At 65.3% G+C, this 57069-nt stretch carries 53 protein-coding genes and 2 tRNA genes (1 of these 55 running past the window's edge); 47 read left to right on the forward strand and 8 right to left on the reverse strand.

The features are described 5' to 3' along the window. Positions 1-26 precede the first annotated feature (26 nt). The 14 genes from AC1RRP_RS10610 (at position 27) to AC1RRP_RS10675 (ending at position 14359) form a co-directional block, all read left to right on the forward strand. The gene (locus AC1RRP_RS10610; protein WP_493035913.1) at positions 27-1163 is read left to right on the forward strand and encodes a phenylalanine--tRNA ligase subunit alpha; all 1137 of its coding nucleotides are present in this window, start codon (positions 27-29) and stop codon (positions 1161-1163) included. Positions 1164-1182: 19 nt separating this feature from the next. Next, positions 1183-3615 (forward strand): phenylalanine--tRNA ligase subunit beta, encoded by a 2433-nt coding sequence (gene pheT / locus AC1RRP_RS10615; RefSeq protein WP_493035915.1) that lies wholly within the window; start codon positions 1183-1185, stop codon positions 3613-3615. Next, entirely contained in the window at positions 3593-4003 is a 411-nt protein-coding gene (locus AC1RRP_RS10620) for an integration host factor subunit alpha (RefSeq protein WP_493035917.1), read from the forward strand. Before pheT ends, AC1RRP_RS10620 begins: the two co-directional genes overlap by 23 nt. A gap of 237 nt (positions 4004-4240) precedes the next feature. Next, the gene (locus tag AC1RRP_RS10625; RefSeq protein WP_493035919.1) at positions 4241-4696 is read left to right on the forward strand and encodes a MerR family transcriptional regulator; all 456 of its coding nucleotides are present in this window, start codon (positions 4241-4243) and stop codon (positions 4694-4696) included. Positions 4697-4747: 51 nt separating this feature from the next. Beyond that, positions 4748-4824: transfer RNA gene (locus AC1RRP_RS10630), tRNA-Pro, on the forward strand. 88 nt (positions 4825-4912) lie between these two features. Further along, entirely contained in the window at positions 4913-7690 is a 2778-nt protein-coding gene (locus AC1RRP_RS10635; protein WP_493035921.1) for a type I restriction endonuclease subunit R, read from the forward strand. Further along, positions 7687-8997 carry a restriction endonuclease subunit S gene (locus tag AC1RRP_RS10640; protein WP_493035923.1) on the forward strand — a complete coding sequence of 437 codons (1311 nt, stop codon included), beginning with the start codon at positions 7687-7689 and terminating at the stop codon, positions 8995-8997. Before AC1RRP_RS10635 ends, AC1RRP_RS10640 begins: the two co-directional genes overlap by 4 nt. A gap of 9 nt (positions 8998-9006) precedes the next feature. Further along, positions 9007-9987, forward strand: a complete 981-nt coding sequence (locus tag AC1RRP_RS10645; RefSeq protein ID WP_493035925.1) for a 5'-nucleotidase — start codon at positions 9007-9009, stop codon at positions 9985-9987. Continuing rightward, the gene (locus AC1RRP_RS10650) at positions 9988-10725 is read left to right on the forward strand and encodes a hypothetical protein (protein ID WP_493035927.1); all 738 of its coding nucleotides are present in this window, start codon (positions 9988-9990) and stop codon (positions 10723-10725) included. Further along, positions 10722-11417, forward strand: a complete 696-nt coding sequence (locus AC1RRP_RS10655) for a DUF4357 domain-containing protein (RefSeq protein WP_493035929.1) — start codon at positions 10722-10724, stop codon at positions 11415-11417. Before AC1RRP_RS10650 ends, AC1RRP_RS10655 begins: the two co-directional genes overlap by 4 nt. Positions 11418-11498: 81 nt before the next feature. Next, positions 11499-12182 carry a hypothetical protein gene (locus AC1RRP_RS10660; RefSeq protein WP_493035931.1) on the forward strand — a complete coding sequence of 228 codons (684 nt, stop codon included), beginning with the start codon at positions 11499-11501 and terminating at the stop codon, positions 12180-12182. After that, the gene (locus AC1RRP_RS10665) at positions 12175-12864 is read left to right on the forward strand and encodes a hypothetical protein (RefSeq protein WP_493035933.1); all 690 of its coding nucleotides are present in this window, start codon (positions 12175-12177) and stop codon (positions 12862-12864) included. Before AC1RRP_RS10660 ends, AC1RRP_RS10665 begins: the two co-directional genes overlap by 8 nt. After that, complete coding sequence (locus tag AC1RRP_RS10670) at positions 12861-13940, forward strand: N-6 DNA methylase (RefSeq protein WP_493035935.1); 1080 nt, start codon at positions 12861-12863, stop codon at positions 13938-13940. Before AC1RRP_RS10665 ends, AC1RRP_RS10670 begins: the two co-directional genes overlap by 4 nt. Beyond that, a complete protein-coding gene (locus tag AC1RRP_RS10675) occupies positions 13829-14359 on the forward strand; it encodes an N-6 DNA methylase (protein WP_493035937.1) in 531 nt (176 codons plus the stop codon). The genes AC1RRP_RS10670 and AC1RRP_RS10675 overlap by 112 nt, the downstream gene beginning before the upstream one ends. Before the next feature lie 13 nt (positions 14360-14372). On the opposite strand, the gene AC1RRP_RS10680 is transcribed toward AC1RRP_RS10675, so the two are convergent. Beyond that, positions 14373-16235: a 3'-5' exonuclease gene (locus AC1RRP_RS10680; RefSeq protein WP_493035939.1), complete on the reverse strand. Its 1863-nt coding sequence runs from the start codon at positions 16233-16235 to the stop codon at positions 14373-14375. Positions 16236-16510: 275 nt separating this feature from the next. On the opposite strand from AC1RRP_RS10680, the gene AC1RRP_RS10685 reads away from it, so the two are divergent. Further along, on the forward strand, positions 16511-18427 hold the full coding sequence (locus tag AC1RRP_RS10685) for an FAD-dependent monooxygenase (protein WP_493035941.1): 1917 nt from the start codon (positions 16511-16513) through the stop codon (positions 18425-18427). Positions 18428-18642: 215 nt separating this feature from the next. After that, the gene (locus AC1RRP_RS10690; protein WP_493035943.1) at positions 18643-19650 is read left to right on the forward strand and encodes a Fic family protein; all 1008 of its coding nucleotides are present in this window, start codon (positions 18643-18645) and stop codon (positions 19648-19650) included. Positions 19651-19773: 123 nt separating this feature from the next. Here the strand turns inward: AC1RRP_RS10690 and AC1RRP_RS10695 are convergent, their stop codons facing one another. Together AC1RRP_RS10695 and AC1RRP_RS10700 are read right to left on the reverse strand one after the other, a co-directional pair. Continuing rightward, entirely contained in the window at positions 19774-20409 is a 636-nt protein-coding gene (locus tag AC1RRP_RS10695; RefSeq protein WP_493035945.1) for an ATPase, read from the reverse strand. Position 20410: 1 nt separating this feature from the next. After that, on the reverse strand, positions 20411-20797 hold the full coding sequence (locus tag AC1RRP_RS10700; RefSeq protein ID WP_493035947.1) for a TA system antitoxin ParD family protein: 387 nt from the start codon (positions 20795-20797) through the stop codon (positions 20411-20413). Positions 20798-21026: 229 nt separating this feature from the next. Between AC1RRP_RS10700 and AC1RRP_RS10705 the strand changes: the two genes are divergently transcribed. Further along, a tRNA-Arg gene (locus AC1RRP_RS10705) sits at positions 21027-21103 on the forward strand. 63 nt (positions 21104-21166) lie between these two features. On the opposite strand, the gene AC1RRP_RS10710 is transcribed toward AC1RRP_RS10705, so the two are convergent. The 3 genes from AC1RRP_RS10710 to AC1RRP_RS10720 form a co-directional block, all read right to left on the reverse strand. Further along, complete coding sequence (locus AC1RRP_RS10710; RefSeq protein WP_493035949.1) at positions 21167-21433, reverse strand: hypothetical protein; 267 nt, start codon at positions 21431-21433, stop codon at positions 21167-21169. Positions 21434-21502: 69 nt separating this feature from the next. Further along, on the reverse strand, positions 21503-21679 hold the full coding sequence (locus tag AC1RRP_RS10715; protein WP_156404540.1) for a hypothetical protein: 177 nt from the start codon (positions 21677-21679) through the stop codon (positions 21503-21505). A gap of 154 nt (positions 21680-21833) precedes the next feature. After that, on the reverse strand, positions 21834-22379 hold the full coding sequence (locus AC1RRP_RS10720) for an NUDIX hydrolase (protein WP_322276041.1): 546 nt from the start codon (positions 22377-22379) through the stop codon (positions 21834-21836). 65 nt (positions 22380-22444) lie between these two features. Here AC1RRP_RS10720 and AC1RRP_RS10725 point away from each other — a divergent pair, with 65 nt between their 5' ends. The 7 genes from AC1RRP_RS10725 (at position 22445) to AC1RRP_RS10755 (ending at position 32599) form a co-directional block, all read left to right on the forward strand. Then, the gene (locus AC1RRP_RS10725) at positions 22445-22867 is read left to right on the forward strand and encodes a DUF2784 domain-containing protein (RefSeq protein ID WP_493035952.1); all 423 of its coding nucleotides are present in this window, start codon (positions 22445-22447) and stop codon (positions 22865-22867) included. Between the two features lie 53 nt (positions 22868-22920). After that, on the forward strand, positions 22921-24885 hold the full coding sequence (locus AC1RRP_RS10730; RefSeq protein WP_493036073.1) for a propionate--CoA ligase: 1965 nt from the start codon (positions 22921-22923) through the stop codon (positions 24883-24885). Positions 24886-25061: 176 nt separating this feature from the next. Continuing rightward, the gene (locus AC1RRP_RS10735; protein ID WP_493035954.1) at positions 25062-27959 is read left to right on the forward strand and encodes a 2-oxoglutarate dehydrogenase E1 component; all 2898 of its coding nucleotides are present in this window, start codon (positions 25062-25064) and stop codon (positions 27957-27959) included. 80 nt (positions 27960-28039) lie between these two features. Beyond that, positions 28040-29287 (forward strand): 2-oxoglutarate dehydrogenase complex dihydrolipoyllysine-residue succinyltransferase, encoded by a 1248-nt coding sequence (odhB, locus tag AC1RRP_RS10740; RefSeq protein WP_493035956.1) that lies wholly within the window; start codon positions 28040-28042, stop codon positions 29285-29287. A gap of 145 nt (positions 29288-29432) precedes the next feature. Then, positions 29433-30860, forward strand: a complete 1428-nt coding sequence (lpdA, locus tag AC1RRP_RS10745; RefSeq protein WP_493035958.1) for a dihydrolipoyl dehydrogenase — start codon at positions 29433-29435, stop codon at positions 30858-30860. An 18-nt stretch (positions 30861-30878) separates the two neighbouring features. Next, the gene (gene zapE, locus AC1RRP_RS10750; protein WP_493035960.1) at positions 30879-31979 is read left to right on the forward strand and encodes a cell division protein ZapE; all 1101 of its coding nucleotides are present in this window, start codon (positions 30879-30881) and stop codon (positions 31977-31979) included. Then, positions 31976-32599 (forward strand): hypothetical protein, encoded by a 624-nt coding sequence (locus AC1RRP_RS10755; protein WP_493035962.1) that lies wholly within the window; start codon positions 31976-31978, stop codon positions 32597-32599. The genes zapE and AC1RRP_RS10755 overlap by 4 nt, the downstream gene beginning before the upstream one ends. Positions 32600-32622: 23 nt before the next feature. On the opposite strand, the gene AC1RRP_RS10760 is transcribed toward AC1RRP_RS10755, so the two are convergent. After that, complete coding sequence (locus tag AC1RRP_RS10760; protein ID WP_493035964.1) at positions 32623-33390, reverse strand: PP2C family protein-serine/threonine phosphatase; 768 nt, start codon at positions 33388-33390, stop codon at positions 32623-32625. Between the two features lie 130 nt (positions 33391-33520). Here AC1RRP_RS10760 and AC1RRP_RS10765 point away from each other — a divergent pair, with 130 nt between their 5' ends. After that, the gene (locus AC1RRP_RS10765; protein WP_493035966.1) at positions 33521-33724 is read left to right on the forward strand and encodes a YdcH family protein; all 204 of its coding nucleotides are present in this window, start codon (positions 33521-33523) and stop codon (positions 33722-33724) included. Then, the gene (gene yoaA, locus AC1RRP_RS10770; protein ID WP_493035968.1) at positions 33711-35720 is read left to right on the forward strand and encodes a DNA repair helicase YoaA; all 2010 of its coding nucleotides are present in this window, start codon (positions 33711-33713) and stop codon (positions 35718-35720) included. The genes AC1RRP_RS10765 and yoaA overlap by 14 nt, the downstream gene beginning before the upstream one ends. Here yoaA and AC1RRP_RS10775 read toward each other — a convergent pair. Continuing rightward, positions 35689-36513 carry an outer membrane protein assembly factor BamD gene (locus tag AC1RRP_RS10775; RefSeq protein ID WP_493035971.1) on the reverse strand — a complete coding sequence of 275 codons (825 nt, stop codon included), beginning with the start codon at positions 36511-36513 and terminating at the stop codon, positions 35689-35691. The two genes, yoaA and AC1RRP_RS10775, sit on opposite strands and share 32 nt — an antisense overlap. 50 nt (positions 36514-36563) lie before the next feature. Between AC1RRP_RS10775 and AC1RRP_RS10780 the strand changes: the two genes are divergently transcribed. The 21 genes from AC1RRP_RS10780 to AC1RRP_RS10880 all read left to right on the forward strand — a co-directional run. Continuing rightward, positions 36564-37550, forward strand: coding sequence for an RluA family pseudouridine synthase (locus tag AC1RRP_RS10780; RefSeq protein WP_493035973.1), 987 nt, complete (start codon positions 36564-36566; stop codon positions 37548-37550). A 130-nt stretch (positions 37551-37680) separates the two neighbouring features. After that, positions 37681-38331, forward strand: coding sequence for an SMC-Scp complex subunit ScpB (gene scpB, locus AC1RRP_RS10785; protein WP_493035975.1), 651 nt, complete (start codon positions 37681-37683; stop codon positions 38329-38331). Between the two features lie 44 nt (positions 38332-38375). Then, on the forward strand, positions 38376-39734 hold the full coding sequence (locus tag AC1RRP_RS10790; RefSeq protein WP_493036075.1) for a pseudouridine synthase: 1359 nt from the start codon (positions 38376-38378) through the stop codon (positions 39732-39734). A gap of 119 nt (positions 39735-39853) precedes the next feature. Then, on the forward strand, positions 39854-40279 hold the full coding sequence (ndk, locus tag AC1RRP_RS10795; RefSeq protein WP_493035977.1) for a nucleoside-diphosphate kinase: 426 nt from the start codon (positions 39854-39856) through the stop codon (positions 40277-40279). Positions 40280-40299: 20 nt separating this feature from the next. Continuing rightward, the gene (gene rlmN / locus AC1RRP_RS10800; RefSeq protein WP_493035979.1) at positions 40300-41445 is read left to right on the forward strand and encodes a dual-specificity RNA methyltransferase RlmN; all 1146 of its coding nucleotides are present in this window, start codon (positions 40300-40302) and stop codon (positions 41443-41445) included. A 3-nt stretch (positions 41446-41448) separates the two neighbouring features. Continuing rightward, positions 41449-42276 carry a type IV pilus biogenesis/stability protein PilW gene (gene pilW, locus AC1RRP_RS10805; protein ID WP_493035981.1) on the forward strand — a complete coding sequence of 276 codons (828 nt, stop codon included), beginning with the start codon at positions 41449-41451 and terminating at the stop codon, positions 42274-42276. Next, positions 42269-43294: a helix-turn-helix domain-containing protein gene (locus AC1RRP_RS10810; RefSeq protein WP_493035983.1), complete on the forward strand. Its 1026-nt coding sequence runs from the start codon at positions 42269-42271 to the stop codon at positions 43292-43294. The genes pilW and AC1RRP_RS10810 overlap by 8 nt, the downstream gene beginning before the upstream one ends. Before the next feature lie 8 nt (positions 43295-43302). Continuing rightward, a complete protein-coding gene (gene ispG / locus AC1RRP_RS10815; RefSeq protein ID WP_493035985.1) occupies positions 43303-44574 on the forward strand; it encodes a flavodoxin-dependent (E)-4-hydroxy-3-methylbut-2-enyl-diphosphate synthase in 1272 nt (423 codons plus the stop codon). A gap of 23 nt (positions 44575-44597) precedes the next feature. Further along, complete coding sequence (hisS, locus tag AC1RRP_RS10820; RefSeq protein WP_493035987.1) at positions 44598-45896, forward strand: histidine--tRNA ligase; 1299 nt, start codon at positions 44598-44600, stop codon at positions 45894-45896. Positions 45897-45908: 12 nt separating this feature from the next. After that, complete coding sequence (locus AC1RRP_RS10825) at positions 45909-46571, forward strand: YfgM family protein (RefSeq protein ID WP_493035989.1); 663 nt, start codon at positions 45909-45911, stop codon at positions 46569-46571. A 2-nt stretch (positions 46572-46573) separates the two neighbouring features. Further along, the gene (bamB, locus tag AC1RRP_RS10830) at positions 46574-47710 is read left to right on the forward strand and encodes an outer membrane protein assembly factor BamB (protein ID WP_493036077.1); all 1137 of its coding nucleotides are present in this window, start codon (positions 46574-46576) and stop codon (positions 47708-47710) included. 18 nt (positions 47711-47728) lie between these two features. After that, on the forward strand, positions 47729-49072 hold the full coding sequence (gene der, locus AC1RRP_RS10835; RefSeq protein ID WP_493035991.1) for a ribosome biogenesis GTPase Der: 1344 nt from the start codon (positions 47729-47731) through the stop codon (positions 49070-49072). A gap of 78 nt (positions 49073-49150) precedes the next feature. Next, positions 49151-49447, forward strand: coding sequence for an RNA chaperone Hfq (gene hfq / locus AC1RRP_RS10840; protein WP_493035993.1), 297 nt, complete (start codon positions 49151-49153; stop codon positions 49445-49447). 72 nt (positions 49448-49519) lie between these two features. Next, on the forward strand, positions 49520-50704 hold the full coding sequence (gene hflX / locus AC1RRP_RS10845; protein WP_493035995.1) for a GTPase HflX: 1185 nt from the start codon (positions 49520-49522) through the stop codon (positions 50702-50704). Between the two features lie 57 nt (positions 50705-50761). Next, positions 50762-52111: an FtsH protease activity modulator HflK gene (gene hflK, locus AC1RRP_RS10850; protein ID WP_493035997.1), complete on the forward strand. Its 1350-nt coding sequence runs from the start codon at positions 50762-50764 to the stop codon at positions 52109-52111. Between the two features lie 10 nt (positions 52112-52121). Further along, the gene (hflC, locus tag AC1RRP_RS10855) at positions 52122-53015 is read left to right on the forward strand and encodes a protease modulator HflC (protein ID WP_493035999.1); all 894 of its coding nucleotides are present in this window, start codon (positions 52122-52124) and stop codon (positions 53013-53015) included. A gap of 64 nt (positions 53016-53079) precedes the next feature. Then, positions 53080-53271, forward strand: coding sequence for a DUF2065 domain-containing protein (locus AC1RRP_RS10860; RefSeq protein ID WP_493036001.1), 192 nt, complete (start codon positions 53080-53082; stop codon positions 53269-53271). A gap of 282 nt (positions 53272-53553) precedes the next feature. Next, on the forward strand, positions 53554-54702 hold the full coding sequence (locus AC1RRP_RS10865; protein ID WP_493036003.1) for an ATP phosphoribosyltransferase regulatory subunit: 1149 nt from the start codon (positions 53554-53556) through the stop codon (positions 54700-54702). 42 nt (positions 54703-54744) lie between these two features. Then, entirely contained in the window at positions 54745-56118 is a 1374-nt protein-coding gene (locus AC1RRP_RS10870; RefSeq protein WP_493036005.1) for an adenylosuccinate synthase, read from the forward strand. Between the two features lie 171 nt (positions 56119-56289). Next, the gene (locus AC1RRP_RS10875) at positions 56290-56814 is read left to right on the forward strand and encodes a phosphoribosyltransferase (RefSeq protein ID WP_493036007.1); all 525 of its coding nucleotides are present in this window, start codon (positions 56290-56292) and stop codon (positions 56812-56814) included. A 162-nt stretch (positions 56815-56976) separates the two neighbouring features. After that, positions 56977-57069, forward strand: partial view of a PLP-dependent transferase gene (locus AC1RRP_RS10880; RefSeq protein WP_493036009.1) — the 5' portion only. 1119 nt of this gene lie beyond the right edge of the window; 93 of the gene's 1212 nt are visible here — the first part of the coding sequence; its start codon is at positions 56977-56979; its stop codon lies beyond the right edge, outside the window.

A 57069-nucleotide genomic window follows, 5' to 3' on the forward strand; every position in this document is an offset into this window, starting at 1 on the left:
ACTTTGTACCCAACGGACAAGAACACATGAACGAGTTGGACGCCATCGTCACCAGCGCCAAGACCGCCTTCGACCAGGCCGCCACCCCGGCCGACCTGGAAAACGCCAAGGCGCGCTTCCTGGGCAAGACCGGCAGCATCACCGAGCTCATGAAGGGCATGGCCGCGCTGAGCGTGGAAGAAAAGAAGAGCCGCGGCGCCGCCATCAACGTGGCCAAGCAGGCCGTCGAGGCCGCGCTCAACGCGCGCCGCCAGGCCCTGGCCGATGCCGAGCTGAACAAGCAGCTGCAGTCCGAGGCCTTGGACGTGTCCTTGCCCGGCCGCATCCGCGGCAACGGCGGCCTGCACCCCGTGAGCCTGACCATGGAGCGCATCGAGTCCATCTTCGGCTCCATGGGTTTCGAAGTGGCCCAGGGCCCCGAGATCGAGGCCGACTGGTACAACTTCACCGCGCTCAACACGCCTGAAGACCATCCCGCCCGCTCCATGCACGACACCTTCTACGTGGAAGGTGGTTCCGCCAAGGCGCCCAACCTGCTGCGCACGCACACCAGCCCGGTGCAGGTGCGCCATGCGCTGCAGCACGTCAAGCGTTACAAAGCGCTGATGGACGCTGGGCTGAGCCACGCCGGGCCGCCCCAAGTGGCGAGCGCCCCCTCGGGGGGCAGCGACCCACGCGCAGCGGGGGAGCGTGGGGGCCTTGATGGTATGCCCGAGATACGCGTCATTTGCCCCGGCCGTACCTACCGTGTGGACAGCGACGCCACCCACTCGCCCATGTTCCACCAGTGCGAAGGCCTGTGGATCGGCGAGAACGTGAGCTTCAAGGACCTCAAGTACGTCTTCACCGAGTTCTGCCGCACCTTCTTCGAGAGCGACGACCTGGTGCTGCGCTTCCGCCCCAGCTTCTTCCCCTTCACCGAGCCCAGCGCCGAGATCGACATCCGGTTCCAGAGCGGCCCGCTGGCCGGCCGCTGGCTGGAAGTGGCCGGCTCCGGCCAGGTGCACCCGAACGTGGTGCGCAATATGGGCCTGGACCCCGAGAAATACATAGGCTTCGCCTTCGGCATGGGCATGGACCGCTTCACCATGCTGCGCTATGGCGTCAACGACCTGCGCCTGTTCTTCGACGGCGACATCCGTTTCCTGAGCCAGTTCAAGTAATTCAGCCGAGAACAAGAAGATGCAATTCCCCGAATCCTGGCTGCGCGAATTCTGCAACCCGCCGCTCTCCACCCAGCAACTGGCCGACACGCTGACCATGGCCGGTCTGGAGGTGGAAGAGCTGCGCCCCGTGGCACCGCCTTTCACCAAGATCGTCGTCGGTGAAATCAAGGAGGCCGTGCAACACCCCAACGCCGACCGCCTGCGCGTGTGCCAGGTGGACGTGGGGCAGGGCGCCTTGCTCAACATCGTCTGCGGCGCACCCAATGCGCGCGTGGGCATCCGGGTGCCCTGCGCCCTGGTGGGTGCCGAGCTGCCGCCCGGTGAAGATGGCAAACCTTTCCTCATCAAGCTGGGCAAGCTGCGCGGCGTGGAAAGCCAGGGCATGCTGTGCTCGGCCCGCGAGCTGAAACTGTCCGAAGACCACGGCGGCCTGTTGGAGCTGGCGGCCGACGCGCCCATCGGCCAGGACATCCGCCAGGTGCTGAACCTGGACGACACGCTTTTCACCTTGAAGCTCACGCCCAACCTCGCGCACTGCCTGTCCGTCTACGGCGTGGCGCGTGAAGTGGCCGCGCTCACCGGCGCGCCCCTCCAGGCCCCGGCCTTCCCGCCCGTGGCCGCCAAGTTGGCCGACAAGCAGCCCGTGAAGATCAGCGCGCCCGACCTCTGCGGCCGCTTCTCCGGCCGCATCGTGCGCAACGTCAACACCAAAGCCGCCACCCCGCAGTGGATGGTGGACCGCCTGGCCCGCTGCGGCCAGCGCAGCGTGACCGCGCTGGTGGACATCTCCAACTACGTGATGTTCGAGTTCGGCCGCCCGAGCCACATCTTCGACCTGGACAAGATCCACGGCACGCTGGACGTGCGCTGGGGCCAGCCGGGCGAACAGCTCAAGCTGCTCAACGGCAACACCGTCACCGTGGACGGTGAAGTCGGCGTGATCGCCGACGACCAGGCGCTGGAGTCCCTGGCCGGCATCATGGGCGGCGACGCCACTGCCGTGTCCGACGACACCCAGCACGTGTATGTGGAAGCCGCCTTCTGGTGGCCCCGCGCCATTGCCGGCCGTTCGCGCCGCTACAACTTCGCCACCGACGCCGGCCACCGCTTCGAGCGTGGTGTGAACCCCGAGCTGACCGTGGAGCACATCGAGCGCATCACCCAGCTCATCGTCGACATCTGCGGCACGCCGGCCACCGCCTGTGGCCCCATCGACGACCACCAAGTCAAGATGCCCGTGAGTCAGAGCGTGACGCTGCGCGTGGCGCGTGCGGCCAAGGTCATTGGCATGCCGCTCACGCAGGCGCAGTGCGCCGATGCGCTCAAGCGCCTCGGCCTGCCCGTCACGGAGGGGCAGGGGACCCTCACAGTGATGCCGCCGCTGTACCGCTTCGACCTGCAGATCGAAGAAGACCTCATCGAAGAAGTGGCGCGCCTGGTGGGCTACGACCATCTGCCCCACACCCCGCCGCTGGCCCCCGTGGTGCCCAAGCTGCGCAGTGAGTCGCAGCGCAGCCCCTATGCCGTGCGCCGCCAGCTGGCCGCGCTGGGTTACCAGGAAACCATCAACTACAGCTTCGTGGACGAACGCTGGGAACACGAGCTGGCCGGCAACCCCAGGCCCATCAAGCTCATGAACCCCATCGCCAGCCAGATGGGCGTGATGCGCTCCACGCTGCTGGGCTCGCTGCTGCAGGTGCTCAAGTTCAACCTGGACCGCAAGGCCGAGCGCGTGCGTGTGTTCGAGCTGGGCCGCGTCTTCCTGCGTGATGCCAGCGTGCCCGACAGCGACAGCAGCGTGGCCGGTTTTGCCCAGCCCATGCGCGTGGCCGGCCTGGCCCTGGGCGGCGTGGACACCCTGCAGTGGGGCGGCAAAGACCGCAACGTCGACTTTTTTGATGCCAAGGGCGACGTGCAAGCCCTGCTGGCCCCGCGCCAGCCCGTGTTTGAAGCCGCCGAGCACCCGGCCATGCACCCCGGCCGCTGCGCCCGTGTGCTGCTGGACGGCAAGCCCATCGGCTATGTGGGCGAGCTGCACCCGCGCTGGCGCCAGGGCTACGAGCTGGCCCAGGCCCCGGTGCTGTTCGAGCTGGAACTCGACGCCGTGCTGGCCCGCGAAGTGCCGGCCCTGCGCGCCATGAGCAAGTTCCAGGCGGTGGAGCGCGACCTGGCCGTCATCGTGGCCGAGGGCGTGACCCACGCGGCGCTGATGCAGGCTATCGGGGTTGCCCCCACCCAGGGCCTGCTGCGAAATGCGGTATTGTTTGACGTCTACCGGGCCAAGCCGGGGGCAGCCTCGGCCGGCCTGGCCGAGGGCGATAAGAGCCTGGCCGTGCGCCTCACCCTCAACAGCGACGAGGCCACGCTGACCGAAGAGCAGATCGAGTCGGCCGTGCAGGCCGTGCTGGCCACCCTGCAGAAGCAGGTTGCCGCGCGCCTGCGGGCCTGAACGGGATACGCGAGAACACGAAAACAATCGAGACGGCGGAATCACTATGGAAATCACGGTCGAAAGTCTGGAAACCCCCGCGCTGACCAAGGCGCAGCTGGCTGAACTGCTGTTCGAGCAGATCGGTCTGAACAAGCGCGAGTCCAAGGACATGATCGACGCCTTCTTCGACCTGATCGCCGACAGCCTGGTCAATGGCAACGACGTCAAGATCTCGGGCTTCGGCAACTTCCAGATCCGCACCAAGGCCCCGCGCCCCGGCCGCAACCCGCGCACCGGCGAAGCCATCCCCATCGAGGCGCGCCGCGTCGTCACCTTCCACGCCAGCCACAAGCTCAAGGAACAGATCCAGGAGCAAGGCGGCCAGCCGGCCCGCGCCGCCGCCTGAGTCCTGTTTTCTCCGTTCGGGCTGAGCCTGTCGTGAACAGATCAGGCTCCCATACCGCCCCCGGTTTTCAGCGGTGCCAAACCGCTGCCGCAGCCCTGTTGCGGTGCACAAACCGCAGCTTTCCTGCACCCCGAAACCCCGAAAAGCGCTGTTTTTCGAAAAAACAGCCGACAGGCTTTGCATCTGTCCACCACTTAGAGTAACCTTGCAGCTTTCTCTCCTATCACATTGATTTCAATGGAGAAAGCGCTTCCACCCATCCCTGCCAAACGCTACTTCACCATCGGTGAGGTCGGCGACCTGTGTGGCGTCAAGCCTCACGTGCTACGGTATTGGGAGCAGGAGTTCACCCAGCTGCGCCCCATGAAGCGGCGCGGCAACCGCCGTTATTACCAGCACCACGAGGTGCTGATGATCCGCCGCATCCGCGACCTGCTCTACGACCAGGGCTTCACCATCAGCGGCGCCCGCAACAAGATGCAGGAACTGCTGCACGCCGAACGCGACAAGAAGCGCGCCGGCGAGGTCATGCTCGACGGCGTGGAAGTGCTGGAGATGAACGAACCGGCCGACCTGGACGACTTCAGCGAGAGCCAGCTGGTGGAAGACGAAGACCCCGCCGCCAACGACAAGCTGCACCTGGTCAAACGCGAACTCACCGAAATCCGCGACCTGCTCGCCGGCAGTTTCTGAGCCGGGCAGGGCGGGAAGCCCGTTTTCTCCGGGTATAATTCAAGGCTCGATCGGTGTGTGGCGCAGCCTGGTAGCGCACTTGCATGGGGTGCAAGGGGTCGAAGGTTCGAATCCTTTCACACCGACCAATCGATAAATGGAAACGCCGCTAGTGGAAACACTGGCGGCGTTTTTCTTTTGGGTCGCTGCCCCTAGAATGCGCCACAGAGGAGAACAATGACGCCAGAAGCCCGCGCCCGCCAGAACATCGACGCGCTGCTCACTGCAGCCGGCTGGCACGTCTGCGGCATAGCCGACGCAGACATCCACGCCACCTCCGGCGTCGCGATTCGCGAATTCCCCCTCAACACCGGCCACGGCTTTGCTGACTACCTGCTCTATGTGAACGGCAAGGCCTGCGGCGTCATCGAGGCCAAGAAAGAGGGCGCCACCCTCACGGGCGTGGAAGTGCAGTCCGCCCGCTATGCGCAGGGCCTGCCGGCTGCGCTGCCGGCCTGGCGCAGGCCCTTGCCCTTTCTCTTTGAATCCACGGGCGTCGAAACCCATTTCACCAACGGCCTGGACCCGCAGCCCCGCGCCCGTGGCATCTTTGCCTTCTATCGCCCCGAGCTGCTGGCCCAGTGGTTGAGCTATTTGCCGGCGCAGGCGGCTTCCGGATCGGTGCAAGAAGAGCCCGGCACCTTCCTCGCCCGCCTGCAGCACATGCCCCCGCTGGTGACAGAGTGGGGCGCCGGTGGCGCGCACTACCAGCTCTGGCCCGCGCAGATCCAGGCCGTCACCAATCTGGAAAAAAGCCTGGCCGCCAACAAGCCGCGCGCCCTGATCCAGATGGCCACCGGCAGCGGCAAGACCTTCACCAGCATCAGCTTCATCTACCGCCTCATCAAGTTTGCCGGCGCGCGGCGCGTGCTCTTTCTGGTGGACCGTGGCAACCTGGCGCGCCAGACCAAAAAAGAGTTTGACGCCTACGCCTCGCCGCACAACAACTTCAAGTTCGGCGAGGAATACATCGTCCAGCACCTGCAAAGCAACCAGCTCGACAACAGCGCGCGCGTGGTCATCTGCACCATCCAGCGCATGTTCAGCATGCTCAAAGGCCGCCCGCTCGACGAAGCCGCCGACGAAGAAAGCACCGCCGGCCTGGAAGAGCTGTTCAAAGACCCCGAGCCCATCCGCTACAACCCGCGTATCCCCATCGAGACTTTTGACATCGTCGTCACCGACGAAGCCCATCGCAGCATCTACAACCTCTGGCGTCAGGTGCTGGAGTACTTCGACGCCCACCTCATCGGCCTCACCGCTACGCCCAACAAGCAGACCTTCGGCTTCTTCAATCAGAACCTCGTCATGGAATACGGCCACGCCCAGGCCGTGGCCGACGGCGTGAACGTCAACTACAACGTCTACCGCATCAAGACCGAGGTGGGCGAGCAGGGTGCCAAGGTGGACAAAGGTTACTGGCTCGAAACCATGGACCGCGCCACCCGCCGCCGCGCTGCCTGGCAGCTGGACGAAGACTTTGAATACGACCCCGCCGAGCTGGACCGCGCCGTGCAAACGCCCGACCAGATCCGCACCGTGGTGCGCACCCTGCGCGACCAATGGCGTGTGGACCTGTTCCCTCAGCGCGAAGAGCTGCCCAAGACCCTGGTCTTCGCCAAGGACGACAACCACGCCGAAGCCATTGTGCAGATCCTGCGCGAAGAGTTTGGCCGCGGCAACGAGTTTGCGCAGAAGATCACCTACCGCACGACGGGCACCACGCCCGAGCAGCTCATCAAGGACTTTCGCACCGCCTACTACCCGCGCGTGGCCGTCACCGTGGACATGATCGCCACCGGCACCGACATCAAGCCCGTGGAAATTGTCGTCTTCATGCGCAGCGTCAAAAGCCGCAGCTTCTTCGAGCAGATGAAAGGCCGGGGTGTGCGCATCTGCAACCCCACCGACCTGGCCGCCGTGAACCCCGGCAATGGCGTGCGCAAAGACCATTTCGTCATCGTCGACGCCGTGGGCGTGTGCGAACGCGACAAGACCGACAGCCGCCCCATGGACCAGAAAAAGAGCGTGCCGCTGGACAAGCTCTTGCAGGCCGTGGCCTTAGGGAACGTGGAAGACGAAGTGCTCAGCAGCGTGGCCGCGCGCCTGGCCCGGCTGGACCGCGACCTGGGCGAGGCCGACCACGCCAAGATCCATGAGGCCAGCGGCGGCCACACCCTGCAGAGCCTGGCGCGCGGCATCGTGGCCGCGCTCAACATCGACCCCACCTTAGACATGCCGCCCGCCGAGGCCGAAGAGCGCCTGCACCAAGCCGCTAAACCTTTCAGCAACCCCAAGCTGCGCGAGCTCATCTTGCAACTGCGGCAAAAGGCCGACCTCGTGGTAGACACGGTCACGAGCGACAGCCTGATCTCTGCGGGTTTTGCCGAAGGCTCAGACCGCGCCAAAGATCTGGTGCAGAGCTTCGAGGCCTTCATCGCGCAACACAAAGACGAAATCACCGCCCTGCAAATCCTCTACAACCGGCCCACGCGCGCACCCTTGAAGTTTGAAGACATCAAGGCCCTGGCCGATGCCCTGCACGCCCCGCCGCACCTGCTGGACGAAAGCGCCCTCTGGCAGGCCTACGCGGCCATCAACAAGAGCAAGGTCAAGGGCGCCAGCCAGAGAAGGTTGCTGACGGACCTGGTGAGCCTGGTGCGCTTTGCCATGCAGCAAGACAACGAATTGGTGCCTTACCCCGAGCGCGTGCAGGCCAACTTCAAGGCTTGGCTGGCGCAGCAACAACAGGCTAGCGGCAAGCCCTTTACGGCTGAACAACAGCACTGGCTGGAGTTGATCGCCGACCACATTGCGGCCAATCTTGGAATCGAAATGGAAGATTTTGAGTTGGGCAAGTTCGCACAGGAAGGCGGGCTGGGCAAGGTGCATCAGCTCTTTGGCGCGCAGTTGCCCAAGGTGATTGAGGAATTGAATCGGGAGTTGGCGGCGTGACTGCGCTCGGCGGTTTGACACACGATAAGGTCGAGCAGGGAGGCCCCAATGCTCCTGGAGAGTTCATTTACGTCGATATCGGCAGCATCGACAACCAGTCTAAGCGGATAGTTGTTCCGAAGCGGTTGCCTGTAGCTGAGGCGCCAAGTCGGGCAAAGCAGCGGCTGCGCTCCGGTGACGTTCTGGTGTCAATGACTCGCCCGAATTTGAATGCTGTTGCGCTTGTCCCCGATGAATTGGATGGCGCAATCGGTTCAACGGGATTTCACGTACTCCGCTCTAAAGGAGATGCACTTCCTAAATGGATGTTTTACGGTGTACAGACTCGCCGGTTTATCGAGGAAATGTCGGCGGTGGTGCAAGGAGCCTTGTATCCCGCGGTTCGTCCGAAGGACGTTAGGGCGTTTGACCTTCCCGTTCCAAGCATTGATGAGCAGCGGCGCATCGTCGCCGAAATCGAGAAGCAGTTCTCCCGCCTCGACGAAGCCGTTGCCAACCTCCAGCGCGTCAAAGCCAACCTCAAACGCTACAAAGCCGCCATCCTCAAAGCCGCCGTCGAAGGCCGCCTCGTCGAAACCGAAGCCGAACTCGCCCGCCGGGAAGGCCGCAGCTACGAGACTGGCGAGCAGCTTTTGCTGCGGATTCTCGGAAGCGAGTCGTCGATCGAAACCACTAAGAACAGGTCGCCTACCTCGAGTGAACAGGCCGATTGCCCGGAGGGTTGGGCTAAAACTTCAATTGGTCGAATCTCTGAGTTCTCATTTTATGGACCTCGCTTTTCCAGCGACGCGTATTCAGACACAGGCGTTTTTGTTTTGCGAACAACGGATATCGATGAGTCAGGTCGTGTAGACACCAGTACGGCTCCGAGAATTGATCTCTTCGCTAAAGACTTGGAAAAGTATCGCGTTGCTCTTGGAGATTTACTAGTGACACGTACTGGTAGCTTGGGAACAGTTGCGCTATTTGAAGACGATGTGGATGCAATCCCAGGTGCCTATCTGATTCAGATTCGACTGCGCCTTGATGAGTATTCAAGAAAGTTCTTGCTCATGTTTTTAAAGAGCCCAGAGGGACAAGCAAGACTCACCGGGGGCGGGGCAGGTGTTGGCCGGCAGAATTTGAATGCCCCCACAATTTCGGCGATCACTTTTGGATTGCCCCCGCAGGCAGAGCAAGTCCGCATCGTTGCCGAAGTCGATCGGCGCCTGTCCATCGTCCGTGGAGTAGAAGTCGAGGTCGATGCCAACCTCCGGCGTGCGCAAGCACTACGGCAAGCCGTATTGAGCAAAAGCTTTTCTGTCTGATAGACGTCTATGCCTTACCCAATTGAGAAGAAGCTTGTCGTTGCGGTTTCAAGCCGCGCGGTCTTCCATTTGGAGGAGGCCAACGAGATTTTCGATTCCAAAGGAACTGAGGCTTATCGTCAGTATCAGATGGAACGTCTTGACGAGCCACTCGCAAAAGGAGTCGCTTTCCCTTTTGTCAGCCGTTTGCTCAGGTTAAATGAACTCTATCCCAAACAGATCCCTGTAGAGGTCGTAGTTCTTTCGCGCAGTAGTGCAGACGCTGGGCAGAGGTTCTTTCGGTCTTGCAAGCACTATGGACTGGATATTTCGCGGGGGGCTTTCTTGTCTGGGCAAAGCCCCTACCCCTATATAGATGCATTCAACGCGTCCATTTTCTTGAGCGCGCATCGTCCAGATGTTGTCAATGCAGTCAGGGCTGGATTGCCGGCAGGGTTGATCATGCCCACAAGCGCTGTGGATGATGAGACTGATCATGAGTTGCGAATTGCTTTTGACTTCGACGGGGTGTTGGCTGATGACAAATCAGAGAAGGTCTATCAAGAGCACAAGAGCCTAGACCTATTCCATCAGCATGAGGCAGAGAACGTCAATTTGCCGCATGAACCTGGCCCATTGAAGGACCTGTTCACAAAAATTGGATTTTTCCAGAAGCTGGAAGCTCAGCGTGAAGCGGCCCAGCCCGGCTACAAGCCCGCATTGAGGGTCGCGATCGTAACGGCAAGAAATGCACCATCAAATGAGCGAGTCGTCACGACTCTGAATTCTTGGGGGATGAATGCCGCCGAATTGTTCTTGATGGGCGGAATAGAGAAGAAGAGAGTCCTTGAAGTCCTCAAGCCACACATTTTCTTTGATGACCAGATTTCTCATCTTGAGCCAGCGTCGCAGGCAGTGCCATCGATACTGATTCCATTTGGTGTCACGAATGTAGATCTACTTGCAAACTTGCCACCGGATGGTGCGTACGCACCGGAGGTCAAGGAATAAATGAACTCTTTCAGCATGAAGGGGCATCAGCAAGTTAGCGGTGCCGACCTGTTACGAAAGCCGCATGAAGCGCTGCTGCCGGATCGTAGAACTGCTACGACTTCCGTCTTCCGATCAGATGGTTCAGTTTCGATGGTCACGCTCGAAGAGCGCTATCAGTCTATTGGTGAGTTCTCGCTTGAGGAGTCGGTGCCATATGACGTTCGCGTGCACTTTGAGACGGCGAGAAACCTGTATCTCTATGCATGGTTTGTCTATCGGTTTTTTCCAGTTGCTGAGCAATATGCCCTGATCACATTGGAGTTTGCCCTGTGCGAGCGCTTGAAGCCTGGGTTTCCGCAGATGTTTGGCCCCGACCGAAATCGTTCGCCTGGTTTGCTGGTGTTGATTCAGAAGGCCAAAGCTGAGCAACTGCTCTCTAACGATGGCTTGCGCTCGTATGAGCGCGCGGCGCTTGTGCGTGCTCGTCAGCGGGTCTCGATGGACGTTAGCCGAGAGATGGAGGCTCGCGGTCTGTCGGAGATGGAGTACGACCTTTCTGACATCAAAACCATTCCTGAAGACTACGTGCATGACGCGCTGAAGGTTCTTGAAGAAACGTTGCCCTATATTCGAAATACATACGCGCACGGCAGCTCCAGTCTTCATGCCGCAGTGCTGGGGACGTTTGAAATTGTGGCGGATCTGGTGAATCAGCTTTTTCCGTTGTCGGCCCCTCAGAAATTGGAGGAGACATGAAGAGCGCAAAAGACAAACTGGTCAGTGAGTACTTGGAACGCGTCGGTGGCGATGTCCTCGCCAGCGAACATTTCCGCGCCATCGTGCGCGGCATGATCAAGGGGCATGCCGGTGTCTATGCGCTGTACAAGAACGAGAGCCTGTACTACGTGGGTTTGGCCTCCAACCTGATGGGGCGGGTCAACCATCACTTGAAAGACCGCCACGCTGGCAAGTGGAACCGCTTCAGCGTCTATCTCACCAGCAAGGGTGAGCACATCAAGCCCTTCGAGTCGCTGTTGCTGCGCATCATCAACCCCAAGGGCAACCGGGTGCAGGGCAAGCTGCCGGGTGCGCAGGACCTGAAGAAGGAACTGAACCGCCAGGTGTCCGAGCAACAGGCCGACGAACGCGCCCGCCTGCCGGGCGGTGTGCTGGCCCGCAACCGCCGGCGCAAGAAGGCGGCCTCGGCCAAAGGTTCGGTGGTGCTGGCGGGTTCCGTGGACCGGCTGATCCGGCTGCGGGCTGACTACAAGGGCCAGCTCTACCTGGCTTCGCTGCGCAAGGACGGTTATGTGTCCTACGGCGGCGAACTCCATGCCTCGCCTTCCGCCGCTGCCAAGGCCGTGGTGGGCCGCGCCGCCAACGGTTGGCGTTTCTGGCACTACAAGAAGGGCGCCGCCTGGGTGCCGCTGGGTGAGTTGCGCAAATGAGCAAAGTTCGCCGGATCTGCTTGCAAGATGGGTTGATTTGATTTACATTCAACATTCGCGATTTGCGAATATTGAATGTAAATGCAGCTCAAACCTCAAGACTTCCTGGTCGCCCTCAAGCTTGTTGCCTGGGGCGATCTGCGCTGGACGTATGCGCGGCTGGCGCAGGAATTGGGCCTGAGCGCCTCGGAGGCGCACGCCTGCGTCAAGAGGGGCCTGCAGGCGGGGCTGCTGGTGCATAACTACCAGGCATTGGACTCGGCACCGGCCGCTCTCGCCGTGCAAGAGCCAACAGCCATTTACCGCGTTGCCCGGCAAAAGCGCTCGAGTGTCGCGGCTACACGCAGCCAAGTTGCGCAGGGTAAACCTGCCACGGCTGACAACCCGGTACGCCCTCATTCAAAGCAGTTGGCGGAGTTTGCGCTGCACGGTGCCAGGTACGCCTTCGCCGCAGACAAAACGCCATCGACCATAGGGGTGCCTACCAGCCACAGTGCGCCTGCCTTTGCGGGTGTATTCGCGCCGGGCTCGGAGGACTACGTATGGCCGCACCCCAATGGCACTGTGCGGGGCGTTGGGGTAGAACCGTTGCACCCCAGCGTGCCCTTTGCCGCCATGCAGGACGCGAGGCTCTACGAAATGCTGGCCTTGTTTGATGCCATTCGCGTAGGCCGCGCCCGTGAGCGCGGCATGGCGCTGGAGCGACTGCAGGCGCTCATCGATCCGTCGACACCAAAAAAGGTAAAGGGCCCCGTGTATGGCTAATCCGAACCTTGCCATGTTGATGGGCATGGCACAGGCCTTGGGGCCGCTGTGTGATCGGGTGGTTTTTGTGGGGGGCTGTGCCACGGGTTTGTTGATAAATGATCCTGCGCTACTCAATGTGCGAGCCACAGAAGATGTAGACGCAATCGTGGAGGTTGCGACACTGGTGGGCTACCACGCCTTGGCAGAAGAGTTGATGCAGCGCGGCTTCAAACAAACGATGGCAGACAACACACCGCCATTTCGCTGGTACTGGAACCGCATGCAGCTGGACCTGGTGCCGCTGGATGAAAAAGTGCTGGGCTTCGCCAACCGCTGGTACCGCCCAGGGTTCGACGCCGCTGTACAAGCCGAGCTTGCGCCGGGAATGAAGCTGCGGCACCTCGCAGCTCCCTACTTCTTGGCAACCAAGTTTGAAGCCTTTAACGACCGCGGCAACAATGACGTGTATGCCAGCCACGATCTGGAAGACATACTCACCGTGGTGGAAGGAAGAGCGGAGCTGGTCGCGGAGCTATCTGCTTCAGCTGAGGATGTTCGCAGTCATGTGGCGGCATGTGTCCTCAGACTTTTCGACCACCCGGATTTCGGCAACGCACTGGGCGGCCTCTTGAGTCAGCCCAACCGCGAGCCGCTGGTGCGCGCGCGATTGCAACAATTCGCCGAACTGAGAACACTATGAACGCCACGACCAACACCCTCGTCCAGAAACTCTGGAACTACTGCAATGTGCTGCGCGACGACGGCATGAGCTATGGCGACTACGTGGAGCAGCTGACCTATCTGCTGTTCCTCAAGATGGCCGACGAGCGCGCCCAGCCGCCGCACAACCAGGCCAGCATCGTGCCCGGGGCCTACTCCTGGCCCTCTTTGCTGGCCAAGGACGGCGATGCGCTGTTTGACCATTACCGCCACGTGCTGGAGGCGCTGGGCCAGCAGAAGGGCACGCTGGGCCTGATCTTCGGCAAGGCGCAAAACAAGTTCCAGGACCCGGCCAAGCTGCGCCGCGTAATCGTGGACCTGATCGACGCCGAGACCTGGACCATCCTGGGCGCCGACGTGAAGGGCGATGCCTACGAGGGCCTGCTGGAGAAAAACGCGCAAGACACCAAGAGCGGCGCCGGCCAGTACTTCACGCCGCGCGCGCTGATCCAGGCCATGGTGGACTGCATTGCGCCGCAGCCGGGCGAGCGCATCACCGACCCGGCCTGCGGCACGGGCGGCTTTCTGTTTGCGGCGCACAACTACATGGTGGCGCACAACAAGAACCTCACGCGTGACCAGCTCAAGCACTTGAAGGAAAAAGCCTTCACCGGTTACGAACTGGTGCACGCCACGGCGCGGGTGTGCGCCATGAACTTGCTGCTGCACGGCATTGGCTCCGAGAAATCGGTGCCGGTGGTGGTGGGCGATGCGCTGGCGGCTGACCCGGGCGAGCGCTTTGAGGTGGTGCTGGCCAACCCGCCCTTTGGCAAGAAGAGCAGCACGGTGATTGTGGGCGAAGACGGCCGCACCAGCACCGAGAAGGACACCATCGAGCGTGACGACTTCTGGGCTACCACCAGCAACAAGCAACTCAACTTTGTACAGCACACAAGACCCTGCTGGCCACCCATGGCCGCGCGGCCGTGGTGTTGCCGGACAACGTGCTGTTTGAAGGCGGGGCGGGTGAGACCATTCGCCGCAAGCTGCTGCATGAATGCGATCTGCATACCCTGCTGCGCCTGCCCACGGGCCTGTTCTACGCCCAGGGTGTGAAGGCCAATGTGCTGTTCTTCGACAAGAAGCCGGCGAGCGAAACGCCATGGACCAAGCAGCTCTGGATTTACGACCTGCGGACCAACAAGCATTTCACGCTGAAGACCAACCCACTGCAGCGCGCAGACCTGGACGAGTTTGTGGAGCTGTACAAGGTGAGCCAGCGCCAGAAACGCAAGCCGACCTGGAATGCAGAGAACCCGGAAGGGCGCTGGCGCGCCTACAGCTACGACGAGCTGGTGGCGCGCGACAAGGCCAGCCTGGACATCTTCTGGCTCAAGGACGAATCACTCGCCGACAGCGACAACCTGCCACCGCCGGAGGTGATTGCGCAGGAGATCGTGGAGGATCTGCAGGCGGCGCTGGAGCAATTCAAGCTGATTGCCAGCGATCTGCAGCCGGAAGCAGCCGACGATTGAGCGGTGTGCGGCCTCAAGTGTGGGCGAATTGCTGCGACACGGCTTCGAGCGAGTTTTTCACGCGCTGCACGATGGGCGAGTGGCCTGCGGTCGTCAGCACAAGTTCATGCGTCGATCGGGTCATGCCCACGTAGAGCAGGCGTACCTCTTCCTCCAGCGGCTCGTCTTTCCAGGGCATGCTGTCGAGCCCAGCGATGAAGACCAGGGGGAACTCCAAGCCCTTGGCGCTGTGCATGGTGATGAGCTTCACGCTGGGCCTGGACCAGTCAAAACGTGTGGCGCCTTGCGCCTGCATGGCCTGAACGGCGATGCCTTTGCGCTGCAGGGCACGGCCGACGCCGTCGATGCGGATGCGGGTACGAAAGAGCACGGCGATGTCGTTCAGCGACTTGCCTTCAGCTACAGCCTTGGCAATCCGCTCGGCAATGAGCTCAGCTTCTTCGGCTGAGTTGGCAGCCTCGATCAAGACTGGCAAGGGGCCGCGCCGGCCGGCCGTGGCGGGGTGCACGGTCTGGACGGTGTCTTCGGATTCCGGCCGCTCGGCCACCAGATGGGCCGCGCACTGCATGGCCAGGGCCAAGACTTCGGCGGTGTTGCGGTAGTTGAGCTTGAGCACGCTGGTGCGCCCCTGGGCCTGAATGCCCACGCTGGCAAAGCTGAACTTGCGGCGTTGCCTCTGGTAGATCGACTGGGCGTCGTCATAGAGCACCAGCAGGGAATTGCTGGCGGGGTTGACCATGCGGGCGGCCATCTGCAGCCAAGTCTCGTCAAAGTCATGCGCTTCGTCGATCAGTAGGGCCAGGTACTGGCCGCCGGGGACCAGGCCGGTTTGGACGGCACGATTGACGGCGTGGACCAGGGCTTGCCAATAGGCGTCTCCTTGCAAGTCCGTGGGTGCGTCCAGCTGATAGGCGCGGACCATGTCCTGGCACCACGCGTGGAAGGTACGGACCACAACAAGGTTTTCGTCGACACCTCGTTCGCGCAGCAGCGTGGTGATGCGCTGGGCCAGCGTGCGGTTGTAGCAGAGCACCAGGATGGGCTGGTCGGGCCGCGCAGCGGCAGCCAGTTGTTGGGCGCGGAAGACCAGGATCATGGTTTTGCCAGAGCCGGCCACGCCGTGGATCACCCGGTGGCCTTCGCCCAGGGTTCGGGCGATCTGCTCCTGCTGAAGGTCCATCACTTGCAGCAGATCGGGGAGCTGGGCGCCTTGCGGGCTGTCCTTGCCGTTGAACAAGGTGCCTTGTTGCACCCGCACCTCGGGGAAGAGGTGCCAGCGCACGCGGTCGCGTTGGGGCAGGGTGAGGGGCTGCGAGGACCAGCCGGCGTACATGCCCCAAAGCATTTGCTCAAATTCCTCAGGGAGGATGTCTTCAGCCAAGTCGTCGCGTAGCAAGGTCTTGGCCTCGGGGAAGACATCGGCGAAGTCCAGGCTCTCGATCTGCTTGTGTCGGATGTTGGAGAGCACACAACCCCAGCCATAGGGCACACGTGATTTGCCTTTGAAGGGGTCTTGCTCTTGCTGCAGCGCAGGGTCAGCCTCCAGCACGTTGTTGAGTTCCATGGCGTAGCCGCGGGCTTGGGACAGGGGGTGGGGTATAGTCCTGGGGCCGTCTTCCAGCCTGAGTTCGACGCTGTCGCGGTTGAAGCCGAGCAAGGTGCCCCAAGCCCAGTGCTTGACTTCCAGGATCAGCAGACCACGGCGTGGGCTGAGGATGACGAAGTCGGGCTGCCGGGCCTTGGGGCCGATGGGCACGTTGTGCCAGACCATGTAGTCATCCGACAGGCAGCGCTTGAGTTGGTGCAGCACGGCGCGTTCGCCGGCGTTGGCGCAGCGCCTGTCGATGTTGGTGAGGCCCTGGGGAAAGATGGCCATGGTTTTGCACACTCCCTGTGTTCGGCGCTATGGCCGGTAGGGCTCGATGCGTGTGTCAGATCGGCGCCGGCCCGTGTTTGTTTCATTCTATCGAGCGACTTGGCCGTCGCAGGCTTTACGCCATATTCCGCTGCGGGTAAACCCGAATTCATGACTGGGTTGACGTCCATCAAATTAGTATGCATACTTACTATTATTGAATTCGGCGACTCAAATAGAGCCTGTCGAACGCAAGCCGAATCGTCGGTACTCTTGTTCAGTTTTTGGAGATAACGATGCAGTTTTATAAGAATGGCTTCCGGGGTGGCAACCCCGACGTCAAGCCCGCCGCGCCGAACCGGCGTAACCGGGGCCTCAACGAGCCGTTGCCGGAAAAGGTGGATGTGCTGATTGCCGGCACCGGCCCGGCGGGGCTGTGCCTGGCGGCTCAGCTGGCGCAGTTCCCGGAGATCGAGACGATGATCGTCGAGCGCATGCCCAGCAACATCATCAAGGGCAAGGCCGACGGCATCAACACGCGCTCCATGGAGATGTTCCAGGCCTTCGGCTTTGCCGACAAGGTCAAGCGCGAGACCTACTGGGTCAACCAGACCAATTTCTGGATGCCGGACCCGAAGAACCCCGCCCACATCCGGCGCGTGGGCCGGGTGCAGGACGTGGCCGACGACAGCTCGGAGATGCCGCACATCTTGATCAACCAGGCGCGGCTGCACGAGCTGTTTCTGGAGGTCATGAAAAACTCTCCGTCGCGCCTGGAGCCGGACTACAGCTGGGAGATCGTGGGCCTGACGGTGGACAGCACCACCGATGACCACCCCGTGACCGTGACCCTGAAAGACGCCAGTGGCTTGAACTGGGGGGGCACCCGCACCGTGCGGGCCAACTACGTGGTGGGCTGCGACGGCGCGCATTCGGCCGTGCGCAAGGCCATCGGCGGTGAGCTGAAGGGGGACGCCGCGCACCAAGCCTGGGGCGTGATGGACATCCTGGCCAACACCGATTTCCCGGACGTGCGGCAGAAGTGCCTGATCTCTTCGGCCAACGAAGGCAATCTGTTGATCCTGCCGCGCGAGGGCAGCTACCTGTTCCGCATGTACGTGGAGATGGACAAGCTGCGGCCCGACGAGAAGGCCGCGCAGCGCAAGCTCACGCAGCACGACATGATTGCGGCGGCCAACCGCATCCTGCAGCCCTACACCATCGAGGTGAAGGAGATCGTCTGGTGGTCCATCTACGACATCGGCCACGCCATCACCGACAAGTTCGATGACGTACCCGCGGGTGTGGACCGCAACCCGCGCGTGTTCACCGCGGGGGACGCCTGCCACACCCACAGCCCCAAGGCGGGGCAGGGCATGAACGTCTCGATGCAGGACACCTTCAACCTGGGCTGGAAGCTGGTGCACGTGCTGCAGGGCCGCTCCGCCCCCAGCCTGCTGCGCAGCTATTCCAAAGAGCGGCTGACCGAGGCCAAGCGTCTGGTGGAGACGGACCACAAGTGGGCGCGGGTCATGTCGGCCCCCACCACCCAGGCCGAGCGGGAAGGGCTTGAGGAGCCGCGCATCATTCGCCAGTTCAAGGAGAACCTGCCGTTCACGGGCGGCATCGCGGTGAAGTACGACCCGTCCTCGCTGTTCGCGGCCGGCAAGCATCAGTCGCTCGCGACCGGGGAGGAGATTGGCCGCCGCTTCCACTCGGCGCCCGTGGTGCGCGTGTCGGACGCCATGCAGATGCAGCTGGGCCATGTGGCCGAAGCCGATGCGCGCTGGCGCATCTACGCCTTTGCCGGCAAGGCGGACGGTACCGATACCGTCTCGGCCATCCACAAGCTCGCGGATTGGCTGGAGACCGGGGCCGATTCCCCGGTGGTCAGGCACACACGCAAGGGTGAAGACATCGACGCGGTGATCGACTTCCGCGCCGTGTTCCAGCAGACCTTCGACCAGCTGGCCTACGAGAAGATGCCGTCCCTGCTCAAGCCCAGGACCGGCCAGCTGGGCCTGCAAGACCACGAAAAAGTCTTCTGCGTGGACCACAAGGGCCTCGGCGACATTTTCGACATGCGCGGCATCAACCGCGATCAGGGCTGCATGGTGGTGGTGCGCCCCGACCAGTACGTGGCCCACGTGCTGCCGCTGGATGCGCACCAGGAGCTGGCGGCCTTTTTTGCGGGGTTCTTGGTGGCGAACTGAGCGGGCGTTCCTCTGAACAGAAGGCGGGCTGAGTGCCCGCCTTTTGCTTGTGGCCGCCAAGCCCGCTGTTCCGTTCGGGCTGAGCGTGTCGAAGCCATCGACATATCGCTGCAACGTGTCGATGAAATGCGGAAAAATCGACACGTCCTCACCCGCATCCAGGCTGGCTTGACGCATAACTTGACTTATGCTTGACAGTCATTTAGCCTGCGGCCATGGCGTATGTCCCGCAATTCACCATCACCCCGGCGCTGCTGACTGAGGTCGAGCAGGTGGCAGCCTTGCGTGAGCGGATACAGGGCGCGGTGGTGGATCTGGCCTGGGTGCCGGCCCTGCAGAAGGACACCCGCACACGCAATGTGCACGCCTCCACAGCCATCGAGGGCAACCCGCTGACGCTGGAGCAGGTGCGCGCACTGGAGGAGGGGCGCGAGCTTTCCACGCCTGGCGTGCGGGCCAAGCGCGAGGTCCTCAACTACTTTGCCGGGCTGCGCTACGTGGAAAAGCATGCAGCCAAAAAGAAGATAGGCCATGCGGACGTGCTGGAGCTGCATCGCATCCTGGCTGGTCAAGTGATGGACCAGGGTGAGGCCGGCAAGTACCGCATGATCGCCGTGCGGGTGGGGGCCTACCGCCCGCCGCCGGCGGATGCCGTGTCGGGTCTGATGTTCGAGCTGCTGGAGTGGTGGAACACGGCAGCCAAGAAGCTGTCACCGGTGCTTAGCTCGGCCATCCTGCATTACCGCTTCGAGGCCATCCACCCGTTTGCCGACGGCAACGGCCGTACTGGCCGGGCGCTGGCTTTGTGGGAGCTGTACCGGCGCGGCTTTGACACACACCACATTTTTTCAGTAGACGAATATTACTGGGAAGACCGGCCCGCCTATTACGCGGCACTGCAAAGCGTGCGCGAGGCCGGCGAGGACATGAGCGCCTGGCTCGAATACTGTGCGGCTGGCTTGCGGCAAACGTTGGAGCGAGCCTGGCTGCGGATACAGACCTTGCAGGTCAAGTCCACCGAGAAACTGGTGTTGCGCCCCCGGCAGGAGCAGCTTTTGCATCTGCTGCGCGATCACGGTGGTATGGCGCCCGCTGACATCTGGGCGGCGCTTGGCGTTTCCAGGCAAGGCGCGATGGACTTGCTGCGCCCCTTGCTGGACGCGGGTGTGGTGGAGAAGGTGGGCGGCAACAAGACTGGCCGCTATGTCTTGAAAAATTCATGAACGAGGCGGAAATCCCGTGCCGAACACATCGACCCCGCCAGCGCGTGGCGCGTGTAGCCACGGGATTGCAGAGGTGCCTGTGTGCCGAGAAGATTGAGTTGAGAGATGAGGGCGCAGGGGGCTTTAATGCCCCCAAAGCACGCGCTGGGCCCAGGCGGGCAGGGGCTGCACCAGTTCTTGCGTCCAGTCCTTCTTGCACAGGGCCACGGCGGTGTGCGTGCCGGGCGTGACGTCCTGGCTGTCGTAGAGCACGGCGGCGTCGGCCGTGCGCACGGCCTGCACCAGGTGGCCGAGGGTACGCGGGTAGCGCGCCAGGATGCGCGTGGGCGGCACGGTGTGGCCGCCTTCGCGCACACGCTGGGCCACGCGCTCCAGCAGGCGCTCGGGCTCGTCCAGCGCCACCACCAGCAGCATGACGAAAAAACCCTGCGCCTGGGCCTCGGCGATCAGTGCCAACTTGGACTCGTGCGAGAACACGGTTTCGCTGACAAAGGAGTGGCCGGCTTGCAGCAGCTCGGCGCGCCGGGCCTCGGCCCAGCGCTGCGCTTCTCGGGAGCGCGACTGCGCATCGCTGATGTGCTGCAGATGGGTGGCTTCGTAGAGGTCGGCGTTGACGAACTCGGCCTCGGCGGGGATGACACCAGCCAGTACCAGTGCGTGGTACAGGGTGGTCTTGCCGGCGCCGTTGGGGCCGGCCAGCAGGTAGAAGACGGGTTTGTTCTTGCTGCGCCGCGGGCCGCTGGCGCGGGCCGTTGCCATGTCAGGCGCTGGCTTTGCGGGCTGGGGTGGCCTTGCGGCGGTTGCCGGCCACCACCTCGCGCACGCGCTGGGCCAGGCTGCCGTCGTCTTCGGCACTCATGAAGCGGGCGAGCAGGGCGTCGGCCTGCGAGCCGGCGGGCTTGGCTTTTGGGGCGACGGCACGCGGGCGCTGCGCGGGGCTGTCATGCAGGCGGGCTTCGTACTGGGCAATGGCGGCCTGCGCCTCCTGCGCGGTGAGCCCGCTGTGCTCCACGATGCGGCCCAGCGTGGCCCAGTACTCCACTTGGCCCGCCACGGAGCGGCGCAGCGGCTGCGCGGCCTCGCGCGCCTGGTCGACCAGGGCGGCGGGGAGTTTGACAGAGGCAAAACCGGTGGTGGGCGTGGTCATGGTACGGCTCCTGATTGGCGCATTATGCGCCATAATGGCGCTAGACACTTGAGGTCGCAATTTGCGACCTCAAGTGATTTCAGCTGGGCCAGGATGCGTTCATGGACTTGACATCACAAACGGTGACATCAAGTTGAGGCGGACGATCTGGACAAGCAGCCCAGAGTAAAGGCAGCGCCAGCGCGGGCGCGCCAGGGCGGTATGATCCGCCACCCACATTTCTTCTCGTCAGCCCGTAGCTCAGTTGGATAGAGCAACAGCCTTCTAAGCTGTGGGTCGGGGGTTCGATCCCCTCCGGGCTGGCCAATCCCAGACGCATATTTCAACCGGCAGGCCGCCCAAGGCCTGGGCGTGCCGGGTCATGCGCTGTCAGCTGCGCTGCAGCACCAGGCGCGTGGGGGAGACTTGAAGTTTCTCGGCGTTCACCGAGCTGCCCAGCTCCTGCAGGTAGACCTGCAGCACGCTGCGGCTGATGACGACATGGCCCACGGTGTAGTCGCGGCCCTGATAGCCCACGTGCGAACCAGGGCGGTACAGGGGCAGATGGACGACGATGGGTTCGGCGACGGCCGGCGCCACAGGGCGGCCGGCTGGCTGGTCCTGCGTGGCATGCAGGTAGTCGGATTCGTTTTTCACTTGGGGTGGCTCTTGCACGGGAAACGGGCGGGCCGCCGTGCAAGTGTCAGGGGGCCACCGCCTCGGGACTTACCAGGAGATACGGGGGAAGCCTGCAAGATACCACAGGACGAAGATCGAGATGAGAACGGGCAGGCCGATGCCGATGAAAGTCAGCAAGGTCAGGAAAAAAGTCCACAACTGGGAGAGCCATTCCCTGAAGACTTCCCGTAGGTCGACGTTCCAAAAATGCTCTTGCCGTTTCATGTCTCTGCCGTCGTGTGGTCGTGTGCTGTGTGACGAAGTTCACACTTTGCGCATGCTGCAAGCGAATGTACCCCCAATCCCGGGCTTCTGAAAGCCGGAATAGCGGGGAGATGTAAGGGTATATGTCGCCGCCGGCCAGGGCGGGGCGGGGCGGCTAGACCAGGTCGACGTCGTGCACCTGGTAGTGGCCGGCCTTGCGGTCGGCAAAGTAGCGCTCCAGCGTTTCCTTGACGGTGCGAAAGGCGATCTCGTCCCAGGGGATTTCGTGCTCGGCGTAGAGCTGGGCTTCCATGGTCTCGGTGCCGGGGGCGAACTGGTCGCTCAGCAGTTTGGCGCGGTAGAAGAGGTGCACCTGGCCCACACGCGCCACGCTGATGATGGTGAACAGGCCTTCCATCTCGATCTGGGCGCCGGCTTCCTCGTCCGTCTCGCGGGCCGCGCCCTGGGCCGTGCTTTCGCCCAGCTCCAGGAAGCCGGCCGGCAGCGTCCATTTGCCCTTGCGCGGCTCGATATTGCGCTTGCACAACAGCACCTTGTCGCCCCAGTGGGGCACGGTGCCCACCACATTGAGCGGGTTTTCGTAGTGGACGGTGCTGCAGGCGGGACAGATGGCGCGCTCGCGCGTGTCGCCGTCGTCGGGGATGCGGTAGACCACGGCCACGCCGCAGTTCTTGCAGTGTTTGATGGGGCTGTGCAGCATGAAAGCGAGTGTAGGGGAAACCGACAGTCGGCCGCGCCGCTGCCCACGCTTAACATGCGACCATCATGGACACCCTGCAGCTCTGGCAACTGCTGGCCGATGCGGTGCTTACCCTGCATTTCGCGGTGGTGGCCTTTGTGCTGGGCGGGGCGCTGGTGGTGCTGCTGGGCGGACCCGCGGGCTGGGCCTGGGTGCGCGCGCCGCTCTTGCGCTGGGCGCATCTGGGGGCCATCGGTTTCGTGGTGCTGCAGACCTGGCTGGGGGCGGCCTGTCCGCTGACGTTGTTGGAAGTCTGGCTGCGCCGGCAGGCCCGCAACGCGGGGTACGAGAGGAGTTTCATCGAACACTGGGTGCAGCGCCTGCTGTATTACGACGCGCCGCCCTGGGTCTTCGGGCTGGCCTACACCCTGTTCGGTCTGGGTGTGCTATGGCTGTGGCGGCGCTGGCCGCCGCGGTCCTGGCGCCGGCCGGCCAGGCGCAAGCCTTGATTTAGGTCATTTTGCGGCCCCGGGATGGCCGCCGAGCGTCAGTTTGCTGCAAGATCGATGCTCATAATTATGAATTCAGTTCCAAGACAGATAAACCGAGGAGAGCCTGGATGAGTCGCTACGCCGAGTTTCACCGCCGTTCCATCACCGACCGTGAGGCCTTCTGGGCCGAGCAGGCCCAATTGATCGACTGGCAGCAGGCCCCGAAGCAGATCTGCGACTACAGCAAGCCACCCTTTGCGCGCTGGTACGTGGGCGGCAGCACCAACCTCTGCCACAACGCGGTGGACCGGCACCTGAAGGACCGCGCCGACCAGGCCGCGCTGATCTACGTCAGCACCGAAACCGACCAGGAAAAAACCTACAGCTTCCGCGAGCTGCACGCCGAGGTACAGCGCATGGCAGCCAGCCTGCTGGAGCTGGGTGTGCAAAAGGGCGACCGTGTGCTGATCTACATGCCCATGATCGCCGAGGCGGCGTTTGCCATGCTGGCCTGCGCGCGTATCGGGGCGATTCATTCGGTGGTGTTCGGCGGTTTTGCCTCGGGTTCGCTGGCCTCGCGCATCGAGGACGCCGAGCCCAAGGTGGTGGTCAGTGCGGACGCGGGCTCGCGCGGCGGCAAGGTGGTGGCCTACAAGCCGCTGCTGGACGAGGCCATCCGCCTGTCCCACCACAAACCCTCGGCTGTGCTGCTGGCGGACCGCGGGCTGTCGCCCATGGAGCTGACGGCCGGGCGCGACCATCTGTGGGGTCCGCTGCGCGAAAAACACCTGAATGCCAAGGTGCCCTGCGAGTGGGTGGATGCCACCCACATCAGCTACACGCTCTACACCTCGGGCACCACCGGGAAGCCCAAGGGTGTGCAGCGCGACACCGGCGGCTACGCCGTGGCGCTGGCGGCCAGCATGAAGTACATCTTCGAAGGCAAACCGGGCGAGACCTATTTCTCCACCAGCGACATCGGCTGGGTGGTGGGGCACAGCTACATCATCTACGGCCCGCTGATCGCCGGCATGGCGACCATCATGTACGAAGGCCTGCCCATCCGGCCGGACGCCGGCATCTGGTGGCAGCTGGTGGAGAAGTACAAGGTCACGCGCATGTTCTCGGCGCCGACGGCGGTACGCGTGCTCAAGAAACAGGACCCGGCCTTCCTCAAGAAATACGACCTCTCCAGCCTGAAAGCGCTGTACCTGGCAGGCGAGCCGCTGGACGAGCCCACGGCGCAGTGGATCAGCGAGGGCCTGGGCGTGCCCATCATCGACAACTACTGGCAGACCGAGACCGGCTGGCCCATCCTGACCATAGCCAACGGCGTGGAGAAGGCACCCAGCAAGTTCGGCAGCCCGGGCGTGCCCATGTATGGCTTTGACGTGAAGCTCATCAGCGAGGCCACGGGCGAGGAACTCACCGGGCCCGACCAGAAGGGCGTGGTGGCCATCGAAGGCCCGCTGCCGCCGGGCTGCATGCAGACGGTATGGCGCGACGACGCGCGTTTTGTGAACACCTACTGGAAGAGCATCCCGGGCAAGCTGGTCTACAGCACCTTCGACTGGGGCATCCGCGACAAGGACGGTTATTTCTTCATTCTGGGCCGCACCGACGACGTGATCAACGTGGCCGGCCATCGCCTGGGCACGCGCGAGATCGAGGAATGCATCTCCGGGCACCCGAATGTGGCCGAGGTGGCCGTGGTGGGCGTGGCCGACCAGCTCAAGGGCCAGGTGGCCATGGCCTTTGCCGTGGCCAAGGACGCCAGCGGGCTGACCAGCGACGCGGCGCGCCTGAAGCTGGAGGGCGAGGTGATGAAGCTGGTGGACAGCCAGCTGGGCGCCGTGGCGCGGCCTTCGCGCGTGTTCTTCGTCAACCTGCTGCCCAAGACGCGCAGCGGCAAGCTGCTGCGCCGCGCGCTGCAGGCCGTGGCCGAGGGCCGCGACCCGGGCGACCTGACCACCATGGACGACCCGGCTGCGCTGCAGCAGGTGCGCGAGCTGGTGGCCGGCGCGGCCAAAGCATAAGAAATAGCGCTTGTATTCATAAGTTGCATGACGCCACCGGTCATTCGGTGGCACAATCGCCCCTGTACTAAGGCTCCTTCCTGCCACAGTCGCATCCGCCAACCGGTCCAGCCGTGCCGCGGAAGGTTTTTCCAACCAGTCAAAGTTTCCTTCAGGGAAACGGAGGTCAGCGCAATATGAGCGAATCCCAATCTCAGGGTTCCAAGCCCGCGTCCGTCTATCAGACGTACAGCGACAACACCTATCTGTTCGGGGGCAATGCTCCGTACGTCGAAGAGATGTACGAGAACTACCTCGCCAACCCCGGCAGCGTCCCCGACAACTGGCGCGATTACTTCGACGCCCTGCAGCACGTGCCTGCCGTCGACGGTACGAACGCCAAGGACATTCCCCACCTGCCGGTCGTCAACGCGTTTGCCGAGCGCGCCAAGCAGGGCGTGACCCAGGTGGTCATGGCCACCGGCGCCGACTCCGAGATGGGTCGCAAGCGCGTGGCCACCCAGCAGCTGATTGCCGCCTACCGCAACGTGGGCCAGCGCTGGGCCGACCTGGACCCCCTCAAGCGCACCGAGCGCCCCGCGATCCCCGAGCTGGAGCCTTCCTTCTACGGCTTCAGCGACGCCGACCAGGAAACGGTGTTCAACATCAGCAACACCTTCTTCGGCAAGGACAGCATGTCCCTGCGCGAGCTGCTCAATGCGCTGCGCGAGACCTACTGCGGCACCCTGGGCGCCGAGTTCATGCACACCACCGACCAGGCGCAGAAGCGCTGGTGGCAGCAGAAGCTGGAGAGCATCCGCAGCAAGCCGAACTACGGCGCTGAAAAGAAGAAGCAGATCCTGGACCGCCTCACCGCGGCCGAGGGTCTGGAGCGTTTCCTGCACACCAAATACGTCGGTCAGAAGCGTTTCTCGCTCGAAGGCGGCGAGAGCTTCATTGCCGCCATGGACGAGCTGATCCAGCTCGCCGGCGCCAAGGGCGTGCAGGAGATCGTGATCGGCATGGCCCACCGCGGCCGACTGAACGTGCTGGTGAACTCCCTGGGCAAGATGCCCGCAGACCTGTTCGCCGAGTTCGACCACACCGCGCCGGAAGACCTGCCGGCCGGTGACGTGAAATACCACCAGGGTTTCAGCTCCGACGTGTCCACTGCGGGTGGCCCGGTGCACCTGAGCCTGGCGTTCAACCCCTCGCACCTGGAAATCGTGAACCCGGTGGTCGAAGGCTCGGTGCGTGCCCGCATGGATCGCCGCGGCGACCCGCACGGCAAGCAGGTGCTGCCGGTGCTGGTGCACGGCGACGCCGCCTTCGGCGGCCAGGGCGTGAACCAGGAAACCCTGGCGCTGGCCCAGACCCGTGGTTACTCCACGGGCGGCACGGTGCACATCATCATCAACAACCAGATCGGTTTCACCACCTCCGACCCGCGCGACATGCGCTCCACCGTGTATTGCACCGACATCGTCAAGATGGTCGAGGCGCCGGTGCTGCACGTCAACGGCGACGACCCGGAGGCCGTGGTGCTGGCCACGCAGCTGGCGCTGGAGTTCCGCATGGAGTTCCGCCAGGACGTGGTGGTGGACATCACCTGCTTCCGCAAGCTGGGCCACAACGAGCAGGACACCCCGAGCCTGACCCAGCCGCTGATGTACAAGAAGATCGCGGCCCACCCCGGCACGCGCAAGCTCTACGGCGACAAGCTGGTCACCCAGGGCGTGCTGACGGGCGAGGGCCCCGATGAAATGGTCAAGGCCTACCGCGCCGCCATGGACGCCGGCCGCCACACGGTGGACCCGGTGCTGACGAACTTCAAGAGCAAGTTCGCGGTGGACTGGTCGCCCTACCTGAGCAAGAAGTGGACGGACGCGGCCGAGACCGCCATTCCGCTGACGGAGTGGAAGCGTCTGGCCGACAAGATCACGACCATTCCCGCGACGGTCACGCCGCACCAGCTGGTGAAGAAGGTCTATGACGACCGCGCCGCCATGGGCCGCGGCGAGATCCCGGTGGACTGGGGCATGGGCGAGCACATGGCTTTCGCCTCGCTGGTGGCCAGCGGCTACCCGGTGCGCCTGTCGGGTGAGGACTGCGGCCGCGGTACCTTCACCCACCGCCACTCGGTCATCCATGACCAGAACCGCGAGAAGTGGGACGTGGGCACCTATGTGCCGCTGGAGAACGTGAGCGAAGGCCAGGCACCCTTCGTCGTGATCGACTCCATCCTGTCCGAAGAGGCGGTGCTGGGCTTCGAGTACGGTTACGCCTCCAACGACCCCAACACCCTGGTGGTCTGGGAAGCCCAGTTCGGCGACTTCGCCAACGGCGCCCAGGTGGTCATCGACCAGTTCATCGCTTCCGGTGAGGTGAAGTGGGGCCGCGTGAACGGCATCACGCTGATGCTGCCGCACGGCTACGAAGGCCAGGGCCCCGAGCACAGCTCGGCCCGCCTGGAGCGTTTCATGCAGCTGGCCGCCGACACGAACATGCAGATCGTGCAGCCGACCACGGCCAGCCAGATCTTCCACGTGCTGCGCCGCCAGATGATTCGCAATCTGCGCAAGCCGCTGATCATCATGACGCCCAAGTCCCTGCTGCGCAACAAGGACGCGACTTCGCCGCTGTCCGAGTTCACCAAGGGCGGCTTCCAGACCATCATCCCCGAGCAGAAGGCCATCAAGGACGAGAAGAACGTCAAGCGCGTGATCGCCTGCTCCGGCAAGGTCTATTACGACCTGGTCAAGAAGCGCGAGGAGAAGGGCCTGGACGACGTGGCCATCCTGCGCGTCGAGCAGCTCTATCCCTTCCCGCACAAGGTCTTCGCTACCGAGCTCAAGAAGTACCCGAACGCCACCGACATCGTCTGGTGCCAGGACGAGCCGCAGAACCAGGGCGCCTGGTTCTTCGTGCAGCACTACATCCACGAAAACATGCTCGATGGCCAGAAGCTGGGTTACGCCGGCCGCGCGGCCTCGGCCTCGCCGGCGGTGGGTTATGCCCACCTGCACCAGGAGCAGCAGAAGGCGCTGGTCGAAGCGGCCTTCGCCAAGCTCAAGGGCTTCGTGCTGACCAAATAAGGCGGAACGGTTTTTCAAGAAATGCGGGGCGCCGCTGAAGGCGCGCCCCGCAACACTCAAAAAGATACGGAAAGAATCAAATGGCTATCGTAGAAGTCAAGGTCCCGCAGCTGTCCGAATCGGTGGCAGAAGCCACCATGCTGCAATGGAAGAAAAAGGCCGGCGAGGCTGTCGCTGCCGACGAAATCCTGATCGATATCGAGACCGACAAGGTCGTGCTGGAAGTGCCGGCCCCGTCGGCCGGCGTGCTGGCCGAGATCGTGGTGGCTGACGGTGGCACCGTGGTGGCCGGCCAGGTCATCGCCCGCATCGACACCGAAGGCAAGGCCGGTGCCGCGGCGCCTGCTGCCGCGCCCGCAGCCGCTGCGGCCGCAGCACCTGCCGTGGCCACGGCCACGGTCTCCGCCTCCAAGGCCGGCGTGGCCATGCCCGCTGCCGCCAAGCTGATGGCCGACAACAGCCTGGCTGCCGGCTCCGTGCCCGGCACGGGCAAGGACGGCCGCGTGACCAAGGGTGACGTGCTGGCCGCCGTGGCCGGTGGCGGTGCCAAGCCCGCTGCCATTCCCACCGGTGCCCCGACCTCGGCCCTGCCGCAGGTGGCCGCGCCCCGTCCGCAGAACCTGGGCGAGCGCCCCGAGCAGCGCGTGCCCATGACGCGCCTGCGCGCGCGCGTGGCCGAGCGCCTGCTGCAGTCGCAGTCCACCAACGCCATCCTGACCACCTTCAACGAGGTCAACATGGCCCCGGTGATGGAGATGCGCAAGCGTTTCCAGGAGAAGTTCGAGAAGGAACACGGCGTCAAGATCGGCTTCATGTCCTTCTTCGTGAAGGCCGCCGTGCATGCTCTTAAGAAGTACCCGGTGCTCAACGCCTCGGTGGACGGCAACGACATCGTCTACCACGGCTACTTCGACATCGGCATCGCCGTCGGTTCGCCGCGCGGCCTGGTGGTGCCCATCCTGCGCAACGCCGACCAGATGAGCTTTGCCGACATCGAGAAGAAGATTGCCGAGTACGGCGCCAAGGCGCGTGACGGCAAGCTGGGCATCGAGGAGATGACCGGTGGCACCTTCTCCATCTCCAACGGCGGTGTGTTCGGCTCCATGCTGTCCACCCCCATCATCAACCCGCCGCAGTCGGCCATCCTGGGCGTGCACGCCACCAAGGACCGCGCCGTGGTGGAGAACGGGCAGATCGTGATCCGTCCGATCAACTACCTGGCCATGAGCTACGACCACCGCATCATCGACGGCCGCGAAGCCGTGCTGGGCCTGGTGGCGATGAAAGAGGCGCTGGAAGATCCGGCGCGTCTGTTGTTTGATATCTGATCCACCCCCGACTCTCGCTCACTGCGTGTAGCTCGCATCCCCCCTCAAGGGGGCGCTCCCAGCGGCCTGGCACAGCCAGTTCCGCGGGAGCCCTGGCCAAACAAGCTGGAGCCGCAGCGATGGGACGAATTTCAAGGAAAGTACTATGAGCAAAAAATTCGACGTGGTCGTCATCGGTGGCGGCCCCGGCGGCTACATTGCCGCCATCCGCGCCGCCCAGCTGGGCATGAACGTGGCCTGCATCGACGAGTGGAAGAACGAGAAGGGCGGCCCGGCCCCGGGCGGCACCTGCACCAACGTGGGCTGCATCCCGTCCAAGGCGCTGCTGCAGTCGTCCGAGCACTTCGAGCACGCCAACAAGCACTTTGCCGAGCACGGCATCACGGCCAGCGACGTCAAGATGGACGTGGCCAGGATGATCGGCCGCAAGGACGCCGTGGTGAAGCAGAACAACGACGGCATCCTCTACCTGTTCAAGAAGAACAAGGTCACCTTCTTCCACGGCCGCGGCTCTTTCGTGAAAGCGGTCGACGGCGGCTACGAGATCAAGGTGGCAGGTGCGGCCGAGGAAAGCCTGGTGGCCAGGCAGGTCATCGTGGCGACCGGCTCCAACGCCCGTGCGCTGCCGGGCACGCCGTTTGACGAGGTCAATGTGCTGTCCAACGACGGTGCGCTGCGCCTGGGCGCCACCCCGAAGAAGCTGGGCCTGATCGGCTCGGGCGTGATCGGCCTGGAGATGGGTTCGGTCTGGCGCCGACTGGGCGCCGAGGTCACCATCCTCGAAGGTCTGCCGACCTTCCTGGGCGCAGTGGACGATCAGATCGCCAAGGAAGCCAAGAAGGCCTTCGACAAGCAGGGCCTGAAGATCGAGCTGGGCGTGAAGGTCGGCGAGATCAAGAACGGCAAGAAGGGCGTGAGCATCGCCTACACCAACGCCAAGGGTGAAGCCCAGACGCTGGAGGTGGACAAGCTCATCGTCTCCATCGGCCGTGTGCCCAACACCATCGGCCTGAATGCCGAGGCCGTGGGCCTGAAGCTGGACGAGCGCGGCGCCATCGTGGTCGACGGCGACTGCAAGACCAGCCTGCCGGGCGTGTGGGCCGTGGGTGACGTGGTGCGCGGCCCCATGCTGGCGCACAAGGCGGAAGAAGAGGGCGTGGCCGTGGCCGAGCGCATGGCCGGCCAGCACGGGCACGTGAACTTCAACACCATTCCCTGGGTCATCTACACCAGCCCCGAGATCGCCTGGGTGGGCCGCACCGAGCAGCAGCTCAAGGCGGACGGCGTGGCCTACAAGGCCGGCACCTTCCCCTTCCTGGCCAACGGCCGCGCGCGTGCACTGGGCGACACGACCGGCATGGTGAAGTTCCTGGCCGACGCCAAGACCGACGAGATCCTGGGCGTGCACATGGTGGGACCGCAGGTGAGCGAGCTGATTTCCGAGGCCGTGGTGGCCATGGAGTTCAAGGCCAGCGCCGAGGACATCGCCCGCATCTGCCACGCGCACCCGTCGCTCAGCGAGGCGACCAAGGAAGCCGCGCTGGCCGTGGACAAGCGCACGCTGAACTTCTAAGTTCGCAGGGTCCGGGTTTTGGCGTCCGTCCGCGAAGCCTACGAAGCCGAGCTCAAGACGCGGGGTTACGCGAGTGACCCCGCGCAGCTGCGTGCGGTCGAGGCGCTGGAGCGCTGCGCCACCGAGTGGTCCCACTACAAGGAAAAACGCTCCAACGCGCTGAAGAAGCTCATCAACCATCCCGATATTCCCCGGGGCGTTTACATGCACGGCGGGGTGGGGCGGGGCAAGAGCTTCCTGATGGACTGCTTCTTCAATGCCGTGCCGCTCAAGCGCAAGACGCGCCTGCACTTCCATGAATTCATGCGCGAGGTGCACCGCGAGCTGGCCGAGTTGCAGGGCACCGTCAACCCGCTGGATGCGCTGGCCGAGCGCATGGCCGACAAGTTCAAGCTGATCTGCTTCGACGAGTTTCATGTCGCCGACATCACCGACGCCATGATCCTGCATCGCCTGCTGGCGGCCCTGTTCAGGAACGGCGTGGGCCTGGTGGCGACGTCCAACTTCAAGCCCGACGACCTGTATCCCAACGGTCTGCACCGCGATCGCATCCTGCCGGCCATCGCCTTGCTGAACCAGACCATGGAGCTGGTCAACGTCGACAACGGCACCGACTATCGCCGCCGCACCATGGAACAGGTGCAGCTTTATCACACGCCGCTGGGCCCGCAGGCCGATGCCGCCATGTCGCAGGCCTTCGACCGCCTGGCCGAAGCGCACGACGAGGACCCGGTGCTGCACATCGAGGCGCGTCAGATCCAGGCCCGGCGCAAGGCCGGTGGTGTGGTGTGGTTCGACTTCAGGACCCTCTGCGGGGGGCCGCGTTCGCAGAACGACTACCTGGAAATCGCCACCCAGTTTCATACCGTGTTCCTGAGCGACGTGCCGCACATGCCGGTGCGCATGGCCTCCGAGGCACGGCGTTTCACCTGGCTGGTGGACGTGCTGTACGACCGCCGGGTCAAGCTCATCCTGTCGGCTGCCGTGCCGCCGGAGCAGCTCTACACCGAGGGGCCCCTGGTGCACGAATTTCCGCGTACAGTGTCACGACTGAACGAAATGCAGTCACGCGAGTTCCTCGAATCGGAACGTCGTGTGGTCGATACCAGCCTCACATGAAACGTTTCCTGACCCTGCTGGCCGGCCTGGGCACCCTGGTGCTGGCCCTGGCACAGCAGTCGACTTCCTATGACCCGCAGGCCGCGGAGCGCGAGGCCGCCCGCATCGCGACCGAACGCCGCCAGGCGCTGGAGCGTTATGGCCAGGAAGAGGCCGACTGTTACCAGCGTTTTGCCGTGAACGATTGCCTGAGCCAGATGCGCAAGCGCCGTCGTGTCACGATGGAGGAGTTGCGTCGCCAGGAAATCATCCTGGGTGATGAGCGCCGTGCCGCCGCTGCGGCCGAGAAGATCCGCCGCACCGAGGCGCAGGCCGCCGAACGCGACAGCGCGCTCGCACAGGAACAGCGCGAAGCAGCCCAGAAGGCCGACCAGGAGCGCCAGCAGCGTGCACGCCAGAAGCAGGCGACGCAGAGCGCGCCAGGGCCGGCTGCGGCCGCCTCGGCGCCGACCCGGCCCGCTGCTGCTGCCAGTGCCGCCACCGAGGCGGCCCAGCGTGCCGCCATGCAGCGGGCCTACGAGGAAAGACAGCGCCAGGCCGAGGAACGCCGCAAGGAGCGCGAGCGCGCCCAGTCCGGGAAGGCGCCGAGCACCAGCCGGCCCTTGCCGGTGCCTCCCTGAGAGCCCCTGACAGGCGCTGAGGCTCAGCGTTTGTCGTTCAGCGGTTCGAGCTTGACGATCACCAGCGACAGGTTGTCGCCGCCGCCGTTGGCACGTGAACGCGCCTTCTCGATCAGGAACTCGGAGGCTTCGCGCGCCGAGAGGCTGGAGAGCACCGAACCCAGTTCGTCGTTGTTGAAGTAGTGCCAGACGCCGTCGCTGCAGGCCATGAGCGTGTCGCCCGGGCGCAGCTGCGGGATGAAATGGGTTTCCTGGGGCGGATCGCTCTCGGTGCCCAGGCAGCCCATCAGGATGTTGGACTGCGGATGCACGGCGGCTTCCTCTTCGGTCAGCTCCCCGCGGTTGACCAGGGACTGCACATAGGAGTGGTCCAGGGTACGGCGCACCATCTGGTTGGCGTGGAAGTGGTAGATGCGCGAGTCGCCGGCGTGAATCCAGTGGCAGTCCCCGCCCGGATTGATCAGGAAGGCGGCCAGGGTGCTGTGCGGCTCCTGTTCGGCGGAAATGGCGGTCAGCTTGATGACGATGTGCGCTTCCTGCACCATCTGCGACAGCATGGCGGAGGCGTCGTCGGTCTCGGGGGCGTAGCGCTCGAAGAGCTGCTGGGCGGTGAGCATGACTTGGTCGGAGGCCTTGCGGCCGCCGCTGCGCCCGCCCATGCCGTCCGCCACCACAGCCAGCATGCAGCCGATGTGGCGCGGGTGGGTGAATACCGCCACCTGGTCCTGCTGGTATTCGCGATCGCCCTTGTGGATGCCGGTCGCTGCGGTGAGTCGGTAGCCTTTGCTCATTGATTTGTATCCGCTGTGTCCCCTGGATCCGGCCCGTGAGGGCTGGATGAAAGTCGTATTATCAAACCATTCCTGAAAGCATAGCTGACAAGTATTCCCGCTTTGGCTGTTTTCCCACCGGGCCTGATTTTTGGATTCCAACCTGCATTCCCCGCAGCGCCGCCTGATCGAGCTGCGCATGGAGCACGCCGACCTCGACGCCCTGATCGACCGCACGAGCCACGAAGCCGTGCTCGACGAGCTGATGATGCGCCGGCTGAAGAAGCGCCGGCTGGTCCTGCGCGACGAGATCGCCCGGCTCGAACACGAACTCACGCCCGATGAACCTGCATGACGCCGTGCGCGCAGCCTTCGCGCCCGAGGGCGTGCTGGCGCGCACCGTGGACGAATTCCACCCCCGCAGCGGGCAGACCGACATGGCGCTGGCCGTGGCCGAGGCCATCGAGCAGCGCAGCGTGCTGGTGGCCGAGGCCGGCACCGGCGTGGGCAAGACCTACGCCTACCTGGTGCCGGCCCTGCTCAGCGGCGAACGCGTGCTGCTGTCCACCGCCACCAAGACCCTGCAGGACCAGCTCTACGGCCGCGACCTGCCGCGCCTGATCGAGGCGCTGGGCCTGCCGCTGCGTGCGGCCCTGCTCAAGGGGCGTGCGAGTTACCTCTGCCTGCACCGCATGGAACTGGCCCGGCAGGAGGGTGCGATGGCGGCGCCGCAGGCCGCTTTTGCCCTGGCCCGCGTGGAACGCTGGGCCCAGCAGACCCGCAGCGGCGACCTGTCCGAACTGCCGGGGCTGGACGAACGCTCACCGGTGATACCTTTGGTCACATCCACCCGCGACAACTGCCTGGGCAGCAACTGCCCGCGCTACCGCGAGTGCCACGTGAACCTGGCGCGGCGCGAGGCGCTGGCGGCCGACGTGGTGGTCATCAACCACCATCTGTTCTTCGCGGATCTCGCGGTGCGTGAATCGGGCATGGCCGAGCTGCTGCCCAGCGTGAGCACGGTGATCTTCGACGAGGCGCACACGCTCAACGAGACGGGCGTGCAGTTCCTGGGCCGCCAGCTCTCCACCGCGCAGGTGCTGGACTTCTGCCGCGACCTGCTGGCCTGTGGGCTGCAGCAGGCGCGCGGCTTGGCCGACTGGCAGCAGCTGACCGCCGATGTGGAGCGCGCCGCGCGTGACCTGCGCCTGTGCGCCGGGCGGGCGCCGGCCGGCGGCAGCCGCCATGCCTGGGATGGCGCCGCCCCCGAACACATCGCTGCCGACAGCTGGGTGCTGGCCCTGGGCGCGCTGCAGCGTGCCTGCGGCGAGGCACGCGCCGCGCTGGAGCACATGGACGAGCTGGGGCCGGACTTTGCGCGCCTGGCCGAGCGTGCCCGCGCCCTGGCGGCGCTGGCGGACTTCTTCCTGGCCGAACGCGCGCCCGAGGCGGTGCGCTGGCTGGAGGTGTCGCAACAGCTGCGCCTGGTGGAGTCGCCACTGGACATCGCCGATGCGGTGCAGACACGGCTGCTGGCGCCGCGGGAGGGCGAGGCCTCCTCACGCAGCTGGATCTTCACCTCGGCCACGCTGGGTGACGACGAGCGCCTGAGCTGGTTCACCGAACCCTGCGGCCTGGGCGACGCGCGCGTGCTGCGCGTGGACAGCCCCTTCGACTACGCGCGTCAGGCCGCCGTCTACGTGCCGCGCCAGCTGTCCAAGCCCAACGATTCACGGCACAGCGACGAGGTGGCGGCCCTGGTGGCGCGGCTGGCCCCGGTGCTGGGCGGTCGCACCCTGGTGCTGACGACGACCTTGCGCGCGCTGCGCAGCATCAGCGCCGGCCTGCCGCAGCTGCTGCCGCCGGACCGCGGCATCCAGGTGCTGAGCCAGGGGCAATTGCCCAAGCGCGAACTGCTCGACCGTTTCCGCGAGGGCGTGTTGCCGGGCCAGCCCGGTTGCGTGCTGGTGGCGTCGGCCTCGTTCTGGGAGGGGGTGGACATTCCGGGTGAAGCGCTGCAGCTGGTGGTGATCGACAAGCTGCCTTTTCCGCCGCCGGGCGACCCGCTGGTGCAGGCGCGCAGCCGCCGGCTCGAAGCGGCCGGGCGCAGCCCCTTCAACGACTACCACGTGCCCGAGGCGGCCGTGGCGCTCAAACAGGGGGCGGGGCGGCTGATCCGCCGGGTGTCGGACCAGGGCGTGCTGGTGATCTGCGATACGCGCCTGGCGAGCATGGGTTATGGTCGCCGCCTGCTGGCGGCCTTGCCGCCGATGCGGCGGCTGGCCAATGAGGCCGAGCTCGATCAGCGCTTGCTGGAGCTCACCACAGCTTCCACCACGGGCCCTGTCTGACCGTGGTGGTGGGGGCTTCTTCGCCGCCGCTGCCCCCGATGTAGCGGCTTTGGGGGTAGTTGGTCTGCAGCACGCGGCGCGCGTCGTCGCGCAGCTGGGGCATCTGCAGGGCGTCGTAGGACTGCATCAGGATGTAGAGGGCTTCTTCCAGCGCCGGCGCATCGCGGTAGTCGGCGATGGCCTGCTGGGCGCGGTTGATGGCCGCCAGGTGGGCGCCGCGGCTGAAGTAATAACGTGCCACGTGCACTTCGTACTTGGCCAGCGAGTTGACGATGTGGGTCATGCGCGCCCGCGCATCGGGCGTGTAGCGCGAGTCGGGGAAACGCGTGACCAGTTCCTTGAAGGAGGCGAAGGACTCCTTGGCGGCCTGCTGGTCGCGCTCGGCCAGGTCCTGGCGTGTCAGCGAGGAGAAGACGCCCAGGTTCTCGTTGAAGTTGACCACGCCCTTGAAGTACAGCGCGTAGTCCAGGGCCGGGCTGGCCGGGTGCAGGCGGATGAAGCGGTCCAGCGTGGCGATGGCCTGGGCCGGCTCCTCGTTCTTGTAGTGGGCGTGGGCCTTTTCAAGCTGGGCCTGCTGCGCCAGCGGCGTACCGGCGGCGCGGCCTTCGAGTTTTTCGAACAGTCCGATGGCCTTGCTGTACTGCAGGTTGTAGACCTCCTCGCGCGCTTCCGCGAGGATTTCTTCCGGTGTCATCTTGGCGGTCAGATCGACCGGTTTGGTGGAGCAGCCGGCCAGCAACGCCGCGGCGGCCAGGAGCAGGGCGGAGACGACCGATAATTTGGCGCTGGGCATCAGAGGCGTACTCGTTGAAACAACAAGCATCAATTATATCGACCGACCCCGTGAACGAGGACTTTGACGAGGCGGCCGAGGGCGCTTCCGAGGTCGAGCTGCGGCCCTGGACCATCGGCACGGACCAGCATGGCCTGCGCCTGGACCGCGCCCTGAGCGCGCTGGTGCCCGAGTTTTCGCGCAGCTACCTGCAGCAGCTGATCGAGGCGGGCGCCGTGACCCAGGGCGAGCTGACCCTGCGCAAGCCCGCGCACAAGGTGCGGGCCGGCGAGCAGGGTTCGATCGAATTGCGGCCCACGCCGCAGAGCCAGGCCTTCCTGCCCGAGGCCATGGCGCTGGACATCGTCTACGGGGACGAGCACCTGCTGGTGCTCAACAAGCCCGCCGGCCTGGTGGTGCACCCGGCGCCGGGCAACTGGCGCGGCACCCTGCTCAACGGCCTGCTGGCGCACGACGCCAAGGCGGCACAGCTGCCGCGCGCGGGCATCGTGCACCGCCTGGACAAGGACACCAGCGGCCTGATGGTGGTGGCGCGCACGCGCACCACCATGGATGCGCTGGTCAAGCTGATCGCGGCGCGCGAGGTCAGCCGCCAGTACCTGGCGCTGGCACAGCAGCCCTGGAGCGGCCCGGCGCGGCGCGACGTGGAGGCCGCCATCGGGCGCGACCCGCGCAACCGCCTGCGCATGGCCGTGGTGGACCTGTTGCGCCAGCCGGGCAAACCGGCGAAAACCACGTTCGAGCTGCTGTACAACGCCGCGCAGGGCTGCTGGCTGCGCTGCACCCTGCACACGGGGCGCACCCACCAGATCCGCGTGCACGCGGCCTCCATCGGCCATCCGCTGCTGGCCGACACCCTGTACGGCGGCGCGCCGGGCGCCGGCATGTCGCGCCAGGCCCTGCACGCCTGGCGCCTGGCCTTCACCCATCCCGTGAGCGGGCGCGAGCTGGTCTTCAAGGCCGCCCTGCCGCAGGACATGCGCGAGGCCCTGGCCGACTGGGGTGTGGGCTACAATGCCCAGCAGGACGTTCTGTGAAGAACGTGCCCCGGCCCCGTGCGACATCCGGGTGCCCCTGGTCCGGGATCGTGATGATCCGCAGGCCCACTCTCCTACAGACCCCTCTCATCCTGCATCGGTTAGATGCATAGCCCGGATTCGAAGAGACATGAATACAACGGAAGCCAAGCGTGTACTGGAAACGGCGCTGATCTGCGCCCAGCAGCCGATGCAGGTGCGCGACATGCGCGTGCTGTTCGACGACAGCCTGGGCGTGGACACCATCAAGCAACTGCTGGAGGAACTGCAGCAGGAATGGACCGGGCGCGGCGTCGAGCTGGTCTGTGTGGCCAGCGGCTGGCGCTTCCAGAGCCGCCCCGAGATGCGCGAATTCCTGGACCGCCTGCACCCCGAGAAGCCGCCGCGCTACTCGCGTGCCACGCTCGAAACCCTGGCCATCATCGCCTACCGCCAGCCGGTCACGCGCGGCGACATGGAAGACATCCGCGGGGTCACCATCAGTTCGCTGATCATCAAGCAGCTTGAAGACCGCGGCTGGATCGAGGTCATCGGGCACCGCGAAGCGCCGGGCCGCCCGGGGCTGTACGCCACCACCAGGCATTTCCTCGACGACCTGGGCCTGGCCTCGCTCGACCAGCTGCCCCTGATGGACAACCCGGCCCAGTCCTCGGGCCTGCTGGAAGTGCTGAACGAACTGCCTGCGCCTGCTGACGGCGACACGCACGAACTGCCGCTGGCCGAGCCCGCCGCCGAAGCCGGCAGCGACGAACCTTTTGCCTTGACCGGAAATCAGCCATGACCGAACAGACGCCTGGCGTGACGCCGCCCGAGCCCGACAGCGACATGCACGCTCCTGCACCGGTCCACCCGGCCGGGGCGGTCGAACCCGCCGAGGGCTCCGTACCTGCGGGCGCCGAGGCGGAAGACCGGACGGCCAGGCCGGCGACAGCGCGCAAACCGCACGCCACGCCGCCCGTCGTCGATGCGGGCCAGCGTTTTGCGGCCGTGGTGTCCGGCGAGTTCGACGCCGACGAGGAGGCGCCCGAGGCCGAAGTGCCCGTCAAGCGCGTGCTGAGCGCCCAGGCCGAGACGCCCAAGCTGCACAAGGTGCTGGCCCAGGCCGGCATGGGTTCGCGCCTGGAGATGGAGCAGCTCATCATGGAAGGGCGCATCTCGGTCAACAACGAGCCGGCCCATATCGGCCAGCGCATCCAGTTCGGCGACCAGATCAAGGTCAACGGCAAGCCCATCCGGGTGCGCATCGATCCGCCGCCGCCGCGCGTCATCGCCTATCACAAGCCGGTCGGCGAGGTCGTCACGCACGACGACCCGCAGAACCGTCCCACCGTGTTTCGCAAGCTGCCCAAGCTGCACCAGGGCAAGTGGCAGTCGGTCGGCCGCCTGGACCTGAACACCGAGGGGCTGCTGCTGTTCACGAACTCCGGCGACCTGGCCAACAATCTCATGCATCCGCGTTTCGGCCTGGAGCGCGAGTACGCGGTGCGCGTGCTGGGGGCCCTGAGCAAGGAAGAGAAGCAGCGGCTGCTGGACGGTGTGCAGCTGGACGACGGCACAGCCCATTTCAGCACGATCGAAGAGGGCGGTGGCGAGGGCTCCAACTGCTGGTACCGCGTCACGATTTCCGAGGGGCGCAACCGCGAGGTGCGCCGCATGCTGGAGGCGGTCGGCCATGCCGTCAGCCGCCTGATCCGCATCCGCTACGGCGCCATGGTGCTGCCGCGCGGCCTCAAGCGTGGTGCCTGGATGGAACTCGACGACGCCGACATCCGCGGCCTCATGCGTGCGGCCGAGCGCCGCCCGGGCGGCGGTGCGGAAGGCGCCACGGGCGAGGGCGGTGAACGCCCGCCGGCCCAGGGCAAACCGGGCGGCGGGCGCAACCGGCGGCGCGGCGGCGCGCAGGGGCCGGGCCCGCGTGGTGCCGGTGGCCCCATGGGCGACAAGTCTGGCGGCCCGCGCAAGGGCGGTGGCGGCCAGGGCCAGCAGCAGGGCCGCAACAAGGATCGCAATCCGCGCCAGGGCGGCGGCGGGGATGGCCAGCCCGACCCGATGAAAACCTCCTTCGGCTACATCGGCGCCGACAGCTTCACGCGCCAGCGCCAGGAGCCGCGTCGCGGCGGGGGCAATGGCGGCGGTGGTGGCAACGGCGGGCCGCGCCGCGGTGGTCGCGGGGGTGGGCGCTGAAGGCGTCCGGCCGGGCGGATCGCCCCGGCACTCTCGGTGTCACTGACACCGGTTAAAATACGGGGCTTTGCCCATGGTGGGGCAGAAACCCATTTTCATAAACAGACCCAGGAACTCACATGGCTATCCAGCGCACCTTCTCCATCATCAAGCCCGACGCCGTTGCCAAGAACGTCATCGGCCAGATCTACGCCCGTTTCGAAGGCGCCGGCCTGAAGATCGTCGCGTCCCGCATGGCCCACCTGTCGCGCGCTGAAGCCGAGGCTTTCTACGCCGTGCACAAGGCCCGTCCTTTCTTCAAGGACCTGGTCGACTTCATGATCTCCGGCCCCGTGATGCTCCAGGTGCTCGAAGGCGAGAACGCCATCCAGAAGAACCGTGACCTGATGGGCGCCACCGACCCCAAGAAGGCCGACAAGGGCACCATCCGCGCCGACTTCGCCGACAGCATCGACGCCAACGCCGTGCACGGCTCCGACGCCCCCGAAACCGCCGCCGTGGAGATCGCCTTCTTCTTCGCCGGCATGAACATCCACTCGCGTTAATCGCGCGCAGTACCCATGCAATGACGGCCAACCTGCTCGACTTCGACCTCGACGGTTTGGCCGCCTTTTGCGAGCGGCTGGGTGAAAAGCGCTTCCGCGCCACCCAGCTGTTCCGCTGGATCCACCAGAAGGGCGCCTCCAGCTTCGACCAGATGAGTGATCTGGCCAAGTCCCTGCGCGAGAAGCTCGCCACCACGGCGCGCATCCAGGGCCTTGAAGTCATCTCCCAGCAGATTTCCGCCGACGGCACCATCAAGTGGCTGTTCGACGTCGGTGACGGCAATGCCGTCGAATCCGTCTTCATTCCCGAGGACGACCGCGGCACGCTGTGCGTGTCTTCCCAGGCCGGTTGCGCCGTGGGTTGCCGTTTCTGCTCCACGGGCCACCAGGGCTTCAGCCGCAACCTGAGCACCGGCGAGATCGTCTCCCAGCTCTGGTTTGCCGAGTTTTTCCTGCGCCAGCACCTCAAGCGCTCCGACCGCGTGATCACCAACGTGGTGATGATGGGCATGGGCGAACCGCTGCAGAACTACAACGAGCTGATTCCCGCGCTGCGCGTGATGCTGGACGACCACGGCTACGGCCTGTCGCGCCGCCGCCTCACGGTCTCCACCTCTGGGGTGGTGCCCATGATGGACCGCCTGGCCCAGGACTGCCCGGTGGCGCTGGCCGTTTCCTTGCACGCGCCCAACGACGAATTGCGCGACAACCTGGTGCCGCTGAACCGCAAGTACCCCATCGCCGAGCTGATGGACGCCTGCAACCGCTACCTGGCGCATGCGCCGCGCGACTTCATCACCTTCGAATACTGCATGCTCGACGGCGTGAACGACCTGCCCGAGCATGCCCGCCAGCTGGTCGAGCTGGTGCGCCGGCACGCCACCGGCGGTGTGTGGTGCAAATTCAACCTGATTCCCTTCAATCCCTTCCCGGCCTCGGGCCTGAAGCGTTCACCCAACGAGCGCGTGCAGGCCTTCGCCAAAATCCTGTTGGATGCTGGTATCGTCACGACTGTGCGCAAGACGCGCGGCGACGATATCGACGCCGCCTGCGGCCAGCTGGCCGGCGATGTCAAGGATCGCACCGGGGTGGAGGAGCGCATGGCGCGTCAGCGCAAGCTGCTGCAACCCATGCAGACCCTGCAGAGTCAATCCAAGGAGGTTTGAGGCATGAATGTGACTGATGTGAAACGCGACCATGGCCACGGCCGTCGGTGGCTGCTGGCTGCCTGCCTGGCGCTGGTGGCCCTGACCGGGCTGTCCGGCTGTGCCAGCGGTGCTCCCGGCAGCGGCGAGGACATCGTCACCGATTCCGACGAACCGGCGATCCGCAAGCGCGCCCGCACGCGCCTGCAGCTGGCCAGCGGCTACTTCGAGCAGGGCCAGACGACCGTGGCGCTCGACGAGGTCAAGCAGGCCCTCACCATCGACCCCGACTTCCCCGATGCCTACAACCTGCGCGGCCTGATCTACCTGCGCCTGAACGACATGCGTCTGGCCGACGAGAGCTTCCGCCGCGCCCTGGCCATCAACCCGAACAGCGCCGACGTGCTGCACAACTACGGCTGGCTGCTGTGCCAGCAGGGCAAATACACCGAGTCCGTGCAGGCCTTCACCCAGGCCCTGGCCAACCCCACCTACGGCGGTCGCGCCAAGACCTGGCTGGCCAAGGGGGTGTGCCAGATCAAGGCGGGGCGGCCGCTCGATGCCGAGCAGAGCCTGGTCAAGTCCTACGAGCTCGATGCCGGCAACCCGGTGACCGGCTACAACCTGGCCACGGTGCTTTACCAGCGCGGTGACGCTGCGCGCGCGCAGTTCTACATCCGGCGCATCAACAACAGCGAACTCGCCAATGCCGAGACGCTCTGGCTGGGCATCAAGGTCGAGCAGCGCCTGGGCAACCGCGTGGCGCGCGACCAGCTGGTGACCCAGCTGCGCAGCCGTTATCCGAGATCGCGTGAACTGGGTTCTTATGAGCGGGGAGCATTCAATGAGTGATGAGGTCGTCGGCAGCAGCGCGCCGGTAACAGACACGCCGGCGGTGGAGCCGGCCGCAGCGGTACCGCAGACCACGGCCGGCCAGCTGCTGCGCCAGGCGCGCGAGACCGCCGGTATCGAACTGCCGCCGCTGGCGATGTCCTTGAAGGTGTCGGTCAAGAAGCTGGAGGCCCTGGAGGCCGATCGTTTTGACCAGCTGCCCGATGCCGTGTTCGTGCGCGCGCTGGCGTCTAGCGTTTGCCGTGTGCTCAAGATCGACGCAGCCCCCGTGCTGGCGCTGTTGCCGCAATCCGGTGTGCCGCGCCTGGACTACGACGAGTCCGGCCTGAACACGCCCTTCCATACGCCGGGCGACGTGGCCAAGACGCCGTTCCTCGACCGCCTCTCGCGCCCCATGGTGCTGGCCGCACTGGCGGTGCTGCTGGGCGCCCTGGTCCTGATCTTCTTTCCGTCGACCGAGCAGCGCGCCGAGATCGGTGCCATCGTGGCCCGTGCCCCTGCCGTCGAGCCCGCGGAGCCGGTGCCCGCGCCGGCCCCCGTGCCCGCCGCCGCGCCGGCTGCGGCCCCGGTCAAGGCCGCCGCGCCGGTCGTGCGCGAAGCTGCCGCTCCCCTTGTACCGGCGACGCCAGTGGCCCCGCCCGCGGCGGTGCCGGCCAAGCCCGTCAAGGCGGTCGAGCTCCCCCCTGTGGCTGCGCGTGCCGAGACGGCGCAGGCTGCCACGCCGGCCCCCGCTGCGGCCGTGGCACCCGAGGTGCTTGCCGTGCGCAAGCGGCTGGCGAGCTCGGGCCTCGTGATTTTCAAGACCAGCAACCCGTCCTGGATCGAGGTGACCGACGGCAAGGGTGCCATCCAGCTCAGCCGCCTGGTGGAGCCGGGCGAGCCGGTCGGTGCCTCCGGCCCGCTGCCGCTGAACGTGACCATCGGCCGCGCCGACGTCACCGAGGTGCTGGTGCGTGGCAAACCTTTTCCGCTTGCTGATGTCACCCGCGGTGGTGTGGCCCGATTCGAGGTGAAGTAGTGCAGAACGTGGGTCCGATCGATCAGGCCGCGCCGCGCGCGCGGCGCTCGCGCCAGGCCCGCGTGGCCTGGGGGGACAAGGTCGTCACCGTGGGCGGCGACGCGCCGGTGCGTGTGCAGTCCATGACCAATACCGACACGGTGGACGTCATCGGCACCGCCATCCAGGTCAAGGAACTGGCCCAGGCCGGCTCCGAGCTGGTGCGCATCACCGTCAACACGCCCGAGGCGGCCCAGGCCGTGCCGCACATCCGCGAGCAGCTCGACCGCATGGGCATCGCCGTGCCGCTGGTGGGTGATTTCCATTACAACGGCCACACGCTGCTGAGCCAGTACCCGGCCTGTGCCGAGACCCTGTCCAAGTACCGCATCAACCCCGGCAACGTGGGCAAGGGCGACAAGCGTGACCGCCAGTTCGGCCAGATGATCGAGGCCGCGCTCAAGTGGAACAAGCCGGTGCGTATCGGCGTCAACTGGGGCAGCCTGGACCAGGACCTGCTGGCCGGCCTGATGGACGAGAACAGCCGCCGCGCCCAACCCTGGGATGCCAAGGCCGTGATGTACGAGGCGCTCATCACCTCGGCCATCGACTCCGCGCGTTTTGCGCAGGAGCTGGGCCTGCCGGCCGAGCAGATCCTGCTGTCCTGCAAGGTCAGCGGTGTGCAGGACCTGATTTCCGTCTACCGCGAACTCGCCAAGCGCTGCGACTACCCCCTGCACCTGGGCCTGACCGAGGCCGGCATGGGCACCAAGGGCACGGTGGCCTCGGCCACGGCCCTGTCCATCCTGCTGCAGGAGGGCATCGGCGACACCATCCGCGTCTCGCTCACGCCCCAGCCTGGCGAGTCGCGCACGCAGGAGGTGGTGATCGCCTCCGAGATCCTGCAGTCCCTGGGACTGCGCATCTTCGTGCCCAGCGTCACGGCCTGCCCGGGCTGTGGACGCACCACCAGCACCACTTTCCAGGAACTGGCCAAGCAGATCGATGACTTCCTGCGCCTGCAGATGCCGGTGTGGCGCAAGCAGTATCCGGGCGTGGAAGCGCTCAAGGTGGCCGTCATGGGCTGTATCGTCAACGGCCCGGGCGAGAGCAAGCACGCCGACATCGGCATCAGCCTGCCAGGCACGGGCGAAGCACCGGCCGCGCCTGTGTTCATCGACGGTGAGAAGCGCCTGACGCTGCGCGGCGAGGGCATCGCCCAGGAATTCCAGAAGATCGTCGAAACCTACATCGAGAACCGTTTCGGCGCGCACCAGAAGACCGTCGCCGAGACGGTCTGAACCACACGAAGAGTAAAGAGAACATGGCATCCAAGCCAGAGAAACTGCTTGCCGTCAAAGGCATGAACGACATCCTGCCGCCGGATTCGGCGCGCTGGGAGTGGTTCGAGGAACAGGTGCGCGCGTTGATGGCGCGCTTCGCCTACCGCAACATCCGCACGCCCATCGTCGAGCCCACACCCCTGTTCGTGCGCGGCCTGGGCGAGGTGACCGACATCGTCGAGAAGGAGATGTACTCCTTCGAAGACCGCTTGAACGGCGAGCAGCTCACCCTGCGCCCCGAGTGCACGGCCGGCGTGGTGCGCGCCGTGGTCGAGCACAACCTGCTCTACGAAGGCGGCAAGCGCCTGTACTACATGGGCCCCATGTTTCGCCATGAGCGCCCGCAGCGTGGCCGTTACCGCCAGTTCCACCAGATCGGCGCCGAGGCCCTGGGTTTTGCCGGCGCCGAGGTGGATGCGGAGATGATCCTGCTGGCCGACGCGCTGTGGAAGGTGCTGGGCCTGAATGATGTGCGGCTGGAACTCAACAGCCTGGGCCAGCCCGAGGAGCGCAAGCAGCACCGTGCGGCGCTGATCAGCTATTTCGAAAAGCATGCCGAGCAGCTCGACGAAGACGCCAGGCGCCGCCTGCACAGCAACCCGCTGCGCATCCTGGACACCAAGAACCCGGCCATGCAGGCCCTGGTGGAAGCGGCGCCCAGGCTGATCGATTTCCTGGGCGAGGCCTCGCTGGCCCACTTCAACCAGGTGCGTGCCATCCTGGACGCCAGCGGTGTGGCTTACACGATCAACCCGCGCCTGGTGCGCGGCATGGACTACTACAACCTCACGGTCTTCGAGTTCATCACCACGCGCCTGGGTTCGCAGGGCACCATCTGCGGTGGCGGCCGTTACGATTACCTGATCGAGCAGATCGGCGGCAAGCCCGCGCCGGCCGTGGGCTGGGCCCTGGGTGTGGAGCGGGTGCTGGAGCTGCTGAAAGAGCAGGGCGCCGACCATCCCCAGCCCGTGCCCGACGTTTACGCCATCATTCCCGATGCCGCGGCCCTGCCGGCCGCCATGCCCGTGCTGCAGGCCGTGCGCGCCGCCGGCCTGAGCGTGCTGATGCACGCCGGCACGGGGGAGGGCATGGGCAGCATGAAATCGCAGTTCAAGAAGGCGGACGCCAGCGGTGCGTCCTATGCGCTGATCTTCGGCGCCGATGAACTGGCACGTGGCGAAGTCACCGTCAAGGCGCTGCGCGACGGCGCCGGTGCGCAGAGCTGCCACGCCCTCGCCCAGGTGGCCGACTGGGCCGCCCACCTAAAATCTCCCGCTTGAACGGAAAAATTCATGGCACACCTCGACCTCGAAGAACAAGAGCAGCTTGACCAGCTCAAGCAATTCTGGAAGCAGTACGGCGGCCTCATCAGCTGGGCGCTGATCGTGCTGCTGGGCATCTACGCCGGCTGGAACGGCTGGCAGTACTGGCAGCGCAAGCAGGCCGTGCAGGCCACGGCCCTCTACGAAGAGGTCGAGCGCATTGCTGCCAGCGGCGATGGGACGCGCCTGGACCGCGCCCTGGCCGACATGAAGGACAAGTTTGCCGGCACCGCGCAGGCGCAACAGGCGGCTCTGCTGGCCGCGGCCGTGCACGCCTCGGCCGGTCGCAGCGAAGCCGCCCGTGCCGCCCTGGCCTGGGTGGCCGAGCAGTCCGGCGACGAAGGCTACAAGTCCGTGGCGCGCCTGCGCCTGGCCGGCCTGATGCTCGATGCCAAGTCCTATGACGAGGCGCTCAAGCAGCTGGCAGACAGTTTCCCGGCCGGTTTCGCGGCGCTGGCGGCCGACCGCCGTGGCGACGTCTACCTGGCCCAGGGCAAGAAGGCCGAGGCGGCCGCCGAATACCAGAAAGCCTGGGCAGGCCTGGAGCCCGGCAGCAGCTACCGCAATGTGGTCGACGTCAAACTGGCTTCCCTGGGGCTCACACCCGCAGCGACGGCCGGGGAGAAGAAGTGATCCTGTCCCGCCCGGTCCTGCTGCGTGCCTTGCGTGGCGCTGGGGCCTTGGCCCTGAGCGCCTTGCTGCTGGCCTGTTCCAGCGCCCCCAGCCGTCCCGAGCCCGCCCCGCTGCCGCCTGATCCCAAGCTGCTGGGCATGCGCCAGGCCTGGGGCGTCGACATCGGCCGGGTCGATTTTGCGTTGGTGGTGCAAGCGGCGGGTTACACGGTGGGCCTGGCTTCCAGCGAAGGCCGGGTCAGCCTGCTCGATGCGCGTACCGGTGAGCCGGTGTGGCGTGCCGAGGCGGGCGCGCCGCTGAACGCCGGTGTCGGGCACGACGGTCGCATGGCGGCGGTGGTGACGACGGAGAATGAACTGGTGGCGCTGCAGGAAGGGCGCGAACTCTGGCGCCAGCGCCTGAACGCGCCGTCCTATACCGCGCCGTTGGTGGCGGGGGGCCGGGTCTTCGTGCTGGGCGCAGACCGCAGCGTCTCCGCCTACGACGGCCAGAGCGGTCGGCGCCTGTGGAACCAGTCGCGCACGGGTGAAGCCCTGGTGCTGCGCCAGCCCGGTGTGCTGATCCCTGTGGGCGACACCCTGGTGGCCGGCCTGTCGGGCCGCCTGGTGGGGCTGAACCCGCTCAATGGCACGCCCCGCTGGGAAGTGCCCATTGCGACCCCGCGCGGTACCAATGACGTGGAGCGCCTGGTCGACCTGGTGGCCGGCGTGGCGCGCCAGGACGCCGTGGTCTGCACGCGGGCCTTCCAGGCTGCGCTGGGCTGTGTCGACGCCGCGCGTGGTGCGCTGCTGTGGAGCAAGCCGGCGGTCGGCGCTTCCGGTCTGAGCGGCGATTCGACATTGTTGCTGGGCGTGGAGTCCGACGGCACCGTGATCGCCTGGCGGCGCGCCGATGGCGAACGTGCCTGGAGCACGAGCCAGCTGCGTTATCGCAAGCTGAGTTCCCCCTTGTTGCTGGGGCCGGCACTGGTGGTTGGCGACGACGCCGGCCGCCTGCATTTCCTGTCGCGTACCGATGGTGCGCTGCAGACCCGCATCGAGACCGATGGCTCGCCCATCGCCGCCACGCCGGTGCTGGCGGGCAGTACCGTGGTGGTGGTCACGCGTGCCGGCCGTGTGCTGGGCTTGCGCCCCGAGTAATCCAAGAGAAAGTCCGACATGAAACCCGTTCTGGCCCTGGTGGGCCGCCCCAATGTCGGCAAGTCCACGCTGTTCAACCGGCTGACCAAGTCGCGCGATGCCATCGTGGCCGACTTCGCCGGCCTCACGCGCGACCGCCATTACGGCAACGGCAAGCAGGGCAAGCACGAGTACATCGTCATCGACACCGGCGGCTTCGAACCCACGGCCGAAGACGGCATCTACAAGGAAATGGCCAAGCAGACCCGCCAGGCCGTGGCCGAGGCCGATGTGGTGATTTTCGTGGTTGATGCGCGCGGTGGCCTGTCGGCGCAGGACCATGACATTGCGAATTACCTGCGCCGCCTGGGCAAGCCCTGCGTGCTGGTGGCCAACAAGGCCGAAGGCATGACCGATGCCACCCGGCTGGGCGAGTTCTACGAACTGGGCCTGGGCGAGGTGTACCCGGTGTCGGCTGCGCACGGGCAGGGCATCCGCTCCCTGGTCGACCTCGCGCTGGAGCCGCTGAACCTGCCGGACGAGGACGAAGCCGAAGAGGAGCAGGTGCCCGGCCTCATCAAGCTGGCCGTGGCCGGCCGCCCCAACGTCGGCAAGTCCACCCTGATCAACACCTGGCTGGGCGAGGAGCGCCTGGTGGCCTTCGACCTGCCGGGTACCACGCGCGATGCCATCAGCGTGCCCTTCGAGCGCAACGGCCAGAAGTTCGAGCTGATCGACACCGCCGGCCTGCGTCGCAAGGGCAAGGTGTTCGAGGCGATCGAGAAGTTCTCGGTGGTCAAGACCCTGCAGGCCATCGAGTCGGCCAACGTCGTGCTGCTGCTGCTGGACGCGACCCAGGGCGTGACCGACCAGGATGCCCACATCGCCGGCTACATCCTGGAGAGCGGCCGCGCCGTGGTGCTGGCCATCAACAAATGGGATGCGGTGGACGAGTACCAGCGCCAGCAGCTGCAGCGTTCCATCGAGACGCGCCTGGCCTTCCTGAAGTTCGCTAACATCCATTTCATTTCGGCTCAGAAGCGCCAGGGCCTGGGGCCCCTGTGGACCTCCATCGTCCAGGCCTACAAGGCGGCCGGCTGCAAGATGTCGACGCCGGTGCTCACGCGATTGCTGCAGCAGGCCGTGCAGTTCCAGAGCCCCCAGCGCGCCGGCATGTTCCGTCCCAAGATGCGTTACGCGCACCAGGGCGGCATGAACCCGCCGGTGATCGTGATCCACGGCAACTCGCTGGAGCACGTGCCGGATTCCTACAAGCGTTTCCTCGAAGGCTGGTTCCGCAAGGAGTTCGACCTGGTGGGCACGCCCATGCGCATTGAATTCAAGACCTCCAGCAATCCGTACGCCGACAAGGACGACAGCTAGGCCCCGGCCTGGTCCTGAGTCCGGACTTATTGCTGGGGGTTAACCCCGCTTGTCAAGCGGGCACCAGGCTGCTGTGGTATGGTGACGACTTCCTTACTACTCTTGAACACGGAGAATATCGTGAGCAATAACAAAGGTCAGCTGTTGCAAGACCCCTTCCTCAACGCCCTGCGCCGCGAGCACGTGCCGGTCTCCATCTACCTGGTCAACGGCATCAAGCTGCAGGGACAGATCGAATCCTTCGACCAGTACGTGGTCCTGCTGCGCAATACCGTGACCCAGATGGTCTACAAACACGCGATCTCCACCATCGTCCCCGGTCGCGCGGTGAACTTCGCGGCAGGCGCCGAAGGCGAAGCCCCCAGCGCACCCTGAGGCACCGGGGGCCGGCCGCGCAGGCCGCAGGCCTGTGACTTTCCTCTTGTTCCCTTTCCGGCAGCCTCCTCCTTGACCGTCTTGTCCGATCAGCCTCCCGCATCGACCATCCTGGTCGGTGTGGACTTCGGCCTGCCGCATTTCGACGGCGAACTCGAGGAACTCGGCCTGCTGGCCGAGACCGCCGGCCTGCACCCGGTGGGCCGCATCACCTGCAAACGCAAGGCGCCCGACGCGGCGCTGTTCGTGGGCAGCGGCAAGGCCGAAGAGATCAAGCTGCTGGCCCAGCAGCTGGGCGCCAGCGAAATCCTCTTTGACCAGAGCCTGAGCCCGGCCCAGCAGCGCAACCTGGAGCGCACGCTGGAGCTGCCGGTCAACGACCGCACCTTGCTGATCCTGGAAATCTTCGCCCAGCGCGCGCGCAGCCACGAGGGCAAGTTGCAGGTCGAGCTGGCCCGCCTGCAGTACCTGAGCACCCGTCTGGTACGACGCTGGTCCCACCTGGAACGCCAGACCGGCGGTGCCGGTGTGCGCGGCGGCCCGGGTGAAAAGCAGATCGAGCTGGACCGCCGCATGATCGCCGAGTCCATCAAGCGCACCAAGGAGCGCCTGCACAAGGTCAAGCGCCAGCGCCAGACCCAGCGCCGCCAGCGCGAGCGCCGCGACGCCTACAACATCTCCCTGGTCGGCTACACCAATGCCGGCAAGTCCACCCTGTTCAACAGCCTGGTCAAGGCACGCGCCTATGCGGCCGACCAGCTGTTTGCCACCCTGGACACCACCACGCGCCAGCTCTACCTGGGCGAGGCCGGGCGTTCGGTCTCCCTGTCGGACACCGTGGGTTTCATCCGCGACCTGCCGCACGGCCTGATCGACGCCTTCCAGGCCACCCTGCAGGAGGCCGTGGACGCCGACCTGCTGCTGCACGTGGTCGATGCCGCCAACCCGAATTTCCCCGAGCAGATCGCCGAGGTGCAGCGTGTGCTGGCCGAGATCGGCGCCGAACACATCCCGCAGGTGCTGGTCTTCAACAAGCTCGATGCCCTGGGGCCGGAGCGCCGTCCGGAACGGGTGCAGGACAGCTACGAACTCGACGGCCAGGCCGTTCCGCGCATCTTCGTCAGCGCCCGTGACGGGGAGGGCCTGCCCGCGCTGCGCCAACTGTTGGCCCAGCGCGTCATCGCCAGCGCCAGCGCTGCCCCGGAAGAGGCCGAAATCGAGGCCGATTTCCCGGACAATCACGCAAGCCCATTCTGATTGGGCACAATGCGTGGATTCGAGGCGCTGAGCCGAGATTACAGAGAGAAGCCAAGAATGAAACTTCATGCACCAGCCTTCCGCTGGGCCGCTTTATGGCCCGGCCGCCTGCGCGGCATGTTCAACCTGAACGACCCGCGCTGGGGTCGAGGTGAGGACAAGCCCTCCGACGCCAAGCCCGAGCCGGGCCGCCCCGAATCCGACGTGCCACCGCCCCAGGGCAATGGCCGCGGTGCGCGTCCCGGCAACACCCAGGGCCCGCCCGATCTGGACGAACTCTGGCGCGATTTCAACCGCAAGCTCTCCGGCCTGTTCGGCGGCGGGCGGGGCGGCGGCAACAGCGGCGGCAAGCAGCCCGACATGAAGGGCGCAAGCTTCGGCATCGGCCTGATCCTGGCCATCGTGGCCCTGATCTGGCTGGGCACGGGCTTCTTCATCGTGCAGGAAGGCCAGCAGGCCGTCATCACCCAGTTCGGCAAGTACAAGAGCACCGTGGGGGCCGGCTTCAACTGGCGCCTGCCGTATCCGATCCAGCGCCATGAGCTGATCTTCGTGACGCAGATCCGCTCGGTCGACGTCGGCCGCGACGTGGTCATCAAGGCCACCGGCCTGCGCGAGTCGGCCATGCTGACCGCGGACGAGAACATCGTCGAGATCAAGTTTGCCGTGCAGTACCGCCTGAACGACGCGCGCGCCTACCTGTTCGAGAGTCGCGACCCGGCCAGCGCCGTGGTGCAGGCCGCCGAGACCGCGGTGCGCGAGGTGGTGGGCAAGATGAAGATGGATTCGGCCCTGTCCGAGGAGCGCGACCAGATCGCCCCGCGCGTGCGCAAGCTCATGCAGGACATCCTGGACCGCTACAAGGTCGGCATCGAGGTGGTGGGCATCAACCTGCAGCAGGGCGGCGTGCGTCCGCCCGAGCAGGTGCAGGCCGCCTTCGACGACGTGCTCAAGGCCGGCCAGGAGCGCGAGCGCCTGAAGAACGAAGCCCAGGCCTATGCCAACGACGTGGTGCCGCGCGCCATCGGTACCGCCTCGCGCCTGAAGGAAGAGGCCGAAGGCTACAAGTCGCGCATCGTGGCCCAGGCCCAGGGTGACGGGCAGCGCTTCCGCTCCGTGCTGACCGAGTACCAGAAGGCGCCGCAGGTCACGCGTGACCGCCTGTACCTGGAGTCCATGCAGCAGATCTACGGCAACGTGACCAAGGTGCTGGTGGATTCCAAGCAGGGTTCCAACCTGCTCTACCTGCCGCTGGACAAGATCATGCAGCTCGGTAGCGAGGCGGGCTCCGCGCCCCTGATGCAGGGAGCCGTGCCCGGCGCCGCGCCGGCGCAGTCCCTGCCGTCCTCCGCCGCCGACGTGCGTTCGCGCGAGAACCTGCGTTCGCGTGAACGCGAAACCCGATAAGGAAACCAAAATGAACCGTATCGGATTCATCCTTTCCTCGCTCCTGGTGGTGCTCGCCCTTGCCAGCTCCATGCTCTTCGTGGTCGACCAGCGCCAGTTCGGCGTGGTCTATGCGCTGGGCCAGATCAAGGAAGTCATCACCGAGCCTGGCCTCAACGTCAAGCTGCCGCCGCCCTTCCAGAACGTCACCTACATCGACAAGCGCCTGCTCACGCTGGACAGCCCGGACAACGAGCCCATGCTGACCGCCGAGAAGCAGCGTGTGGTGATCGACTGGTATGTGCGCTGGCGCATCAGCGACCCCACCGAGTACATCCGCAACGTCGGCCTGAACGAGGCTGCCGGCACCAGCCAGCTCAACCGCGTGGTGCGCAATGCCTTCCAGGAAGAGATCAACAAGCGCACCGTCAAGGAACTGCTCTCGCTCAAGCGCGAGGCGCTGATGAGCGACGTCAAGGACGAAGTGCTCAAGGCCGTGCGTGGCGAGAAGCCCTGGGGCATCGACGTGGTGGACGTGCGCATCACGCGCGTGGACTATGTGGAATCCATCACCGAGTCGGTCTACGGTCGCATGACGGCCGAGCGCAAGCGCGTGGCCAATGAACTGCGCTCCACCGGCGCGGCCGAAGGCGAGAAGATCCGCGCCGACGCCGATCGCCAGCGCGAAGTGACGGTGGCCAACGCCTACCGTGACGCGCAGAAGATCAAGGGCCAGGGCGATGCCGAAGCCGCGCGTGTCTATGCCGAGGCCTTCGGCCGCGACCCCTCTTTCGCCCAGTTCTACCGCAGCCTGGAGGCCTACAAGGCCAGCTTTGCCAGCAAGAACGACGTGATGGTGCTCGACCCCAGCAGCTCGGAGTTCTTCAAGGTCTTCCGCGGCCAGGGCGCAGCGCCCAAGAAATAAGGCATGAGCGTGCACGGCCGTTCCGAAACGCTCATCCCCCGGCGCATGGCGCTGGGGTAGCCCGATGCTCAGCGACGCCTTCTGGCTGGCGATGGCCCTCGTTCTGGTGATCGAGGGCCTTTTTCCGTTCATCTCCCCGGTGGGCTGGCGCCGCATGTTTGCCCAGATCCTGCAGCTGGGGGACGGCCAGATCCGCTTCTTCGGCTTGTGCAGCATCCTGGCCGGCCTGGCATGGCTCTGGTGGCTCTTGCCCTGAGAACTGGCGAATAAATCTGCTGCGCGACCCGATCGCCGCGTTGGACGGTGTTGGCTCCGGCCGGTCCGCTTAACTTTCGCCAAGCGAAAGTTAGCCTGTGCCGCAACTGCGTTGTCGCCATCCTCACGTACGTGAAGTACGTTCCGGTGGCTGCGCTCCGTCCGCCTTGCGCTCGGGCCGCTCGCTACGATTTCTTCGCCAGTCCCGAACTTCGTTGGGGTGTGCTGCCGGAGCGCCGGTCCAACCCGGTAAAATCACGTTTTTAACAGCTCCCCCTTTCCCATGTCCGCCTGGCTCCTGCCGGATCACATTGCCGATGTCCTGCCTTCCGAGGCCCGCCACATCGAGGAACTGCGTCGCGACCTGCTCGACATGGCGCGCTGCTATGGCTATGAGCTGGTCATGCCGCCGCTGCTGGAGCATCTTGAGTCGCTGCTGACCGGCACCGGCCAGGCGCTCAACCTGCAGACCTTCAAGCTGGTCGACCAGCTCTCGGGCCGCTCCATGGGCCTGCGTGCCGACACCACCCCCCAGGTCGCCCGCATCGACGCCCACCTGCTGAACCGCCGTGGTGTGGCCCGCCTGTGCTACTGCGGCCCCGTGGTGCACACGCGCCCGGCCAGCCCGCACGCCACGCGCGAGCCGCTGCAGTTTGGCGCCGAGATCTACGGCCATGCCGGTCCCGAGGCCGATCTGGAGGCCTTGCAGCTCGCGCTGGACTGTCTCAAGGCGGCCCGTCTACCGGGCTATACCGTGGACCTGGCCGACGTGCGCATCGTCAGTGCCCTGCTCGAAGGTGTCCCGGCCGATGCCGAGACCTTGAGCGCGATCCACGCAGCCCTGGCGGCCAAGGATGTGTCGGCGCTGAGCCAACTCACCGGCGCCTTCCCTGCCGCTTCACGCCAGGGCCTGCTGGCCCTGCCGCGCCTCTACGGTGATGCGACCGTGCTGGATGAGGCTCGCAAGGTCCTGCCGGCGCTGCCCGCCATACACCGGGCGCTGGACGGCCTGAAGTGGCTGGCCAGCCAGCTCGAGGGCACCCCGCTGGGCTTCGATCTGGCCGATCTGCGCGGGTATGCCTATTACAGCGGCATGCGCTTCGCCGTGTATGCCGAAGGGGTGAGCGACGCGCTGCTGCGCGGCGGCCGTTACGACGAGGTGGGGGCCGTGTTCGGGCGCAAGCGTCCGGCGGTGGGCTTCAGCCTGGACCTCAAGACCCTGGTGGGGGCCGTGCCGGTGCGTGCGCTGCGTGCAGCCATCCGTGCGCCCTGGAGCGAGTCGGCCTCGCTGCGCGCGGCCATCGCGCGCCTGCGCCAGGAGGGCGAAACCGTGGTCTGCGTGCTGCCCGGGCACGAGAGCGAAATCGACGAATTCCATTGCGACCGCGAGCTGACCGATGTGGCCGGTCGCTGGGTCGTCAGCGCCATCTGAGCGCCTTTCTTCCAATCAAGCGCTTCTTCGAGTACATCTGAAATGAATACAACCAAAGGTCGTAACGTGGTCGTCGTGGGCACCCAGTGGGGCGACGAGGGCAAGGGCAAGCTGGTCGACTGGCTCACCGAGTTCTCCCAGGGCGTGGTGCGTTTCCAGGGGGGGCACAATGCCGGCCACACGCTGGTCATCAATGGCGTCAAGACGGCGCTGCACCTGATCCCCAGCGGCATCATGCGCCCGGGCGTCAAGTGCTACATCGGCAACGGTGTGGTGCTGTCGGCCGCCAAGCTGTTCGAGGAGATCGCCGGCCTGGAGAAAGCCGGTGTCGAAGTGCGTTCGCGCCTGCGCGTCAGCGAGGCCTGCCCGCTGATCCTGCCTTTCCACGTCGCGCTGGACGTGGCCCGCGAAGCCGCGCGCGAGCAGGGCGGTTCCGAGAAGATCGGCACCACCGGCCGCGGCATTGGCCCGGCCTACGAAGACAAGATCGCCCGCCGCGCCCTGCGCGTACAGGATCTCAAGTACCCCGAGCGCTTCGCCGCCAAGCTGCGCGAGCTGCTGGCGCTGCACAACCATGTGCTGAGCACGTTCCTCGGTTCGAAGAAATTCACCTTCGGCGATGCGCTCCAGCCGTATATGAAGGACGGCGAAGTCCAGTTCGAGCCGGTGTACGCCGAAGCCATGCGCCACGCCGAACTGCTCAAGCCCATGATGGCCGACGTCTCGCGCGAACTCAACGACGCCAACTGCACCGGCGCCAACCTGCTGTTCGAAGGCGCGCAGGGCACCCTGCTCGACGTGGACCACGGCACCTACCCCTACGTGACCTCCAGCAATTGCGTGGCCGGCAATGCCGCCGCCGGCGCCGGCGTGGGACCGGGCATGCTGCACTACATCTTGGGCATCACCAAGGCCTACTGCACCCGCGTGGGCGGCGGCCCTTTCCCGACCGAACTGGACTGGGAAACCCCCGGCACGCCCGGCTACCACATGAGCACCGTGGGCGCCGAGAAGGGCGTCACGACCGGCCGCTCGCGCCGTTGCGGCTGGTTCGACGCTGCGCTGCTCAAGCGTTCGGCCCAGGTCAACGGCCTGACCGGCATGTGCCTGACCAAACTCGACGTGCTTGACGGCCTCAAGGAACTGCAGCTGTGCACGGGCTACGAGCTCGACGGCGAGACCATCGACATCCTGCCCATGGGCGCCGACGAGATCGCGCGCTGCAAGCCCATCTACGAAACCCTGCCCGGCTGGACCGAGAGCACCGTGGGCGTCACGAAGTACGACAAGCTGCCGATCAACGCGCGCCTGTACCTGCAGCGCATCGAGCAGGTCACCGGCGTGCCCATCCACATCATCTCGACCAGCCCGGACCGTGACCACACGATCATGATGCGCCATCCCTACGTCGCCTAACTTGTGGATAAATCTACTGCGCGACCCGATCGCTGCGTTGGGCGGTGCTCGCCATCCTCACGTACCTCAGGTACGTTCCGGTGGCTGCGCTCCGTCCGCCTTGCGCTCAGGCCGCTCGCTACGATTTCTTCACAAGTTTCACACCCCTGATAAACCAAGAGGAGCAACCGGATGTTGACCGAAGACGGCAAGCACCTGTACGTGAGCTACGGCGAGTACCACAACCTGGTCGAGAAGCTGGCCATCAAGATCCACCAGTCGGGCTGGGAGTTCGACACCATCCTGTGCCTGGCCCGCGGCGGCATGCGCCCTGGCGACATCCTCTCGCGCATCTTCGAGAAACCCCTGGCCATCATGTCCACCAGTTCCTACCGGGCCAACGCCGGCACCGAGCAGGGCCACCTGGACATCGCCAAGTACATCACCACGCCCCAGGGCGAGATCGCCGGCCGTGTGCTGCTGGTGGATGACCTGGCTGATTCCGGACATACCTTGCAGGCCGTGGTGCGCATGCTGCGCGACAACTACCCGCCCATTACCGATCTGCGTACGGCCGTGATCTGGACCAAGGGTGTGTCGAGCTTCCAGCCCGATTATTCGGTGGATTACCTGCCCACCAACCCCTGGATCCACCAGCCTTTTGAGGTCTACGACCGCATGCACATCGCCGATGTGCTGACGAAATGGCAAGTGTGACCCACCCCCGACTCTCGCCCACTGCGTGTGGCTCGCATCCCCCCTCAAGGGGGCGCACCCAGCGGCCCGGCCAAGCCGGTTCCGCGGGTGCCCGCGGTTAAAGACAGTCTCGCTCGCTGCGGTTCGCGTTAAGCTCGCAGTCATTGCTACCAAGGCAACGACATGAGCGACAAGCGTACCGGTCTGATCCACCATCCCTACACGCCCCCGGAGGGTTTCGCCGCGCCGCAGCCCGGCGTGTTCAAGGCGTCCACC

This window comes from Hylemonella sp. GW821-FHT12C09, from assembly GCF_058807395.1.

Coding starts and splice junctions, on each gene's coding strand:
- rlmN (WP_493035979.1), top strand. CDS start 40,300: ATGACGGCCAACCTGCTCGACTTCGACCTCGACGGTTTGGCCGCCTTT.
- AC1RRP_RS10655 (WP_493035929.1), top strand. CDS start 10,722: ATGAAGAGCGCAAAAGACAAACTGGTCAGTGAGTACTTGGAACGCGTC.
- AC1RRP_RS10625 (WP_493035919.1), top strand. CDS start 4,241: ATGGAGAAAGCGCTTCCACCCATCCCTGCCAAACGCTACTTCACCATC.
- AC1RRP_RS10685 (WP_493035941.1), top strand. CDS start 16,511: ATGCAGTTTTATAAGAATGGCTTCCGGGGTGGCAACCCCGACGTCAAG.
- AC1RRP_RS10810 (WP_493035983.1), top strand. CDS start 42,269: ATGAGTGATGAGGTCGTCGGCAGCAGCGCGCCGGTAACAGACACGCCG.
- hfq (WP_493035993.1), top strand. CDS start 49,151: ATGGTGACGACTTCCTTACTACTCTTGAACACGGAGAATATCGTGAGC.
- AC1RRP_RS10870 (WP_493036005.1), top strand. CDS start 54,745: ATGAATACAACCAAAGGTCGTAACGTGGTCGTCGTGGGCACCCAGTGG.
- AC1RRP_RS10755 (WP_493035962.1), top strand. CDS start 31,976: ATGAAACGTTTCCTGACCCTGCTGGCCGGCCTGGGCACCCTGGTGCTG.
- AC1RRP_RS10700 (WP_493035947.1), bottom strand. CDS start 20,797: ATGACCACGCCCACCACCGGTTTTGCCTCTGTCAAACTCCCCGCCGCC.
- scpB (WP_493035975.1), top strand. CDS start 37,681: ATGAATACAACGGAAGCCAAGCGTGTACTGGAAACGGCGCTGATCTGC.
- pilW (WP_493035981.1), top strand. CDS start 41,449: ATGAATGTGACTGATGTGAAACGCGACCATGGCCACGGCCGTCGGTGG.
- AC1RRP_RS10860 (WP_493036001.1), top strand. CDS start 53,080: ATGCTCAGCGACGCCTTCTGGCTGGCGATGGCCCTCGTTCTGGTGATC.
- AC1RRP_RS10760 (WP_493035964.1), bottom strand. CDS start 33,390: ATGAGCAAAGGCTACCGACTCACCGCAGCGACCGGCATCCACAAGGGC.
- pheT (WP_493035915.1), top strand. CDS start 1,183: ATGCAATTCCCCGAATCCTGGCTGCGCGAATTCTGCAACCCGCCGCTC.
- hflK (WP_493035997.1), top strand. CDS start 50,762: ATGAAACTTCATGCACCAGCCTTCCGCTGGGCCGCTTTATGGCCCGGC.
- ndk (WP_493035977.1), top strand. CDS start 39,854: ATGGCTATCCAGCGCACCTTCTCCATCATCAAGCCCGACGCCGTTGCC.
- AC1RRP_RS10610 (WP_493035913.1), top strand. CDS start 27: ATGAACGAGTTGGACGCCATCGTCACCAGCGCCAAGACCGCCTTCGAC.
- hisS (WP_493035987.1), top strand. CDS start 44,598: ATGGCATCCAAGCCAGAGAAACTGCTTGCCGTCAAAGGCATGAACGAC.
- yoaA (WP_493035968.1), top strand. CDS start 33,711: ATGAACCTGCATGACGCCGTGCGCGCAGCCTTCGCGCCCGAGGGCGTG.
- AC1RRP_RS10875 (WP_493036007.1), top strand. CDS start 56,290: ATGTTGACCGAAGACGGCAAGCACCTGTACGTGAGCTACGGCGAGTAC.
- AC1RRP_RS10690 (WP_493035943.1), top strand. CDS start 18,643: ATGGCGTATGTCCCGCAATTCACCATCACCCCGGCGCTGCTGACTGAG.
- der (WP_493035991.1), top strand. CDS start 47,729: ATGAAACCCGTTCTGGCCCTGGTGGGCCGCCCCAATGTCGGCAAGTCC.
- odhB (WP_493035956.1), top strand. CDS start 28,040: ATGGCTATCGTAGAAGTCAAGGTCCCGCAGCTGTCCGAATCGGTGGCA.
- AC1RRP_RS10735 (WP_493035954.1), top strand. CDS start 25,062: ATGAGCGAATCCCAATCTCAGGGTTCCAAGCCCGCGTCCGTCTATCAG.
- AC1RRP_RS10660 (WP_493035931.1), top strand. CDS start 11,499: ATGCAGCTCAAACCTCAAGACTTCCTGGTCGCCCTCAAGCTTGTTGCC.
- AC1RRP_RS10695 (WP_493035945.1), bottom strand. CDS start 20,409: ATGGCAACGGCCCGCGCCAGCGGCCCGCGGCGCAGCAAGAACAAACCC.
- AC1RRP_RS10665 (WP_493035933.1), top strand. CDS start 12,175: ATGGCTAATCCGAACCTTGCCATGTTGATGGGCATGGCACAGGCCTTG.
- AC1RRP_RS10775 (WP_493035971.1), bottom strand. CDS start 36,513: ATGCCCAGCGCCAAATTATCGGTCGTCTCCGCCCTGCTCCTGGCCGCC.
- hflC (WP_493035999.1), top strand. CDS start 52,122: ATGAACCGTATCGGATTCATCCTTTCCTCGCTCCTGGTGGTGCTCGCC.
- AC1RRP_RS10825 (WP_493035989.1), top strand. CDS start 45,909: ATGGCACACCTCGACCTCGAAGAACAAGAGCAGCTTGACCAGCTCAAG.
- AC1RRP_RS10645 (WP_493035925.1), top strand. CDS start 9,007: ATGCCTTACCCAATTGAGAAGAAGCTTGTCGTTGCGGTTTCAAGCCGC.
- AC1RRP_RS10725 (WP_493035952.1), top strand. CDS start 22,445: ATGGACACCCTGCAGCTCTGGCAACTGCTGGCCGATGCGGTGCTTACC.
- AC1RRP_RS10680 (WP_493035939.1), bottom strand. CDS start 16,235: ATGGCCATCTTTCCCCAGGGCCTCACCAACATCGACAGGCGCTGCGCC.
- AC1RRP_RS10670 (WP_493035935.1), top strand. CDS start 12,861: ATGAACGCCACGACCAACACCCTCGTCCAGAAACTCTGGAACTACTGC.
- AC1RRP_RS10715 (WP_156404540.1), bottom strand. CDS start 21,679: ATGAAACGGCAAGAGCATTTTTGGAACGTCGACCTACGGGAAGTCTTC.
- AC1RRP_RS10650 (WP_493035927.1), top strand. CDS start 9,988: ATGAACTCTTTCAGCATGAAGGGGCATCAGCAAGTTAGCGGTGCCGAC.
- AC1RRP_RS10865 (WP_493036003.1), top strand. CDS start 53,554: ATGTCCGCCTGGCTCCTGCCGGATCACATTGCCGATGTCCTGCCTTCC.
- AC1RRP_RS10720 (WP_322276041.1), bottom strand. CDS start 22,379: ATGCTGCACAGCCCCATCAAACACTGCAAGAACTGCGGCGTGGCCGTG.
- AC1RRP_RS10635 (WP_493035921.1), top strand. CDS start 4,913: ATGACGCCAGAAGCCCGCGCCCGCCAGAACATCGACGCGCTGCTCACT.
- lpdA (WP_493035958.1), top strand. CDS start 29,433: ATGAGCAAAAAATTCGACGTGGTCGTCATCGGTGGCGGCCCCGGCGGC.
- AC1RRP_RS10790 (WP_493036075.1), top strand. CDS start 38,376: ATGCACGCTCCTGCACCGGTCCACCCGGCCGGGGCGGTCGAACCCGCC.